Origin of the sequence: Cupriavidus mimosae, from assembly GCF_023952485.1 — a bacterium.
Taxonomy (GTDB): domain Bacteria; phylum Pseudomonadota; class Gammaproteobacteria; order Burkholderiales; family Burkholderiaceae; genus Cupriavidus; species Cupriavidus taiwanensis_C.
Map to the genome: position 1 here is coordinate 1 of NZ_JALHRY010000024.1, position 49,019 is coordinate 49,019.

A 49,019-nucleotide genomic window follows, 5' to 3' on the forward strand; every position below is an offset into this window, starting at 1 on the left:
TGGCCAGGCACGCTGAAGAGGCGGCGCGCGCAGTCCGCGCGCGCACTGTCAGCGTTCTCGGTGCTTGCGGCGTCACGGATTAAGCAGGCGGTCCTGTGCGTGCAGCGTGCCGGTGTGTTCGGCAGGCAGGAACGGAGGGTCCTCGGCGAAGGCGCTGCGCTGCGTGCCGGGCATGCCTGCGGGCGCAGCGCACAGTAGCGAGTTCATCTGCGAAAGCTCGCGCAGGATATCCAGGTGCAAGGCACTGGTCTCCACGCTTGCCGTGCGCCGCTGCGCCACACGCGCAATGTGGCGCGCGGTGAAGCGCTCGGCACGGGCCTGGAATCCGGCGGCACAGTCGTGCAGCAAGGCCGGAGCGGTACGGTCGCCCGCGACGAACAGCGACAGCCGGGTACGCAGGTTGGCCACCAGCAGGTCGCACAACGCAAGCAGTTCCGCGCTGCCCTCGTCCGAGAACCGGTAGTTGCGGCTCAGCTTGCGCTGGTCCAGGTCGGCCAGGATGCGCTCGACGATATCGCCCGCATATTCCAGGTTGATATTGACCAGCATGATTTCGTCCCAGCGCGCGGTATCGTCGTCGTCGAGGCTGTCGGTGTCGACGCCGGTCAGGTACATCTTGACGGACGAATAGAGGTCGTCGATACGGTCGTCCAGCGCGCGGCAGCGGGCGTTCATGGCGCGGTCGTTGCCCGCCACCGAGAGCTTCATGCCACCGAGCATTTCCTCGATCACGTCGCCGATGCGCACGACTTCGCGCGTGGCATTGCCCAGCGCGACGGACGGGTGCCGCAGGTCGCCCTGGCTCAGGTAGCGTGCGCCGCCGGGCGCTGCGTGGTCGTGCGCATCGGGCAGCCACCGGTTGCATAGCGAGGCGACCGGCTTGACGAACCAGATCAGCGTTGCCGCCAGGGCCAGGTTGAAGGCCATGTGAAAGTCGATGGCCATGGTCGCGGCGCTGCTGCCCAGGCGGGCCAGCAGCCACGGCATGGCGTCCAGCAACGGCAGGAATGCCAGTATCCCCACCACCCGGAACATCAGGTTGGCGAGCGATACCCGCCGTGCGGCCGGTGCAGCGCCGGAATTGGCAAGGCAGGCAATCAGGCCGCTGCCCAGGTTGGCGCCAAGCACCAGCGGCAAGGCGGTCGCCGGGCCGATGACGCCGCCCATGGCCAGCGTTGCGGTCAGCAGTACCGCGGCCAGGCTGGAGTATGCGAGCAGGGCCAGCAGGGCGCCGATCACCAGTGCCAGCAGGGCGTCGTTGCCAAGCGAGATGAAGATCGCGTGCACGATCTGAGCCTGCAGCAGCGGTGCGGCGTAGAGGCGGATCAGGTGCAAGGCCAGCGTGATCAGCCCCAGCCCCACCATGACTTCGCCAGCCTGTCCGCGCAGGCTGTCCTTGCCGGACAGACGCAGGGCAATGCCGATGACCAGCAGCAGCGGCGAGAGCCAGGAGATGTCGACCGACAGCAAGCGCGCCATCAGGCTGGTGCCGACGTCGGCACCCAGCACGATCGGCAGTGCCGCCGGCAACGACACCAGGCCTCCCGCCACAAAGCTGCTTGTCATCAAGGCCGTGGCGCTGCTGCTCTGGATCAGCGCGGTCACGCCCAGCCCGGCCAGGAAGCCGCGCGCCGGGCTGGCCGTGCCCGCGGCCAGCACCAGCCGCAAGCGCGGCCCCAATAGCTCCAGCATGCCGTGGCGCGTCACATGCGCGCCCCAGATCAGCAGTGCAACCCCGGACATCAGGGAAAGCAGGATTTGCATGGCGCCGCCCCCTGGTGGTGACCGTCTTGGCGGCCGTCACCCCTTGCTGATGAAGCGTGCCGGCCTTGCCGGCACGCACCCGCTTCAGTCGGCGTGGTTCAGCGCCAGCCGCAGGATGTCGAAGTTGCGCAGGCGCTGGCCCGCCGGCACGCTGACCTTGCGGTTGAACAGCAGCGGCACCTTCTGCTCGGACAAGCCACCGTGCGAGCGCAACGGCGCATCCAGCCCGCTCAGGTCGTGGCGCGCCGGCGTGGTGCCCAGCACCGTCAGCCGCTCGCTGACCACCACCAGGTCGCCGATGCGGTCGGGCGGCAGTTCGAAGCGCTCGCTCGCGGCGCGCTTGTCCAGCACCAGTTCGATGCCGGGCAGCGCGGCGATGGCCTCATGCACCGCGCGCTGGTCGGTGCCGGCCGGCAGGTACACCGTGGCGTAGGAACCCAGTGCGCCGTGGTGGGCGACATAGGGATCGGTGATCGGCAGCAGCACGCGGGTGGCATCGGTGCCGAAGCGCTGGTCCAGCGCCTGCTGCAGGAACAGGATGTTGGCCTTGCCGAGCGAATCGGTCTTGGCGTTCATGCCGTGGTCGGCGGTCACGCCGATGACCGCGCCGAGCGCGTCGAGGCGCTGCAGGTAGCTGTCCATCATCGCGTAAAAGGCGTTGGCGCCGGCCGTGCCGGGGGCGTGCTTGTGCTGGATGTAGTCGGTGGTGGACAGGTACATCAGGTCTGGCCGCTCGGTTTCGAGCAGCGCCACGCCGGCGGCAAACACGAACTCGGACAGGTCCGCGCTGTAGACCGACGGCAGCGGCATGCCGACCTTGCGCAGCACGTCGTCGATGCCGTTTTCTTCGATGGTGGCCTGGTCGGCTTTCTCCGCCGAGAAGCAGATGCCCTGCAGGCCGTGGCCCAGCAGTGCGCGCAGCTTGTCCTTGGCGGTGACCACGGCGACCTTTGCGCCGGCTTGCGCCGCGGCGGCCAGCACGGTGGGCGCGCGCAGGTAGCGCGCATCGTTCATCAGCACCTCGGCGCCGGCTTCGGCGTCGTAGAAGAAGTTGCCGCAGATGCCGTGCACCGACGGCGGCACGCCGGTCACGATCGACAAGTTGTTGGGGTTGGTAAACGACGGCACCACGCAGTCGCCGGTCAGCACGGTGCCGCGTTTGGCCAGGCTGGCGAAGAAGGGCGTGGCGCCGGCCTGCACCGCGAGGTTGATGTATTCCTGTTCGCAGCCGTCGATGCAGACGATGACGGTGGGGCGGGCGGGCAACTGGTAGGTATGGCCGTTGGCCTGGATCTGGGTGCTCATGGGGTCTCTTGGTGCAAGTTTTGTGAAGGGGTTTGCCTGAGACCGATGCTAAGTTAAGCGATAAACTCTCACAAACGAGTTTATTTTCCAGATTCCGTCAGGAAATCTCACAATGCCGCACAAGCTGCCCCCACTCAACGCCCTGCGCATCTTCGAGGTGGCCGCCCGTGCCGGCAGCTATTCGGCCGCCGCGCGCGAGCTGCACCTGACCCATGGCGCTGTCAGCCGGCAGATCGAGATCCTGGAGCAGTGGCTGGGGCAGCCGTTGTTTATCCGCCAGGGCCAGCGCATGGTGCCGACCGTGCACGCGCAGGCGTTCGCGCGCGAGATCAGCACGGCGTTCGACCAGATCAGCGCCGCGTCCGAGCGCTATGGCCGCATCGCCACGCGCAAGGTGGTGCGCGTGAACGCGCCGGCCACCTTTGCCATGCGCTGGCTGATTCCGCGGCTGGATGATTTCCGGCGCCTGCAGCCGGAGGTCGACGTGCGCGTCTCGACCGCCTTCAGCAATGAAGCGGGCTTCAACGGTACGTTCGACGTGGCGATACGGCGCACGCTGGAGCGCGGCGAGCAGTTCGAATCGGTGCCGGTCTTCTCCGAGTACCAGACCGTGATCGCCAGCCCGGCGCTGCTGCGGCAGTTGCCGCTGCAAGGTGTGGAAGACCTGGTGGAGGGCGTTTTCCTCTATACGGAAACGCGGCCGGGCAGCTGGGAGTCATGGTTGCAGCAGGCCGGGCATGCGTCGCTGCTGCCGGTGCGCACGCTGCGCTTCGACCATTTCTTTGTCACGCTGCAGGCGGTGGCGGACAGCCTGGGTTTTGCCATCGGCACATTTCCCACGCTGGAGGCGGATCGCGCCGGCGGGCGCATCGCCACGCCGTTCGGCGCGATCCGCGCGCCGGGCAACACCTACCATGCGCTGGTGCCGCGCGATGCCGACAAGCCGCTGCACCTGCGCGCCTTCCTGGAATGGCTGCAGCAGCAGGGGGCGGATGCGGGGGAGGAGTGAGGCGGGATGTCGGCACAACGGTGGCAGTCGCGATGGCCTTCGCTTCGTTGATGCTCTTGCCCTCACCCCAACCCTCTCCCGCAAGCGGGAGAGGGAGTACGCAAGCGGGAATTGGAATGCTGAAGGCAATCAAGCCGCCAGCATGTTACGTGTGTCGTGATGATGGGAAGCGTGGCGCGCGGCCCGCGCGCTGCGGGCCCACGCCGGCCGGCGCTCAGGCGCCGTCGAGGAACATGCTGCGCTGGCCCAGGCGCGTGCCGAGCGCATCGGGGGCCAGGCTCATGCTGGCGGGGTCCACTGCCGACACCGTGCCGCCGGCCAGCGACGGATCGGCGGGCACCGGCGCCATGCCGGGCTGGGCCGGCGGCACGGGGGCCTGCGCATAGCTGCCAGCGGCGGCCGGGGCCACCGGAGCCATCTGGGCCGACGAGGCCGACGGCGCTGCGGGCATCGCCTGCACCGGCTGCGCGGATTGCGTCGGCGGGGTGGACGGCATCGGCTGCATCGGCTGGGTCATCGGCATCGGCTGGGCTGGCTGCAGCGGCTGGGCCTGCTGCGCGAACAGCGGATAGGACGCGATCATCGCGCCAGCCATGACCAGGGATTTCGCCAGATGTTGCTTCATTCGTGTACCTCCTAGAAACGCCTACAGGCAAGGGAATGGCCACTGTAGCGCCGGGGCACCTGACATTCTGTTTGTTTTTGCAACGGTCGTTAACCAGTCTTGCCATCGCGGCCAAGGCAGGTTATTTGCGCACGCGGGGGGCTGTGCGCGGCGTCATCGCCTGGCAAGCCGCTTCAGCGCGGCCGGATCCAGCAGTTCGATCTGGCGGTAGGCGCGGCGGATCAGCCCGGCGTCCTGCCACGCCTGCAGCGTCTTGGCGACGGTCTGGCGCGAGCGGCTGACCATGTCGCCCAGCTCTTCCGCGCTGATGCGCACGACGTGGTCGGTGCGGTCGGCCAGCTCCAGCAGGCGCGCCGCCATGCGCGCGTCGACCGGGGCCTGCGCCGCGCTTTGCGCATGGTCGAAGGCTACCCGCAGGCGCGCGCAGATCTGCTGCACGATCAGCTGCATGCCTTCCGGGTGCGTGGCCAGGATGCGGTGGAAATCGCGCTGGCCCAGCACCAGCAGCTCGGTGTTGCCGACGGCAAAGGCGTCATGCGTGCGCGGCTTGCCGTCGAGCAGCGAGATCTCGCCGAACCAGCGTCCGCGCCCGATCACCGAGTACACCGACTCGCGCCCGCCGCTGCTGACCCGGCTCATGCGCACGCGGCCGGACACCACCATGCAGAAATACGTGGGCGGATCGCCGCGCGCGAAGATCATCGCGCCGTCGCCAAAGCGCTGGCGGCGTGCGGCCTGCGCCACGGCGTCCAGCACGCGCGGCGGTGCGTTGCGCAGCCAGCCGCTGGCCAGCACGCTGCGCGGCAGCGCGCGCAGCGGTTCATCCGTTCTTGACGCATGCTTCACCCTGGCCTTCACCTGACGCCCCACATTGCTCTCCTTGCCGGAGCCGAGATTGTCTAACACTTAACAGACTTTGGCCCGGGGCGCCGGGACAATGCAGCGGTCCAATGACTCACTCACATGCCCCCGGGAGGCCGCACATGGCGCAAGTCCAGCTCGTCGAATCCGCACAAGACCGCATAAAAGACCGCGTCTCCGACGTCGAATGGCAGATGCGCATCGACCTGGCGGCCGCGTACCGGCTGGTGGCCCATTTCGGCTGGGACGACCTGATCTTCACGCATATCTCGGCGCGCGTGCCGGACGCGCCGGACCAGTTCCTGATCAACCCGTACGGCATGATGTTCGACGAGATCACGGCCTCGAGCCTGGTGAAGGTGGACCACCACGGCGAGCCCGTGCTGGACACGCCGTATGACGTCAACCCGGCCGGCTTCATCATCCACAGCGCCGTGCACGAGGCGCGGCCCGAAGTCGGCTGCGTGATGCACACGCATACCGCGCACGGCGTCGCGGTGTCCGCGCAGCAGGATGGGTTGCTGCCGATCTCGCAGCAGGCGATGTTCGCGCTGACCGGGCTGGCGTATCACGACTATGAGGGCGTGGCGCTGCGCGAGGACGAGAAGGCGCGGCTGGTGGCCGACCTGGGCCGCTGCAAGCAGATGATCCTGCGCAACCACGGCCTGCTCACCTGCGGGCGCACGGTGGCGGATGCGTTCCTGACCATGTACACGCTGGAATCGGCATGCCGCGTCCAGATCCTGGCGCAAAGCGGTGGCACGGCGCTGACGCGGGTGCCGGAGGCCGCCAGCGCCAACATGGGCCAGCAGGCGCGCCAGGCCACCAAGGGCAAGGGTTCCAACCTGGCCTGGCCGGGCCTGCTGCGCCGCCTCGACCGCATCAACCCCGACTATCGCAACTGACCATGGCCATCCTCGTCCACCTGCCGTCGTTCATGGCGGTTCCCATCACCGCGCTGCTGCGCGAGGCGGCGCCCGACATCACCGTATGGAACGGCCGCGAGGCCGCCGTCGCGGAACAGGTCGAGGCCATCATCGCGTGGGGCCTGAAGCCCGGCGTGGCGCCGGCCTATCCCAACCTGCGGCTGGTATGCGCCGCCACCGCCGGCGTCGACAAGCTGCTGGCCGCGCCCGACCTGCCCGCGCACATCCCGGTGACGCGCATCGTCGATCCCGGCCAGCAGGCCGGCATCGCCCGCTTCGTGCTGGCGATGGCACTGCGCCATACCCGCGCGCTGGGCCTGTACGCCGAACAGCAGCGCCGCGGCGAATGGAAGCGCCACGCGGGGCGCGATGCCGCGCAGTGCCGCGTGGGCGTGCTGGGCCTGGGCGAAATCGGCAGCGAGGTGGCGCGCATGTTCGTCGCCATCGGCTACCCGGTCGGCGGCTGGAGCCGCGCCGCCAAGCACCTGCCCGGCGTCACGGATTTCACCGGCGACGATGGCCTGGCCGCCATCCTGGCGCAGAGCGACATCCTGGTCTGCACGCTGCCGCTGACGCCGCGCACCGAGGGGCTGCTCGACCGGCGCACCTTGTCGCGGCTGCCGCGGGGCGCTTACCTGATCAACGTCGGCCGGGGCGAGCATGTGGTCGAGCCCGACCTGGTGGCGCTGATCGATGAAGGGCACCTGGCGGGCGCGGCGCTGGACGTATTCGCCAAGGAACCGCCGGCAGCGGACGACCCGGTCTGGAACCATCCGCGCATCGAGGCCACGCCGCATATCGCGGCCGATCCGTCGTACCCGCTGGTGGCCCGGCAATGCCTGGACAACCTGCAGCGCGCGCGCGAGGGGCGCGCGCTGCTGAACCTGGTGGACCGGCAGGCCGGATACTAGGTCACGGTCACCGCGTCACCGCCACTAGGTCACGGTCACGTCGGCCGTGCCTGCCGCCACTTCCAGCAAGCGCGTGCTGGCGGTGGCCGGTTGTGCCGGCGCCGTGCCGCCGGCGAGCGGCTTCATGGTGTGGAAGGTGCAGCTCAGCTTCTGCGGCGTCAGCGTGACCAGCGCATAGCCCTCGGCATTGGTGTCGGCATGCCGCAGCCACGGGTTGAAGGCGCGCAGCGTGGCATCGAACGTATTGACGAGGGTGCCGCCGACGTTGCTGTAGATCAGCTCGCGCAGCGCGGCAAAGGCCGCGTCGGTGTCGACCACGGTGCGGAAGGAACTGAGCAGCGTGTTGCTCGACAGCCCGGCCGTGACCAGGTCGACCATCACCGGCGCCGGGGCGGCGGCATCGTAGTCGTCCATCACCTGTCCGCCGAAGAAGGCGTGGATATCGCCGCTCAGCGCCACCACGTTGCGGATGCCGTTGGTCTTCAGGAACGCCATCAGGTTCTTGCGCTCGGCGTTGAAGCCGTCCCACTGGTCGGCATTGAGGATAAAGCGTTCGAGCAGCGTCACCGCCGGCAGGCGCGCTTCGATCAGCGGCTTGATGCTGGCGTCGAAGGCGGCGCTGTCGATGCCGGCCTGCACCAGCACGTTGCGCAGCGCGGTATAGGCCAGGTTGGCATAGGTGCCTGCGATCCGCGCCGCGCGCAGGTCGTCGGCCAGCGCGTTGGCGATCGCGGTCTCGAGCGAGGCCAGCGCGTTGTTGCCCAGCACCAGCGCGCGCGCGATCAGCCGCGCCACCGCCAGCGGCACGTCGACCTGCATGCGCAGCAGCGACAGCTGGTTGCCCCACAGCTTCCAGGTGGTGGCGTCGGCGCCAATGCGGTCCTGCCACCAGGCGCGCTGGGTGTCGCCCAGCATCGACACCGGCGTCAGCGCGTTGCCGGCGGCCGCGATTTTCTGCGCCTCGGCCGCGGCCAGCGTTGCCGTCGGCACGAAATACAGGCTGCCGATCGAGCGGCCGACCGAGGCCTCGGGAATGATGTGGTCGGCGCGGTACAGGCGCTCGTCGGTCATCAGCAGCGTGGCGAGATTGCCGAAGGTGAAGGCGCGGTAGATCTGTATGTTCTGGAACGACGGGTTGTCCTGGTCCAGCGTCACGTCGGCCGGCATGAACTCGAACCAGGCCTGGTTGGCGGCGCGCCGGCGCGCGGTGCGCGGGGTCTGGTCGTCGGTGATGCTGTAGGTCTGGCGGTCCTGCCAGCAGTTATCCGAGAACTCGTGGTCGTCCCAGATCGCGATCATCGGAAACGCCGCATGCAGCGCCTGCAGGCGCGCGTCGCTGCGGTAGTTGCGGTACAGGTAGCGGTAGTCGTCCAGCGTGGTGGCGTAGACGCTGCCATCCGGCAGCGCGGTGCCGTTGGGCAGCTGCAGCACGGTGTGGCGGTCCTCGACGTTGCCGGCGCGCGAACCGCCCGGCACCGCTTCGTAGATGTAGTCGCCGACATGGACGATAAAGTCCAGGTCCTGCTGCACCAGCTCTTCCATGCCGGCCCAGTGGTTGGCATTCCAGTCCTGGCAGCTGACAAAGGCGAAGCGCAGCTGTTCCAGCGGGGTGCCCGCGGCGGCGGCGGTGCGCGTGCGGCCGGTGGTGCTGGGGCGGTTGCCCAGCAGGAAGCGGTAGAAGTAACGCGTGCCCGGGCTCAGGCCGGTGACTTTGTTTCGGATGGTGTAGTCCCAGTCCGGCAGCGCCATCAGCGGCTGGTTGACCAGCAGCGTAGGCGGCGCGAAATCCTGCTGGGTCGACACTTGCAGCCGCACCACCACCGGGCGCCTGCCGTTGCTGCCTTCCACGCGCGTCCACACGATCACGCTGTCGGGACGCGGGTCGCCCGACGCCACGCCATGCACGAAATTGAAGTTCTCGGGATTGCCGGTGTCTGGCTCCGGTGCCGGGTCATCCCCACCACCGCCGCAGGCGCTTAGCCCGCCGGTGGCAGCGGTAACGGTCAGGAAACTCCCCCACTTGAGAAACTGGCGGCGGTCCATGGCGCTCCTCCTTCTGTTGTTGCGGTCTCCATGCAGCGCGCAGCCGTGCCCGGATGCCGCTTGCGGCACCGGGTCTTCGTGGGGCGTGCTGTTTTTCTGAATCGATACTAGTGGCTGGGTAGGGCAGGCGCTGTCGGTGAAGCTCCGACATCGGTATAGGAAGAAGTCGACTGGCTGGCGGCGCCGCCGCCTCACGGCAGCGCAGGCAAGAGGCCTTGCTCCCCTCTCCCGCCTGCGGGAGAGGGGCCGGGGGAGAGGGCAGGCGCCTCCCCAGCGTGCCCGTCTTCGCGCTTGCCCCCGGCTTCAGTCGACGCTGATGTTGTTCGCCCGTATCACCTTGCCCCACACCCCCACATCCGCGCGCACCGTCTGCGCGAACTGTTCCGGGGTCTTCGGCGGCGCCATGCCCATGTTCAGCTGCAGGAAGCGCTCGCGCATGGCCGCGTCCGCCAGCAGCCGGTTCACCTCGGCATTGAGCCGCTGCACGATCGCGGCGCTGGTGCCGGCGGGCGCGAACAGCCCGTACCAGCTGTCGGTGTCGAACGGATAGCCCTGCTCGGTCATGGTCGGCACCTCGGGCGTGGCCGGGGCGCGGCGCGTGCCGCTGACCGCCAGCGCGCGCAGCTTGCCGGCGCGGAGCAACGGCAGCGACGACGAGGTATCGACGAAGGCTGCCTTGATCACGCCGCCCTGCAGGTCGGCCAGGATCGGCGCCACGCCCTTGTACGGCACGTGGCGCAGCCGGAGGCCGGTCTGCATGGCAAGTGCCGCCATGGTCAGGTGGCCGCCCGAGCCGATGCCCCACGAGCCGTAGTCGCAGGCATCCGGGCGCCTGCGCACTTGCTCGACGAATTCCTTCAGCGTGCGCGCCGGGAAGTCCGGCGTCACCACCAGGAAATTGCCGCCTGCGCCGATCTGCGCCACCGGCAGCAGGTCGCGCAGCCCGTCATACGGCAGCTTCGGCTGCAAGGTCTGGTTGATCACCACCGCGGCGGCGTAGGTGAACAGCAGCGTGTAGCCGTCGGGGCTGGCCTTGGCCACGGCATCGTTGCCGATGATGCCGGTCGCGCCGGGCTTGTTGTCGACCACGATGGTCTGGCCCAGCGCCTTGCCCAGCGATGCCGCCAGCGTGCGCGCGAACAGGTCGGTGCCGCCGCCCGGCGGCGCCGGCACCACCAGCCGGATCGGCCGCGCCGGCCAGCCGTTGCCGGCATATAGCGGACCCGCCGCGGCGCTCATCCCGAGGGCGGCCAGCCCGCGCAGCAGCGCGCGCCGCCGTGGATCTGGCCACAGCGTGGGCGCGGCTGCAAGGGGGGTGCGTGGCTCGATGTCTTGCATGGTGTCTCCCTGATGCAGAGGGCTTTGCTAGTGCAGGCCGAAGTTGTCCGCCGCTTCGCTCTCCAGCGCGTCGGCGGCCGCGCCGTACAGGCTGCGCGACACATAGCTGCGCACCTGCGTGGCGCGCTGGCGCAGCCACGCCGCCTTGAGCCGGCGCGCTTCGCGCACGCTCGGGGTTTTATCCGGTGCCAGCGCCAGCACGTCGATCACGTGCAGGGCCAGCTGCGTATCGCCGCGCTCGGCCAGCGCCTGCGCGTGGCGCAGCAGCGCGCCATGGTCGGCCACGGCGGCGGCGATCTCCGCTGCGGCCTGCTGCGGCGGCGCCGGGTGCAGCGTGGTCGCGTTGCGGTCCCACCAGCCGTTCTCCGAGCGGTAGATGTCGCGCGCGATATAGCTGGGATCGCCATAGGTGGGCCGCATCCAGGGCTGGTCGAACAGCGCCGCGGGCGGCTGCAGCGCGGCCAGCATCTGGCGCTCGTTGCAGCCCGCATTCATCAGCCGCACCACCTCGGCGCGCAGCCAGCGCAGGGCGCGCGCGGTTTCGCCCAGCACGCGCTGGCATTCGGCCTCGCCCTGCACGGTGGCGCCGAACTCGCGCACCACGGACAGCGGCTGCAGCGCCGCCAGGCGTTCCAGCGTTTCGGCCCAGCGCACGGTGTCGCGCATGGTGCGGAACGGGGTGCCGATGTTTGGGATCGAGTCGATCACCGCCGGCCCGCCGTAGAGCACGCGCCGGCCCGGCAGCCAGACCGCCACGGCGTCGTCGGTCTCGGACGGCGCCCACAGGATTTCGGCGCGGCGCTCGCCGTGGCCCAGCGTCACGCCATCGGCAAAGGTCTCCGTGGGCCCCGCCTGGGCCAGCTTGCCCGCCAGCGCGCCGGCCGGCTGGCGGAACTGGATCTCGGCCATGCGCTGCTGCATGCGTTGGGTCTCGCGGTAGCGCGCCTGGCGCGCCAGCACGTTGACGTGGGCCAGCACGCGCGGCGCGCGCTCGCCTCGCGCGGCGGCGTGGTCCAGCCATTGCTGCAGGCCGGCGTTGTAGCCGAGGTGGCCGTGGCTGTAGCAGATTGCCAGCACCGGCAGGCTGGTCTGCGTGCGCAGCGCCTCGATCATGCCCCGCGTGACGCGCCCGCCGGGACCGCTGTCGACCACCAGCAGGCCGTCGCCGATATCCGCAACAAAGCTCTGGCCCTGCCCGTGCAGCAGCCAGACGCCGTCGCCGGCGCTGTCGATCCCCGTGCCCGTGACCAGCGCCGACGGCCGGTCTTCGATGTCTTGCATGCTTGCCTCCCTGCTATCCGGTTGGTGTCCGGTGCCACTGTCAGGCAAGAAGGCGCCGCGCAGGGATTGGGGAAAATCCCGCCGCGCCGCGGCGCGCCGGCCGCAAAGCCAGCGCCGGCGCGGCCCAGAGGCGGTTCGGCAATTTCAGGTGTAAACCGCTGGTTAGCACCGTGCCGCTGCTGGCAGTTCCCGCGCGCCGCGCGCTGCGCTAACGCGCGCCAGGCGCGACCTAGGCGGGGCGGCGCAGCGGGCTGTCGGGCAGGTGGGTCAGGTAGTGCACTTCGCGCCGCAGCTGCGTGGCAAATTGCGCGGCGACCGGCGTCATCGGCGAATCGGCGCGGTAGATCAGGCTGACCCGGTGGCTGGGCAGCCGGTCTTCGATCGGCAAGGGCACCAGCCCGGCGGCGGCGAGCTGGCCCGGCACCAGCTGGCGCGGCAGCATGCACAGCAGGTGGCGGTCCTGCAGCAGCGACTGGATCATGCCGATGGTGTCGCAGCGCACCGCCACGCGCGGCAGCGGCAGGTCGTGCTCGCGAAAGGCATCGAGGATGGCGGCGCCCGGGCCCTGCATGCGCTGGCCCGTCAGCACCCAGTCCGAACCCACCAGCTCGCGCAGGCGGCGCGCGTGCCGCAGCGGATGCTCGCGGTGCGCCACCACCACCGAATCGTTGTTGTAGAGCGGCTCGCAGGTGAACTCGCGCTCGATGCCCTCGTCCGGCACCGGGCTCACCGCCATGTCCATCACGCCCGCGCGCAGATCGTCCAGGTGCATCGGATAGACCCCGCTGTCGATGCAGACCAGCACGTCCGGATGCTGGGCCCGGAAGCGCGTCAGCACCGCCGGCAGCAGCAGGTGCGCCGGGCCGCCGGTGGCGCCCACGCGCACCACGCCGTTGCGCGCGCCCAGCATCTGGCGCATCTCGTCGCTGGCCTTGCGCGCCTCGGTGGCGATCAGGCGCGCGCGCCGCAGGAAGGCCTCGCCATAGCGCGACAGCACCACGCCGCGGGTGGTGCGGGTCAGCAGCGGCACGTGCAGCTCTTCCTCGAGCTGGCGGATGCTCTTGGTGAGTGCCGGGGCCGACACGTCGCGGGCGCGCGCGCCGGCGCGGATGCTGCCGTGCTCGGCCACGGCGATGAAGTCCTGGAGTTGGTTCAGACGCATGGGAGATCCCGTTCAGGCGATGGCCAGGGCGCCCAGCATAGCGGCAATCCGCGGCGTTCGGGATTACCCGGGGTGCTAACCCGTGGTTTGCACCGCAGCCGTTTTGGCATCTGCCGTGATGCGCGGTGCTAACGCATGATCGCTCCACATCGACGCCAACCGCCGGCCGCGCCGGCTACTTCGAGGGAGAGAGAACCGCATGGCGAGCACGGCAATCCGGCAAGACCTGCCGCTGGCAGGCATACGCGTGGCGGAGTTCGGGCAGTTCATCGCGGCGCCGGGCGCGGCCATGATGCTGGCCGACCTGGGCGCGGACGTGGTCAAGGTCGAGGCGCTGCGCGGCGACAGCGCGCGGCGCTTCGACAGCACCAGCCCGCAAAGCCCGATGTTCCTGGCCTACAACCGCGGCAAGCGCGGCATCGCGCTGGACCTGCGCACGCGCGGCGGGCTCGATGCGGCGCGCCGGCTGGCGCTGGCCAGCGACGTGGTGCTGCACAACACCCGCGCCGGCGTGATGGAAGCGCTGGGGCTGGACGCCGCCACGCTGCGCGCCGCGCGGCCCGGCCTGATCCACGCCTCGATCAGCGGCTTCGGCACGCGCGGGCCGTCGCGCACGCGGCCCGGGCTGGATATCGCCGCGCAGGCGGAGAGCGGCATGATGTCGGTCACCGGCGAGGCCGGCGGGCAGCCGCTCAAGGCCGGCTTCGCGCTGATCGACGCGGCCACCGCGCTGGCGGCCGGCAATGCCATCCTGGCGGCGCTGTTCCGGCGCGTGCGCACCGGCGCCGGCGAGACCATCGAGACCTCGCTGCTGTCGGTGGGGGTGCAGCTGCAGGCCCAGCTGTGGGCCGAGTACCAGTGCTCCGGCGCGCTGCCCGTGCGCAGCGGCAACAGCCAGCCCAAGGCCGCGCCGGCCGCCGACGTGATCGCGGTGGCCGACGGCCATATCGTGCTGTCGGCCTATCTGGACGAACACTGGGCGCGCCTGTGCCAGGCCATCGGCCAGCCCGCGCTGGCGCATGACGCACGCTTTGCCAGCAATGCCCTGCGGGTGCAGCACCGCGCCGCGCTGCTGGCCATCCTGCACGACGCGCTGCGCCACCTGAGCGGCGATGCCGCGCGCGCGCTGCTGGAGCGGTACCAGGTGGTGGTGGGCGTGGTGCGCGACTACCACCAGGTCAAGGCCAGCGCCGACGTGCTTGCCAGCGGCATCCTGCGGCCCGTCGACGACGGCGAAGGCGGCCGGCTGGAGCTGCCCGGGCTGCCCTTCACCATGGCCGGCCTGCCCGCCGGCGGACTCCCTGCGGTGCCGCGGCTTGGCCAGCATACCGCCGAGGTGCTGGCGGAACTGGGCTACGGCGCCGCCGAGATCGACGCCATGGCCCGTGCCGGCAACATCGGCGTGGAACCCGCCCAGCAGGAGGCAGCATGAACGCGCCGCAGCCTGCCGTCCTGCTGCAGCGTCACGCCGGCTGGGCCGAGCTGGTGCTGAACCGCCCGGCGCGCCGCAACGCCATCGACATGGCGCTGGCGCGCGCGCTGGGCGACGCGATCGAGACCCTTGCCGCCGACGACAGCGTGCGCGCGGTGCTGCTGCGCGGCGCCGACGGCGGCTTCTGTTCCGGCCTGGACCTGCAGGCGCTGCAGGCCGAAGCCGGCGGGCTGGCGGCGTTCGCGCCGGTGTGGGAGCGCGTGCACCAGGGCCTGCGGCACAGCCGCAAGGCCTGGGTGGTGGCGCTCGAGCGCCATGCCATCAACGGCGGCGCGGCGCTGGCGCTCGCCGGCGACCTGCTGGTGTGCGGCGCCGGCGCCTTCCTGCAGATCGGCGAGATCCGCCTGGGCATGGCCGCGCCGCGCAATGCCGAGTGGCTGGCGCTGCGCCACACCGAAGCCGTGGCCGCGCGCCTGTGCCTGCTGGGCGACCGCGTGCCCGCGCCGGAGCTGCTGCGCCTGGGCATCGCCACCGAGATGGTCGACGACATCCAGGTGCTGGACCGCGCGCGCGGGCTGGCGGCCACCATCGGCGGTTTTCCGGCCGAAGGCGTGGCCGCGATCAAGTGCGGCATGCGCGCGGCCTCGGTTGCGCGCGACAAGAACGCTTAGAAGGCAGACACCATGACCGATTCCCTTATCCACGACGACGAGGCCTCGTTGCAGGCCTTTCGCGACGAGGTGCGCGCGTTCGTCGCGCGCGCGCTGCCCGATGCCGTGCGCGAGAAAGTCCGCCTCGGGCTGGAACTCAGCAAGCAGGAGCTGGTCGACTGGCAGCACCGGCTGGCCGGGCGCGGCTGGCTGGTGCCGCATTGGCCGGCGGCCTGGCAGGGCTGCGACTGGAGCGCGGAGCGCCGCGCCGTGTTCCAGGAAGAGCTGGTGCTGGCGCACGCGCCCGAGAGCGGCGGCATCAGCCTCGAGATGATCGGGCCGATCCTGATCCGCTACGGCACGCCGGCGCAGCAGCAGTATTTCCTGCCGCGCATGCTGAACCAGGAGCACTGGTGGTGCCAGGGCTATTCCGAGCCCAACGCCGGCTCGGACCTGGCTTCGCTGAAGACGCGCGCGGTGCGCAGGACCCGGGCCGACGGCAGCGAGGTCTACGTGGTCAGCGGCAGCAAGATCTGGACCTCGTACGCGCAGTACGCCGACTGGATCTTCTGCCTGGTGCGCACCGATACCGCGGCGCGCGCGCAGCAGGGCATCAGCTTCCTGCTGATCGACATGCGCAGCCACGGCGTGAGCGTGCGGCCGCTGGTCGGCATCCACGGCTGGCACCTGTTCAACCAGGTGTTCTTCGACGAGGTGGAAGTGCCGGTGGCAAACCGCGTCGGCGACGAGAACGCCGGCTGGGCCATCGCCAAGTCGCTGCTCGAGCACGAGCGGCTGAACCTGGCGCGCGTGGCCGAGAACCGCCGCCGCCTGGCCAAGGTGCGCGCCATCGGCGCGGAGCTGGAAGAGGGCGGCCAGCCGCTGCTGCAGCGGCCGTGGTTCGCGCGCCGGCTACGTGCGCTGGAGGTACGGCTCGAGGCGCTGGCGGCCACCGTGCTGCGCTTTCGCCGGCAGGCGCGCGCGGGCCAGGCGCTGGGGCCCGAGACCGGCATGCTCAAGCTGCTGGGCAGCCGGCTGATCCAGGACATCGAGAACCTGGCGGTCGACGCGCTGGGCCCCGACACGCTGGCCTACGACCGCGCCGCGCATTTCGAGCCCGCCGCGCCGGAACCGGGGCGCTCCGCCTACGCCGCCGCGGCGTCGGCGCGCCGCTTCGTCACGCGCGGCTACACCATCGCCGGCGGCTCCAGCGAGATCCAGCACGAGCTGCTGGCCAAGCAGGTGCTGGGCCTGTAGCGCGGCCATGGTGGCTGCAACCTCTGCATAAGGACACGAACAGATGAGCGATGCAACGGACGATCGCCGCATGCTGCGCGACAGCGTGCGGCGCTATGTCGAACGCGGCTACGGCTTCGAGCAGCGCCGCGCCGCGCTGGCCGAGCCCGATGGCTTCTCGCGTACGCACTGGCGGGCGTTTGCCGAGATGGGCTGGCTGGCGCTGGGTTTGCCGCAAGCCTGCGGCGGCCTGGGCGACGCCACCGACCAGGCCCAGCTTGCCGAGGAACTGGGCCGCGCCCAGCCCGCCGAGCCGTGGCTGGCCAATGCCGCGCTGTGCGCGCCGCTGCTGGCTGCCTGCGGCGATCCCGCCCATGCGGCCGCCGCGGCGGCGATGGCCGAAGGCGGCGTCATGCTGGCGCTGGCCGCCTGGGAAACGCAGGGGCGCTATGACGCGTTCGATATCAGCACCACCGCGCAGGCCCACGCCCCGGGGCAATGGAGCCTGGACGGCCGCAAGACGCTGGTGCTGGGCGGCGGCAGCGCCGGCCTGCTGCTGGTGCTGGCGCGCACCGGCGGCCAGCGCCGCGAGCGCCATGGCCTGACCCTGTTCGCGGTGCCGGCCGATACGCGCGGCGTGAGCGTCGACGCGCTGCCGACCTACGACGGCCGCCAGACCGCCAGCGTGACGCTGCGCCGCGCCGTGGTGCCGGACAGCGCGCGCATCGGCGCGCGCGACGGCGCCTGGCCGATGGTGGAGGCCGCCATCGACCGCGCCACCGTGATGGCCTGCGCGGAGGCCGTCGGCACCATGTCGCGCGCGTTCGACCTGACCCGCGACTACCTGGCGGCGCGCGAGCAGTTCGGCCGGCCGCTGACCGCCAGCCAGGTGATCCGGCACCGGCTGGTGGACCTCTATGTCAGCGTGGAGCAGGCGCGTGCCATCACCGAAGCCGCGGCCGAGGCGCTGCAGCGCGATCCGGTCGCGCGCATGCGCGCGGTCTCCCACGCCAAGGCCTTTGTCTCGGATGCCGGGCGCGCGCTGGGCGAAGACGCGGTGCAGCTGCACGGCGCCGTGGGCATGACCGACGAGGTGGAAGTCGGCCACTGCTACAAGCGCCTGGCGGCGCACGCCAACCTGTTCGGCGATGCCGACTGGCACTACGAGCGGCTGGCGGCACTGGATCACGCGGCGCAGGCGCAGGCCTGAGCCGTTCAGCGCGGGCGCCCGGGCCAGCCGGCGCGCCCGCTGACGACACGCCGGCAACGTACCGGCATGCGCGGCCAATGCGCCGCAACGGAGACAGCAATATGAGCAGCCAGCACAATGGCGCCCGACGGGCGCGCGCCACGCGCACGGCCCTGGCCGCGGCGCTGATCCTGGCGGGCGCCGCCAGCGCGCACGCCGAGACACCTTATCCCAGCAAGCCGATCCGCATGGTGCTGCCGTCGGGCGCGGGCACCGTGACCGACCAGACCGCGCGGCTGGTAGCCGAGCGCCTGACCGCGGGGCTGAAGCAGCCAGTGGTGGTCGACAACCGTCCCGGCGCCAACGGCATCATCGCCAGCGAGACCGTGGCGCGCGCCGCGCCCGACGGCTACACGCTGCTGTTCACCTATGCCGCGACCATGACGGTGAACCCGTGGACCACGCCGTCGCTGCCGTACGACCCGGTCAGGGACTTCACGCCGATCGCGCGGCCCAGCCAGCCCGGCGGCAACCTGCTGGCGGTCAGCGCCGAGGTGCCGGTGCACAACCTGCGGGAACTGATCGCCTATGCCAAGAGCAGCAAGACGGAGCTGGCCTATTGCTCGTGGGGCGTCGGCTCCGGCGGCCACCTGGCCATGGAATACCTGAAGGCGAAGGCCGGCATCCATCTGCGCCACATTCCGTACAAGACCGCCACCCAGTGCAGCAACGACCTGGCCGCTGGCCACGTCACCATCGGCATTACCGATGCCATCTCTTCGGTGCCGCACCTGAAGTCCGGCCGCATCCGCGGCATCGCGGTGTCCGGGCCGGCGCGCCTGCTGACTGCGCCGGACGTGCCCACCATGTCGCAGCAGGGCGTGCCGTTCCAGCAGGCCAGCTGGGTCGCGATCTTCGGTCCCAGGGGCATGCCCGCACCCATCGTCGAGCGGCTCAACGCCGAGGTCAACCGCATCCTGCAGACCCCGGCCGACCGCGCCAGATTCGCCGCGATGAACCTGCAGCCGGCCGCGCCGTCGAGCCCCGCGGACCTGGGCAAGCTGCTCAGCGCCGACCTGGCGGCATGGGGCGAGGTGGTGAAGGTGGCAGGGCTGCAGGCGAAGTAGGGCAGACACACAACACAACAACGAGGACGGGAGACAGAGAGCGTGAAGGCAACACAGTGGATGGCGATGGGCCTGGCCCTGGCCGCGGGCAATGCCGCGGCCGGCACCATGCAGTTGTTCGGCGTGGTGGATGCATCGATCGAATACGCCAAGGGCTCGGACAGCGTGGTGCGCATGCGCGAAGGCCAGCAGGCCGCGTCGCGCTGGGGCATCCGCGGCATCGAAGACCTCGGCGGCGGGCTCAAGGCCAACTTCCTGGTCGAGTCGGGCTTCAATATCGACACCGGCACGGAGTTCTTCGGCAACAACCGGCTGTTCGGGCGGCAGGCCTACCTGGGCCTGTCAGGCGGCTGGGGCGAGGTCCGGCTGGGGCGGCAGTACACGCCGTCGTTCTATGCGCTGCTGCGGCTGGACCCGTTCCTGCTGAATGGCGCGGTGTCGCCGTTCAACCTGCTGAGCGCGACCGCATCGCAAGGCACCGGACATGTGGCCTACGGCGCGCGCTTCGACAACGCGGTGCAATACTTCTCGCCCAAGTGGGGCGGCTTCGGCTTCGGCGCCGCGGTGGCGCCAGGCGAGGTGCCAGGGTCGCCGCGTTCCGGGCTTAACTTCGGCATGAACGCGACCTGGGAGGCGGGCAACGCCTATGCGTTCTACAGCTACCAGGGGATGTATTCGGGCGCCAACGTGCCGGTGGAGCCGACGCTGACGTCGAACCATTTCGTCGGCGGCTCGTACCGCTTCAAGCCGGTGGAGATCGGGCTGCTGTTCAGCGCGGCCAGCAGCGACCGGCCCGAGACCCGCTCGGCGCGCCACTACGGCGTGACCTTCAGCTGGGCCGTGACCCCGCGCGACACCTTCAAGGCCGCCGCGCTCAAGCGCCAGATCCTCGGCGGCGGCCAGCGGCCGCTGGCAGTCACGCTGGGCTGGGACCACGACCTGAGCAAGCGCACCACGGCCTACGTGCGCGCGGTGCTGGTGCACAACAGCGCCGGCGGCAGTGTCAGCAACAACAGCATCGTGATCGATCCCGGGAGCGGGGATGATGCGAAGTCGGTGAGCGTGGGGGTGCGGCACCGGTTTTGAAGGGTGAGCGCATAGCAACCGGGAGAGTTAACGAAAGGCGCCGCCGCTTGTATAGGCTCCCCTCTCCCGCAAGCGGGAGAGAGGAGAAAACCCGCAGCGTGCAAGCGGCCCGAGCAATGCCGGTTACTTCAACTGCTGCGCAAATTCCTCAAGCTGCGTAATGCAGATTCCCCAGCCCTCATAAAACCCCATCTCCTCATGCTGCTTGCGCGTAGCCTCGTCCGGATGCATCACGCGCGCGATGTAGCGGGTGCCGTCGCCCTCGTCGGCCATGGTGATGACCGCGGTCATCGACAGCCACGGCGTGCCGGGCCGGTACCCCGCGACCAGCGCCGAGGTGGAGACGATCTTCTCCATCGGCACGATCTCGAGAAAGCAGCCGGGGTTGTCGCTGGTGCCGCCATCGGGGCCCTGCATGAAGGTATGGAAGGCGCCGCCGGGACGCATGTCGAAGGCGCGGACCTCGGTGGTCCAGGGCCTGGGGCACCACCATTGCTTGAGCAGCTGCGGATCGCTCCAGGCGCGCCAGACCTTGGCGCGCGGGGCCTTGAGCAGGCGCGAGATGACCAGGTCGTGGCTTTCCGGGCCGGCGGCGTTTTCATTCGTCATGGGACTGTTCCTCTTGATGAAGGGCTTCGACAAAAGCCGCCAGGCGGTCGGTACGGGCCTCCCACAGGGCGCGCTGGTCGGCCAGCCATTGCTGCGCGTCGGACAGCGGTTGCGGCACCAGCTCGCAGGTGCGCACGCGCCCCGTCTTGCGCGAGCGGATCAGGCCGCTGCGCTCCAGCACCTGCAGGTGCTTCATGAACGAGGGCAGTGCCATCGCGAACGGCGCCGCCAGCGCCGAAACCGTTTCGGGCCCGCGCCCGAGGGTGCTGACGATGGCGCGGCGGGTCGGGTCCGCCAGCGCGTAGAACACGCCGGACAGCGGGGCAGGATCGACAGCCTGGGACACGTCTGCAAACTCGGCATAATGGTTAGCCATGCGGCTAAGTATAAGAGGCCAGCCGGAACATGCAAGACCGAAATGCAAGGCGCCCCGGACCAGCCGGGGCGCCTTGCAGTCAGGGCAGTGCGGTCGAGCCTATTGCTGGCGGACGTAGGCCGCCAGGGCCTTCACTTCCTCGGGCTTCAGGCCGGCGAACGGCGGCATCGGCACCGCGCCCCACTTGCCGCTGCTGCCGCCGCGGATGCTGGCTTCCAGCCTGGCTTGCGCCTGCGGGTCGCCCTTGTAGCGGACCGCAACCTCGTGATAGGCGGGGCCGACGATCTTCTGCGTCACGCCGTGGCAGCTCAGGCAGGCGTTCTTCGCCAGCAGGCCCTGCACGTCCACTGTCGTTGCAGTGGACGCCGGCGCTGCTTCCGGGGCCGCCGGCTTGCCGGCCTTGTGGGCGATCGCCACGATCTCCGGATCCTTGATTTTCGCCGAGCCGTAGGCCACCGCCAGGTAGGCAGCGAGTTGCTCGACCTCGGCGTCGTCGATCGGCGCGCCGTAGGCCTGCTGCATCTTCTTCATCTCGGCGGTCCACTGCGCCAGCGTCAGCCCGGGCGGCTGGTACGAGACGTAGTCGGCCGAATGGCAGATCGCGCATTTCTGCGTGGCGATGCCGTAGCCGGGGAGTTTTGCCGGCTTGAGCTTGACGTTCTCCGCCGGCAGCTTGATCTCCTGCGGCGCGGCGCCGGCATGGCCGGCACCGAGCAGGGCGAGCGCCAGCAGCGCGGGGGCGATGGTTGCTTTCATGGCGCGTTCCTCAGGCGATGGTGACCGGCGTGGCTTCGATGACATTGCGGCGATAGCCGGCGGGGTTCCAGTTGGCTTTTGCCGGCTGAGTCTCGCCGTTGTTGCTGGTGGCGCGCACCATCAGCACCGCCGGGCCCTTGCGCGCGAACTTCACCGGCAAGTGCCAGGCGCGGAAGGAGAACCGGCCCAGGTCTTCGCCAAGCCTGGCGGCCTGCCAGTTCTGGCCGCCGTCGACGGACACCTCGACCGTGCGGATGCCCGAGCCGCCGTCGAAGGCAATGCCCTTCAGTTCGACGGCGCGGCCGGCCGGCAACCTGCCGCCGCTCTCGACACTGGTGATAAAGCTGCGCACGGCCAGCGTCGAGATCGGCCGCGTCTTGGCCGCCGGCGTCCCGGGAGCCACGCACTGGCAATCGTTGTCCGGCACGCGGTAGCCCTTGGTCATGAAGAACGCATCATGGCCCTCGAACGGGTGGTCGAGCACCTCGATCTCGTGCAGATGCTTGATCCAGTAGGTGCCGAAGTAGCCCGGCACCACCAGCTTGAGCGGGTAGCCGTTGAGCAGCGGCAGGTCTTCGCCATTCATGCCCCACGCCAGCAGCGGCTCGCCGTTCATGGCGTGAGCGATATCGAGCGACTTGCGGAAGTCCGGCGTGCTCGGCAGCACCGGCGTGTCCATGCCGTTGAAGGTCACCACCCTGGCGCCGGCCTTGACGCCCGCATGCTCCAGCACCTTGCGCAGCGGCACGCCGGTCCAGCGTGCATTGCCCATCGCGCCGTTGGCCAGCTGCGCGCCGAACACGCGCGGCTCGGAGAAGCCGCGGCTGTTGCCCGAACACTGGTTCACCGCGACCACGTGCACCGGCTCCGCCAGCCGCTTCAGTTCATCGAGCGACAGCTGCAGCGGCTTGCCGACGTGGCCGCCAACGCTGAGGCGGTAGGTGGCCAGGTCCACCGACAGTGGCAGGTTGGCCAGGTGGTAGCGCACGAAAAAGGCGTCGTTGGCGGTGATCGGCCCCTCGTTGAAGGCGGAGAAGGGCGTCTCCAGGTGCGGCGGCCGGGTGCTCACGCGAACCAGCGGGCGCTTGCCCGGATAGCGCACCAGCGGGCGCGGGCCGTCGGCCAGTGTGACGCCGTCGGTCGCGCGTGCGGCCAGCGCGCCGAGCGGCGATGCGCCCAGCGCCAGCAGGCCGGCGCCCTGCACCAAACGGCGCCGCCTGGATAGCGGCCGGTCGTGGTCGGCAGATTGCGCCGGACGGTTCTTGTCTCGCATGGGGCGTCTCCTTCGGGGGCGTGTTGTGGCGCGCAAGGCGCTGTGGCGGGTACTTTGACGCCGCCGCAACAACTTGTGAAACGGGTTTTGCTGCTATTCGTTATCGATTTATTCGATATAGGGGAAGACCACGGCTTACCTCGTCGACAAAACCGCTTGCATCGTAAATTGGGTTTCCCTACACTTACCAAAACGTTTTTGTTAGCGGAAATCGATAATATTTGCGGCCAATTGCGCACAGACGCAGCCGGTGGGCCCCGCGCCCGCGGCACAACGCCCGACACACCAAACGAGGAGCAAAGCAATGTCCCACCCCGCCCCCGCGCCGGTGGATGAACGGCTGCCATGGCGGCGCCTGTTTGTCTTCGGCCTTCAGCACGTACTGGTCATGGCCGCGTCGCCGATCGCGTCGGTATTCCTGATGAGCAAGGCGCTCAACTTCCCGCCCGCGCTGGCAGTGCAGCTGCTCAGTGCCACTTTCGTCATCTGCGGCCTGGGCACGCTGCTGCAGTCGCTGGGCCAGCGCGGCATCGGCGCGCGCCTGCCATTCGTGATGCTGCCCGGCGGCGCGCCGATTGTGCTGTTCATCCTGATCGCGCAGCAGACCGACGTGCAGACCGCAGCCGGCGCGGTGATCCTGACCGGCGTCTTCTACTTTCTGGTGCTGCCGGTGTTCCGGCGCTGCCTGCGCTACTTCCCGCCGGTGGTGGTGGGCACCATGCTGCTGCTGGTGGCGATCAACCTGGCGCAGGTCTCGGGCAAGCTGGTCGCCGGCCATCCGGCCGCGGGCAGCGCCGTGGATCCGCTCAACCTGCTGCTGGCCTTTGCCACCATCGCCTGCACCGTGGCGGCGTCGCGCTGGCTGAGCGGCATGCTGGCGCAGCTGGCGATCCTGCTCGGGCTGCTGGGCGGTGCGCTGGTGGCTGGGCTGGCCGGCGCGTTCCACTTCGGCCAGGTGTCGTTGTCGCCGGTGCTGGCGTTGCCGACGCCGTTCCCGTTCGGCTGGCCCACCTTCGACGTGGTGGCCGCGATCCCGCTGATGGTGTTCGCCGTGATCTCGATGGTCGAGGCCACCGGCCAGACCCTGGCGATCAGCGATGCCGTGGGCCGGCCGGTGGAACAGCAGCGCGACGTGCCGCGCACCATCCGCGCCGACGCGCTGACCTCGCTGCTGGGCGGGATGTTCGGCACCTCGCTGATCATCACCAGCGGCGAGAACATCGGCATCGTGCGGGCCACCGGCGTGCGCTCGCACTTTGTCACGGCGATGTCGGGCGCGATCCTGGTCGCGTTCGGGCTGCTGGTGCCGGTGTCGGCGCTGATCAGCGCGATTCCCGAGGCCGTGGTCGGCGGCACCGGGCTGGTGGTGTTCTGCATCGTCGGCACCATGGGCATCGACATGCTGCGCAAGGTAGACCTGCGCGACCACGCCAACATGTACGTGGTGGCGGTGGCACTGGCCGTGGGCCTGCTGCCGATCCTGGTGCCTGGCATCTATGGCGGCCTGCCGGCCAACCTGCGCATCCTGGTGGGCAATGGCGTGGCGATGGGCGCCATCACCGCGGCGCTGCTCAACTTCCTGTTTTTCCATACGGGTCTGCGGACCGCGACGGCTGGCACGGGCGCGATCGCGCGCGACGATGCCGCCGCGACGCATTGACCCCGCTTCCTGCATTGCAATGACTGAACCTTATGCCTCGACGCCGGCCTGGCCCGGCGACCTCAACCCGGCGCTGGCGCCGGAAAACTTCCAGCGCCCGCGCATCCTGTTGCCCGAGTGGACCCTGCTGCGCCAGGGCGCGGTGCGCGGCCACGCGGTGGTGGTGGAGGGCGGCCGCTTCACCGCGGTCGGCCCCGCCGAAGACGTCGCCGCGCGCTTTCCGCACCTGGAGACCTTGCCGCTGCCGCGCACGCTGCTGATGCCGGGCATGATCGACACCCATCACCATCTGACGCAGTCGTTCGGCAAGTCGCTGGTGTTCGGCGAGCCGTCGGAGATCTTCCGGCGCGTGTGGGTGCCGCTGGAGGGCAGCCTGAAGGCGGAGCACCTGTACCTGTCGTCCAAGCTGGCGGCGCTGGAAGCGCTGCGTGGCGGCTTTACCACCGTGGTCGACGCCGGCACGCGCAGCGACGCCGGGCTCGACGCGGTCGCGCGCGCGGTCACCGATGCCGGCGTGCGCTGCGTGCTGGGCCTGATCTGCAACGACAAGCCCGGCGCCGAAACGCTCGACGCCGCGCCCATCCTGCGCCGCGCCGCCGCGCACCTGGACCGCTACGCCGGCGATGCGCTGGTGGCGCCGTCGCTGGCGATCTCGATCCCCGAGGTGGCCTCGGACGCGATGCTGCATCACGTCTACCAGCTGTGCGCCGAGTCCGGCCGCATCTTCCAGACCCATGCCAACGAGCATCTGGTGGCGGTGGAGCGCTCGCTCAACGCGTGCGGGCGCCGGCCGATCGAGCACCTCGCGGCGATCGGCGCGCTCGGCCCGGCGGCCTTGCTCGCGCACGCCACGCTGGTGACGCCGCAGGAGATCCGGCTACTGGCCGACAGCGGCGCCGCCGTGGCCTACAACCCCGTCGCCAGCGCCTGGAAGGGCAACGCGGTGGCGCCCGCCGAGACCATGGCCACCTTCGGCGTGCGCCTCGGCCTGGGCACCGACGGCACCCGCAGCGACGGCTTCCGCCTGCTGGACTATGCCGAGGCCGCGCAGCGCTTTGCCTTCGGCATCGGCGTGGGCGACTCGTCCTGCGGCGCGGGCTGGCGCTGGGTCGACATGGCCACGCACGACGCGGCCGATGTGGCCGGGCTGGGCGCGCTCACCGGCGAGATCGCCGCCGGCAAGCGCGCCGACTTCCTGCTGGTCGACCTGGACGTGCCGGAACTGACGCCGTCGTGGGACCTGACGTGGGAGCTGGTGCGCCTGGCCAACCGCGACCAGATCCGCGCGGTCTTCGTCGACGGCAACCTGCGCCTGTGGCAGGGCTGGCCCACCGACTGGGACGCGCGCGCGCTGATGCGCGACATCCATGCCATGGCCGGGCACACCGTTGCCGGCGCGCCGATCCGCAAGCTGCATGACGCCGCCGACGTGCATCGCGCGCGCCATGCCGGCACGGAGGCGGCATGAGCATGGACCTGACCCTGTTCAGCGTCGGCGTGGCGGTCTTTACCGGCGCGCTGATCCAGGGCGCCACAGGCATGGGCTTCGCGCTGATCGTGGTGCCGGTGCTGGCGCTGGCCGCGCCGGCGATGCTGCCGGGCGCGCTGCTGCTGGCGATGCTGCCGCTCAACGCTTACGTGGCCTGGCGCGAGCGCCACGCCATCGATATGCGCGGGGCCGGCTGGATCAGCGCCGGACGCGTGGCCGGCACCTTCGGCGGCCTGTGGGTGCTGGTGGCGATGCCGATGGCGTGGCTCAACGCGCTGGTCGGCGGCAGCACCATTGCCGCGGCGGTGGTGTCGTTGCTGGCGCCGGCGTTCACGCCGGGGCGGCTGACCTTTGCCTCCACCGGCCTGATCACCGGCGTGACCGAGACCGCCACCGGCGTCGGCGGCCCGCCGCTGGCGCTGGCCTACCAGCACGCGCCGGTGGCGACGCTGCGCGCCACCGTGGCGCTGTGCTTCCTGGTGGGCGAGGTGATTTCGCTGGTGGTGCTGGCGCTGGGCGGCCGGCTCGGCATGGAGCAGGTGTTCTATGCCGCGGGGCTGCTGCCGGTGCTGGGCGTGGGGATGGTGGCCAGCCATCTGGTGCATCGGCGGATTAATCAAAGGATGTTGAGGGTGGGGGTGTTGGGATTTGCGTTGGTGTCGGGGGTGGTGGTGTTGGTTAGGGGGTGAGGGTTAAGGGGGGTGTTGAGTGAGGTGTCGTGCTTGGCGGGCGTGGCAAGAAACGCGTCGCCTATGCAAGAAACGCGTCGCCTATGCGGCTGGCAATCAATTCCGCGGCGTTGGCGGTTCAGGCGGTGGTGATTTCCGTTTGTCGTGGGTGCCCGTTCGAACCTGCTAACGCTACGTGAGTCAGGGACGGTGCCTACGATCACCCACTATTGAACGATCCCAGCAGGGTGTAGGCAGCCTGCTGCTGGCGCTATTGGTGGGACGCCTTCGGCTGCGCTGCGCGCACTCCCAATCTCAGGTCTGCTGCTCGGGCACCGAGTGCATCGCTGCGCTCGCATGGCGTTGTCGCGTGCGAGCCCAAGGGTCTTTCTCTCTCGCTTGTTTGCGCCCCTCTCCCGCTTGCGGGAGAGGGGCGGGGGAGAGGGCCGGCGCATCTACGAAGTCCGGCACATCGCTTCCCGAAAGTCCGTCAAGCCCCCGGCATCGACGACGCTCTGACCACCAGTTCGGGCTTGGGTCCGGTGATGACCGTGCGGCCGCGCTCGCCCGACAGGTGCGCGAACAGCAGTTCCACCGCCAGCGACGCCACCCGCTCCAGGTGCAGGTTGACCGCGGTCAGCGGCGGCTGCGCGCTGCGCGCGCGGATGCCGTCGTAGCGCGTCACCACCAGCACGTCGTCGGGCACGCGCCTGCCCAGCCCTTGCAGGTGCGTCATGGCGCCGACCGCGAAGGCATCCACCGGCGCGCACAGCGCATCCAGGCCAGGCATCTGCGCCAGCAGTTGCGCGCAGGCCTCGGCGCCGGCGGCTTCGCCATGTTCCTCGGCCGCCTTGACGACATGGCAGGGCAGCCCCAGCGCCTGCGTGAACTCGCGGTAGGCGCGTTCCGTTTCCACATACGATTGCCGCGGCGCCGCGCCGATCATCAGGCCGATCTGGCGCCGCCCATGGCCGTGCAGATGTTCCAGCAGCAGGCGCGCGGTCGCGGCCGACTGCAGGTCCACGCAGGGCACCGGGGTCTCGGTCAGCGGCTCGCGCCCGATCGAGACGATGCTGACGCCGCGCTCGCGCAGCCGCGCGATATGCGGGTCGCCGGCAATCGGCTCGATCACGATGGCACCGTCGATATCGAGCGTATCGAGCAGCCCGCCGGCGCCTTCGAGCGGCGGCACCAGCACCACGCCCAGCCCGCGCCCCATCGCCGCTTCGGCGGCGATCGCCGCCACCTCCATCATGAAGCCCAGCCGCGAGGTGCCGCCCGCCACCGCGAACGGCATCGACGACAGCAGCGCGATGCAGTTGGCGCGCCCCGACTGCAGCCGCTGCGCGCGCACACTGGGCCGGTAGCCCAGCTCCGCGGCCACGCGCTTGACGCGGGCGCGCGTGGCCGGGTCCAGCACGCCGCGGTCGTTCAGCGCATGCGACACCGTGGTCAGCGAGACCCCGGCGGCGCGGGCGACGTCGTGGATGGTGATGCGGCGGGGGCGGTCGGGCGTGGCTTCGGTCATGCGGGGCAAGGGCGATGGCGGGCAATGGATCAGGGGGAGCATACCGCAGCCGCTGCTCAGCGGCGCCGGTTGCCGCCGCCGGCTTCGGACGACAGCGCCTTCCAGTGCTCGCGCGTGAACCGGTACAGCACCTCCAGCGCCGGCGACAGCGAGCGCGCCGCCATGCGCGCCATGCCGTAGCGCCCGCAGCGGCGCGCATCGGGCGGCATCGGCACTTCGGCCATCTGGCCGGCGGCGCGCTCCTGCCGCGTGATCGAGAGCACGCCGAACAGCAGCGTATCGCTCGCCAGCGTCACGCTGCGCAGCATGTCGAGGTTGTCGCAATGCAGGGTGAAGAGCCGCTCCGGCGCGGCGTCGGGCCCCCACAATTCCGCCAGCTGCCGGCTGACCACGGTGCTGAGCGTGGTGGTGGCGACGGGGTAGGCGCGGATGGTGTCGATATCGATGCGGCGCTTGCGCAGGATCGGGTGCCCGGCGCGGCATACCAGCCCCGCGGGCAGTTCGCCGAGCGGCTCCACCTCGACGTCGTCGGCCGCGCGCAGTACGTAGGCGTCGCCGACGATGGCGTCGATGGTCTCGTTGCGCAGGGCCTCGAGCAATGCGCTGGTGGCGCCGGTCTCGGTGCGGACCTTGATGCGCGGGTGGGCCTGCGCCATGTGGATCAGGAACGGCGTCAGCAACAACGCCGCCGGCGCCGGCGCCACGCCGATCGCGAGCGAGCCTTCCTCGCCGCCGCGCAGCAGCTCCAGGTCGCGCCGCAGCTGGCGCTCTTCCAGCCGCATGCGGCGCGCGCGCTCGGCCACCAGCTCGCCAAACACGGTCAGCGTGGCGCGGCGCGCGCCGCGGTCGAACAGCGGCGCCTTCAGCTCGTCTTCGAGCGCGCGGATGCTGCGGCTCAGCGCCGGCTGGGTCAGGTGCACGGCGCGGGCCGCTTCGGAAAAGGTGCCGTGCTCGACCACCGCGAGCAGATGCAGAAGTTTCTGGGTGTCCATGCGGAAAACCATGCGCATTGGTTATGGGAGCGGTTCAACATTTGCATTTGAATCATACCTTGGCGCTTCCTATGATGAGCGGAACAAAAAAGCGGCGCCCGCACGGGAGACCGCAACAACGTCCATCGGACATCGGAGACAGACATGCTCAAGCTGTTGATCGGCCTAGGCCTGCCGTATATCGGCGTGATCGGGATGCTGCCGTGGGTGGCATCGGTGGAGCGCTTCGTGCTCGGCGTGCCCTTTATCTACGCCTGGATCTTTGCGTGGTTCGTGCTGACCTCGGGCTGCATGCTGGCGTGCTGGCTGCTGTTCGACCGCCACGGCGCCGACGCGGCGCCCGAAGCCTGACGCGGGGAGCCGGCCATGACCACAGCGGTATTCCTGGGCTTCATCGTGTTCTCGCTCTATCTCGCCATCCGCTCCGGCAAGGGCCACGGCGCGCAGAGCATGCATGACTTCTTCGTCGCGTCGCGGCAGTTCGGCGCGTTCCTGGTGTTCTTCCTGGCCGCCGGCGAGATCTACAGCATCGGCACCATGGTGGGCTTTCCCGGCGGCATCTATGCCAAGGGGCCGACCTATGGCGTGTGGTTCCTCGGCTATATCCTGCTGGCCTATCCGCTCGGCTACTTCCTGGGCCCGAAGATCTGGCAGGCCGGCGCGCGCTACAACGCGATCACGCTGCCTGACCTGTTCAAGGGCCACTATGGCAACCGCGCGCTGGAGCTGATCGTGGCCGGCTCGTCGATCCTGTTCCTGCTGCCGTGGGGCCAGTTGCAGTTCACCGGGCTGGTGGCGGCGCTCAAGGGCCTGGGCTGGGACTTCGACCCGATGTATCTGGTGATGATTTCCGCGGCGCTGGCGTTCACCTACATCGCCATTTCCGGCGTGCGCGCCTCGGCCTATATCGCCATCCTCAAGGACATCCTGATGGTGGTGGCAATCGTCGCCACCGGGGTTGCGGTGGGCTGGAAGGCCGGTGTCGGCGACGTGTTCCACGCCGCCAGCCTGCAGGTCAGCAACCAGATGAGCGAGACCCAGCTGCGCTTCTCGATGAGCACCATGCTGTTCCAGGCGCTGGGCTTCTACGTGATGCCGTTCGCGGTGCAGAATTTCTTCACGGCCAAGAGCGCCAACACCATTCGGCGCACGCAGGTGGCGATGCCGCTGTACATGTTGATGTACCCGTTCCTGGTGCTGGCTTCGTACTACGCCATCAGCCAGAACCTGCAGCTGGCGTCGCCCAACGAGGCGTTCTTCGCCGCGGCGGTGCGGCTGCTGCCGGGCTGGCTGCTGGGCCTGGTCGCGGCGGGCGCGGCGCTGTCGGGCCTGCTGGTGCTGGCCGGCATCTGCCTGGCGATCGGCCCCATCGTCACGCGCAACCTGCTGCCGGGCCTGCCCGAGCCGCGCCAGAAGCAGGGCGCCAAGGTGGTGATCGTGATCTACCTGGTGCTGTCCATCGCCATGACGCTGGCCACGCCCAACCTGATGCTGACGCTGATCAACACCACCTACTACGGCGTGACGCAGTTCTTCCCCGGCGTGATGGTGATCCTGTTCTCGCTCAAGGTGCGGCCGCTGGCGATTGCGCTGGGCATCGTCACCGGACAGTTGCTGGCGATCGCGCTGTACGTGCAGCAGGCCGACTTCGGCGGCTTCAACCTCGGCCTGATCAGCCTGGGCGTGAATCTGCTGGTGACCGCGCTGGTGCAATACGCCCCCCGCCTGGACCGCGTGCAGGCGGCCTGAAGACCTGAACCTGTTCTATCGATGACACCATACGACACCGTGCGCACGCAGATATTTGTCGCGCGCAAGATCCTGACGATGGAGACGGACCGGCCCGAAGCAACCCATGTCGCGGTGCGCGCCGGCAAGATCCTTGCCGTCGGCGGCAGCGCCGAGATGGCCGCCTGGCCCGATGCGGCGCAGGTCGACACCTTCCGCGACAAGGTGCTGATGCCGGGCCTGGTCGAGGGCCACTGCCACCTGATGGAGGGCGCGATGTGGGACGCGGTCTACGTCGGCTACTTCGACCGCCGCGATCCGGAAGGCCGGCTGTGGCGGGGCCTGCGTACGCTGGAACAGGTGATCGATCGCCTCGCCAGCGCGTCCAGCCAGATGCGCGACGCCGATGCGCCGCTGCTGGCGTGGGGCTTCGACCCGATCTATTTCGGCGCCAGCCGGCTGTCGGTGCGCGAGCTGGACCGCGTGTCGGCGACACGCCCGATCGTGGTGATGCATGCCAGCGTGCATCTGATGAACGTGAATTCGGCGATGCTGGCGCAGGCCGGCATCGACGCGGACACCGATATCGACGGCGTGCACAAGGACCCGCAGGGCCAGCCCACCGGCGAGCTGCAGGAGTTCGCGGCGATGTTCCCGGTCCAGCGCGTGCTGGGCAGCGGCTTGTCGCTGGCCGCGGCCGAGAACGCCGGGGCGGTGCGCCGCTTCGGCCGCGTGGCGCAACTGGCGGGGGTGACCACGGCCACTGACCTGGTCAACGACCTGTCGCCGCGGGGGCTGGAGACGCTGCGCGCGGTCACGGCTGAAGCGGATTTCCCGCTGCGCATCGTCCCGGCGTTCGCGCCGCAACGCAATGCGCAGGGCGGGCGGGCCCGCGTGCAGGCCGCCGCGGCCGCGGGCACCGACAAGCTGCACTTCGGCCCGGTCAAGTTCATCGTCGACGGCTCGATCCAGGGCTTTACCGCGCGCCTGCGCGCGCCGGGCTATGCCGGCGGCCAGCCCAACGGCCTGTGGCTGATCCCGCCGCAGCAGTTGCCCGACGCCTTCACGCCGTTCCACCTGGCCGGCCTGCCGCTGCATATCCACACCAATGGCGACGAGGCCACCGAAGTGGTGCTGGACGTGCTCGAAGCCATGCTGTCACGCCACCCGCGCGCGGACCATCGCCATACGCTGCAGCATTGCCAGCTGGCCGACGCCACGCAACTGGCGCGCGCGGCGCGGCTGGGCCTGTGCATCAACTTCTTCTCCAACCACCTGTACTACTGGGGCGATGCGCACGTCGAGCAGACCGTGGGGCCGGCGCGGGCGGCGCGCATGAACCCGGCCGGCACGGCGCGGCGGCTGGGGATCCCGTTCGCGATCCATTCCGATGCGCCGATCACGCCGCTGAACCCGCTGTTCACGGCATGGTGCGCGATGCAGCGGCAGACCGCTTCCGGTCGCGTGCTGGGCGAAGCCGAACGGCTGACGCTGGCCGACGCGCTCTACGCCATCACCATGGGCGCGGCCCATACGCTGAAGCTGGAGCACCGCATCGGCAGCATCGCGCCCGGCAAGCTGGCCGACTTTGCCGTGCTGGAGGACGACCCCACTGCCATGGCGCCCGCACGCCTGAAGGATGTCCGGGTCTGGGGCACGGTGCTGGGCGGGCGGGTATTCCCGGCGCCGCCACGATGAACGCGCGCGCGCCGATTCCGCTGGTGGTGGTGGGCGGCTACCTTGGCGCCGGCAAGACCACCTTGCTCAACCGCCTGCTCGCCAATGCGCACGGGTGCCGCATCGCGGTGCTGGTCAATGATTTCGGCGCGGTCAATATCGATGCCGCGCTGGTGCGCGCGCGCAGCGACGATGTGATCGAGCTGGAGAACGGCTGCATCTGCTGTTCGATCGGCGGCCGGCTGGCCGAGGCGCTGGTGGCCATCGCCGCGCGGGCGCGGCGGCCGGAGCTGCTGCTGATCGAGGCCAGCGGTGTCTCCGACCCGCAGCGCATCGCGCAGGTCGGGCTGCTGGACCCGGCGTTCCGGCTCAATGCGGTGCTGGTCGCGGTGGATGCGACCGGCGTGCACGACAGCCTGTGCGATCCGCTGGTCAGCGACATGGTGCGGCGGCAGGTCATGGGCGCGTCGGTGGTGGCGCTGACCAAGGCCGACCTGGCCGGGGCCGAAGCCGTAGCGCGCGCCGCGGCCACGGCAGCCGGCCTGGCGCCGCACGCGACCGTGCTGACGGCGTGCTCGGGCGAACTGCCGCTGTCGGTGTTTCTCGATGCAGGCGCGCTGCCCGCATCCCGCAGCGCGGCGCGGCTGGACGGATCGGGCTGGCAGCGCGGCGCCGCGGATGGCGGACATGCCGGCATCCGCAGCGTTGCCTTCCAGACCCCGCGCCGCTTCGACAAGGCGCGCCTGCGGCAGGCGCTGGCCAGCTTGCCGGTGCGCCTGCTGCGGGCCAAGGGGCTGGTCTGGCTCGACGCCGAGGCCCGGCTGCATGAGGTACACCTTGTCGGCGGCAGGATGCGGCTGCGGCCGGCGCAGAGCGCCGGCTTCCAGGACTCGGCGCTGGTCTTCATCGGTGCCTTCGACGCACAAGCGGAGGCGCGCCTGCGCGCCTGCATGGAAGCGGCGCTGGCCTGAGCCCGTACGGCCGCGTCCTTGGCCTCAGGTATGAAATTCCTCCGTCCTGCCCGCGCGCCCCGGCAGCTTGTGCCAGGCGCCGCGCTCGAATTCCGCGATCACCTGCGCACCGAGCAGCAGCAGGGTCGCGGCGATTTCCAGGCTGAGCAGCACCACGATCGCCGTGGTCAGCGAGCCATAGACGCGGCCAACCTGCGACAGCGTGGTGAAGTACCACACCAGCACGTGACGCGAGATCTCCCACAGCACCGCGGCGATCACCGCGCCGGTAAGCGCGTGGCGCAGCGATAGCCGGCCGACCGGCATCACCAGGTAGATCGAGGTCAGCATCAGGACCTCGCCGATAAAGCCGAGCAGGTAGAGCAGGCCGGTGGAAAGGCGGTCCAGCGACCAGTCGTGGCCCAGCACTTCGACGTGCCGTTCGCCGATCGCCAGCAGCGCGCCCGAGACCACGGTGACCAGCAGCAGGCCGATGCTGAGCACGGCGATATAGCAATAGGGCAGCAGCGCCGAGACCAAAAAATGGCGGCGCCGGATCGCCACGCGGTGCTCGAAGATGACCGACATGGCGTTCTCCAGCACGGTGAAGGCGAGCGAGCTGAAGAACAGCATGGTGCCCAGCAGCACCCAGCCGATGGTGCCGCGGTTGCGCAGGAAGCCGGCCAGCTCGCTGACCAGGGCGCGCGCCTGGCCGGGCACGATCCATTCGAGATAGCGCGCCAGCGTCGACAGCAGCAACGCGGGCTCGATCACGTGCGACAGCGCGATCACCATCAGGATCAGCAGCGGCACGATCGACAGCAGCGCGTAATAGGCCACCGCGCCGGCCAGCAGCAGGCCCTGGTTGGCGCGGAACTGCCGCAGCGTGTGCCAGGCAAAGCGCAGCGGATGGCGCAGCAGGTCGCTGACGCGGGTGTCGGTAAGGTGCATGTCAGGCACCGGAAGTGGCGGTTGACGACATTATGCGGCGCGCTAGGCGTGGGCGGCAGCGGGAGCCTGGGCCACGCCGGCCGCCAGCCGCAGGCATGCCAGCATCGCCGCCACCGCGGCACGGGATTCGCCATCCGCGCGCCAGTACATCGAGACCGAGCCGAACCCGGCCAGCCGCAGCGGCACGATGCGCAGCGCCCCCAGTTCTTCCAGCCGGCGCGCGGTACGGTGCGAGGCCAGCCCGATCATGTCGCTGTTGTTGAACAGGGTCAGGTTGAGCACGGTGGAATTGCTCTCCACGCAGTCCGCCGGCAGCGCGCGTCCGGCGCTGGCGAGCGCGCCTTCCAGCGCATTGCGGATCGGCGTGCCGCGCGGCCATACCACCCAGCGGTGGCGGTACAGGTCGTCCCACGCCACTTTGCCGCCCTGCAGCAGCGGGTGCCGGGGCCGCGCGACGAAGTGGATCGGCTCCATGTAGAGCGATTCGGTGCGCATCTGCGCATCCTGCAGCTCTGGCGCCGAGCGGCCCACCACGATATCGAGCTCGCTGCGCGCGAGCTGGGTCATGAGCCGGTCCATGGTGGTTTCCAGCAGCCGCACGCTGGCGCGCGGCATGCGCTGCATCAGCTGCAGCGCGGCCAGCGGCACGGTATCTGCGGCCGATGCCCCCGAGGTGCCCACCACCACGATGCCGCTGCCGCCGTCGCGCATGGCCTGCAGGTCGTCGCGGGCGGTATCGAGCTGGGCCTCGATCCGGCGCGCGTGCTCGATCAGCGACTCGCCGTAGGGCGTGGGCCGCAGGCCGCGCGCCTGGCGCTCGAACAGCGGCAGGCCGATATCGTCCTCGAGGTCCTTCAGCCACTTGGAAAGGCCGGGCTGGGTGGTGTTCAGCATGGCGGCGGACTGGCTCATATTGCCGGTCTCGGCCAGGCTCAGCAGCATCTGCAGGTTGCGCAGGCGCAGTCTCTGGGTCCAATCCATGGGGCGTGACCTATACGGTAAATCGTATCGATAAGATGAAAACTTCATTTCAGATCTTATAGGCCGGGGCGTATAACGACAACACAGACGGTGCGCAGCGATGCAGGCACCCATCCAAAGCGCTCCCGAACGCTTTGTACAAAGTTATGGAGACAGCATGTCCGAACACACCCCAGACCCGGCCCGCCAGGCCTACTACGAAGAAATCGGCCGCAGCCACATGACCCCGTTGTGGGAGTCGCTGCACGCCCTGGTGCCGCCGCAGCCGCGGCCGCAGATCGTTCCCGCCATCTGGAAGTACGCGCAGATCCGTCCGCTGGTGATGCAGGCCGGCGGCGTCATCAGCACCGAGGAAGCGGTGCGCCGCGTGCTGGTGCTGGAGAACCCCGGCATCCCCGGCAAGTCCAGCATCACCTCGACGCTGTACGCCGGCCTGCAGCTGATCCTGCCGGGCGAGATCGCGCCCAGCCACCGCCATACGCAGTCGGCGCTGCGCTTTATCGTCGAAGGCAAGGGCGCGTGGACCGCCGTCAACGGCGAGCGCGCCACCATGCATCCCGGCGATTTCATCATCACGCCGTCGTGGACCTGGCACGACCATGGCAACCCGTCGGTCGAGGAGGGCGGCGAGCCGGTGGTGTGGCTGGACGGTCTCGACATCCCCATGGTGCAGCAGTTCGACGCCGGCTTTGCCGAGAACTATCCCGAATCGCAGCAGCCCGTGACCCGCGCCGAGGGCGACAGCTTTGCCCGCTTCGGCCACAACATGGTGCCGGTGCGGCACCGCGTGACCGATCCCACTTCGCCGGTGTTCAGCTACCCATATGCCCGTTCGCGCGAGGCGCTGGACCAGCTCTACCGCAACGGCGAGCTCGATCCGTGGGACGGCGTCAAGCTGCGCTACGTCAACCCGGCCACCGGCGGCTGGCCGATGCCGACCATCGCCAGCTTCATGCAGTACCTGCCGGCGGGGTTCCAGGGCAAGACCTACCGCAGCACCGACGCCACCGTGTACAGCGTGGTGGAGGGGCGCGGCACGGTGCGCATCGGCGATGCGCAGTTCCAGTTCGAGCCGCGCGACGTATTCGTGGCGCCGTCGTGGGCGCCGGTGCAGCTGGGCGCGCTGGAAGATGCCGTGCTGTTCAGCTATTCCGACCGGCCGGTGCTGTCCGCGCTGAACCTGCTGCGCGAAGCGCGCACCTGAGCCCGCAACCCCGACCAAGCCGCTGCCCGGCGGTGCCATCCGGTACTGCCGGGCCGGCGCTTACCTGCCAAATCACTGGAAGCCTCACCATGTCCTACGTCTTCACGCCTCCCGCCACCGTTGCCATTCCCGTTGCCGGCAGCGATGACCAGTTCGCCGTGCGCCGCGTCTATTGCGTCGGCCGCAACTACGCCGCCCACGCCCGCGAAATGGGCTTCGATCCCGAGCGCGAACCGCCGTTCTTCTTCTGCAAGCCCGCCGACGCCATCGTCCCGGTGCAGGCGGGCAGCACGCTGGAGCTGCCGTACCCCGCGCAAACGCAGAACTATCACTACGAGGCAGAGCTGGTCGCCGTGATCGGCAAGGGCGGTTCGGATATTCCTGTCGGTCAGGCGCTGGAGCACGTGTGGGGCTACGCCGTCGGTCTCGACATGACGCGCCGCGACCTGCAGATGAAGATGCGCGAGATGGGCCGCCCGTGGGAAATCGGCAAGGCCTTCGACGCCTCGGCGCCGGTCGGCCCGATCCACCGCGCCAGCGCTATCGGCCACCCGCAGCGGGCCGGCATCTGGCTGACGGTCAATGGCGAAACCCGGCAGCGCAGCGACGTGTCACACCTGATCTGGTCCGTGGCTGAGACCGTGGCCTGCCTGTCGCAGTTCTTTCGCCTGGAACCGGGCGACGTCATCTTCACCGGCACGCCCGAGGGCGTGGGCGCGGTCAAGGCCGGCGACACCATGGTCACCGGCGTCGACGGCCTGGGCGAACTGACCGTGCGCGTGGTCTGAACCAGGCAAGCCCGATCATGCAGCTCTACAGCTTCTTCAACAGTTCCACCTCGTACCGGGTTCGCATCGCGCTGGCTCTCAAGGGTTTGCCGTACGACTACCTCGGCGTCAATATCCGCACCGGCCAGCATCGCCACGCCGAGTATGTCGATGGCATCAACCCGTCCGCCTCCGTGCCCGCGCTGGTCGATGGCGATTTCACGCTGGGGCAGTCGTTCGCGATCATCGACTACCTGGATGCGCGCCATCCCGAGCCGCGCCTGCTGCCTCAGGACCCTGAGCAGCGCGCGCGCGTGCTGGAGCTGTCGATGCTGGTCGGCTGCGACATCCACCCGGTCAACAACCTGCGCGTGCTGCGCTACCTGCAGGACACGCTGAAGGTCACGCCCGAGCAGAAAGACGCCTGGTACCGCCACTGGGTCGACGAGGGCATGGCCGGCGTCGAACGGCTGCTGGCGCGCCATGGCCATGGCAAGTGGTGCTTTGGCAATGCCCCGACGCTGGCCGACGTCACGCTGGTGCCGCAGGTGGCCAACGCGCTGCGCATGGGTTGCGACCTCGGCCGCTACGAGAGCGCAATGGCCGTCTACGCCCACGCCAGCGCCCATCCCGCCTTCGCCCAGGCCGCGCCCGCGCGCCAGCCGGACTACATCGCCTGACGCCAGCGGCGCAGGCAGGAGACAGCAATGAGCAACACCCACAACACGACCGGCAAGGTCCTGATCATCGGCGGCGGCATCGGCGGCCTGGCCGCGGCGCTGGCGCTGGCACGCCAGGGTATCCGCATCGAACTGCTGGAGCAGGCCGGGCAGATCGGCGAGATCGGCGCCGGCATCCAGCTGGCCGCCAATGCGTTTGCCGCGCTCGACGCACTGGGCGTGGGCGAGGCCGCGCGCGGCCGCGCCGTCTTTACCGACTACCTCAGCCTGCGCGACGCCATCGACACCAGCGTGATCGCGCAGGTCGATGTCGGGCAGGCGTACCGCGAGCGCTTCGGCAACCCGTATGCGGTGATCCATCGCGCCGATATCCATCTGTCGATCCTGGAGGCGGTGCAGGACCACCCGCTGATCACCTTCCGCACCAGCACCCGCGTGGAGCAACTGCTGCAGGACGACTACGGCGTGACCGTGCTCGACCAGCACGGCGAGCATCACCGCGGCGATGCGGTGATCGGCTGCGACGGCGTCAAGTCCGCGATCCGACAGGCGCTGATCGGCGATGACGCGCGCGTGACCGGGCACGTGGTCTACCGCGCGGTGGTCGACGTGGCCGACATGCCGCGGGACCTGCAGGTCAACGCACCCGTGGTGTGGGCCGGCCCGCACTGCCACCTGGTGCATTACCCGCTGCGCGGCGGCCAGCAGTACAACCTGGTGGTGACCTTCCACAGCCGCGAACAGGAAACCTGGGGCGTGCGCGACGGCAGCAAGGAAGAAGTGCTGTCGTACTTCGACGGCATCCACCCGCTGCCGCACCAGATGCTGGACCGCCCGACCTCATGGAAGCGCTGGGCCACCGCCGACCGCGACCCGGTCGAGCGCTGGAGCTTTGGTCGCGCCACGCTGCTTGGCGATGCCGCGCACCCCATGACCCAGTACGTGGCGCAGGGCGCCTGCCAGGCGCTGGAGGATGCCGTGACGCTGGGCGCGGCGGTGAAAGCCGCGGCTGGCGACTACGCGGCCGCCTTCAAGCTGTACGAGCAGGCCCGCATCCCGCGCACCGCGCGCGTGCTCTATGCCGCGCGCGACATGGGCCGCGTCTACCACGCGCAGGGAGTCGACCGCCTGGTGCGCAACAGCCTGTGGACCGGCCGCACGCAGGCGCAGTTTTACGATGCCCTGCAATGGCTGCATGGCTGGCGTGCCGACAAGTGCCTGAGCCCCACGCCCTGGCTGTAGATCACCGAACGCGCCTTTCTTTCCGCGCTGAAAACCTCGCGCTGTAATTCCTGACAGCGAGCTGGCGGCCGACGAAGCCGCCGGCCCACTCGCGCCCTGAATCTGGCAACAAGGAGGAGACACCATGCCTGCCAGCCAACCGCTCAACGTCACCGCGTTCATCGACCGCCAGCCGCTCTCGGCGTTCCAGGTGACCATCGTCGTACTGTGCTTCCTGATCGTTGCCGTCGACGGCTTCGATACCGCCGCGATCGGTTTTATCGCGCCCGCCATCCGCGCGCAATGGCAGCTGACGCCGGCCCAGCTGGCGCCGCTGTTCGGCGCCGGGCTGGGCGGCCTGATGGCCGGCGCCTTCCTGTTCGGTCCGCTGGCGGACCGGTTTGGCCGCAAGAGCGTGCTGGTGCTGTCGGTGCTGTGCTTCGGCGCGGCCAGCCTGGCGTCGGCGTGGTCGCCGGACCTTTGGACGCTGGTGCTGCTGCGCTTCGTCACCGGCCTGGGGCTGGGCGGGGCCATGCCCAATGCCATCACGCTGACCTCGGAGTTCTGCCCGGAGCAGCGGCGCTCGTTCCTGGTCACGACCATGTTCTGCGGCTTCACGCTGGGCTCGGCCCTGGGCGGGCTGGCCTCGGCCGGGCTGATCGACGCCTTCGGCTGGCGCTCGGTGCTGGTGGCGGGCGGCGTGCTGCCGCTGCTGCTGGCGGTGGCGCTGGTATGGCTGCTGCCGGAATCGGTGCGCTACCTGGTGATGACCGGCAAGTCGCGCGAGCGCATCGTTGCCACGTTGCAGAAGATCGCTCCGCATGAAGACCTGCGCGGCGCCACCTTTGCCGTCAGCGAGCAGCGCGCCGCCAGCTCGCCGGTGCGGCACCTGTTCCGGCCCGAGCTGCTGCGCGGCACGCTGCTGTTCTGGCTGACGTTCTTCATGAGCCTGCTGGTGATCTACCTGCTGTCGAGCTGGCTGCCGACGCTGCTGCGCGGCACCGGCCATTCGCTGCGCACCGCGGCGCTGGTGACGACCATGTTCCAGGTGGGCGGCACGGTCGGCGCGATCGCGCTGGGGTGGTTGATGGACCGGTTCAACCCGCACCATGTGCTGGCCACCAGTTACGCGCTGGCAGCGCTGGGCATTGCCGCGGTGGGCAGCGTTGCCGCCGAGCCCGTTGCCGCCGGCGTGGCGGTGTTCGTCGCTGGCTTCTGCGTCTCGGGCTCGCAGGTGGGCGCCAATGCGCTGTCGGCCAGTTTCTATCCGACCGACTGCCGCGCCACCGGCGTCAGCTGGGCCAACGGCGTGGGCCGGATGGGCTCGGTGGTGGGCTCGGTCGGCGGCGCAACCATGCTGTCGATGGGCCTGGGCATGCCCGCGCTGTTCGCGTGGATCGGCGTGCCGGCACTGATTGCCGGGCTGTCGATGTTCTCGCTGGGCGTGGTCAGGCGGGAGCGGCCGCAAGCGCGCCTGGCCGTCTGAGGCTGCGCCCGCGCCGACATTCCCAAGGGTTATGGCTCTATTCCGAACAGAGGATTGTGGTCATGGCCGCTGGCCTGCAACATGGCGCCCGCGGCCTGCTCCGGCAGGCTGGCAACGCATCGAAGAAGGCGGCGCAGCGCATGTGCAGCCGCCTCGACAGCCAAGGAGACAGCATGCAGGCACAAGCGAAGTCGCGCGGGACGGGGTTCCGACGCAGTCGGGGGTGGTGGACGGTGGTGCCGCTGGTGGCGTTGATGGCGGCGCCGGCCGGCGTGGCGCTGGCGCAGGGCGCGGAGCAGACCGCGGCAGTGGCCGAGAGCGAAGTGATGCAGGGCTTTCCGCCGCCGCCGGACAGGCAGGTCAGTCGCGGCACCGGCCTGCGCCCGCCCTATATGCGCTGGGCCTTCCGGCATGCGCGCGAGATGTCGCCCACCGTCGGCATCCGCCATGCGAGCCAGCCGCTGGCGCTGCCAGGCCAGGCGGCGCCGGAGCTGGACGCCGTCCGCTTTAGCGTTGCCGGCCAGACGGTGCAGGTGGCGGACTACCTGCGCGATACGCATACCGATGGCTTTATCGTGCTGCACCAGGGCCGGATCGTGTATGAGCGCTACCTGGCCGGCTTTGGCCCGCACCAGCCGCATATCTGGGCGTCGATGACCAAGTCCGTGACCGGGTTGCTGGCAGCGATGCTGGTCGAAGAGGGCAAGCTCGATCCGCAGGCGCGGCTGGCGCAGTACGTTCCCGAGCTGGCCGGCAACCCGTTCGGCGAGGCTACGGTGCAGCAGAACCTGGACATGGAGGTGCCGGTCGGTTATCCGCAGGCACTGCCGCCTGATCTGGGACTGTTCGGCGCGGTGGGCATCGTGCCGCGCAAGGCCGATGCGCCCGACACCATCTATGACTTCCTCAAGGTCGTGCACGCCACCGGCACCGCGGGCGAAGGCCCGGACGGCGGCGTCTGGTATTACCAGAACGGCTCGCCCGAAGCGGTGGCGTGGGCGCTGCGCCGCATCACCGGCAAGCGCTGGGCGGAACTCGTCGCCGAGCGGCTGTGGTCGCGCTTCGCCGATGACGACGCCTACACCCAGGTGGACCGCCAGGGCACCGAGATGGCCAGCGGCGGCATGAACTCGACGCTGCGCGATGCCGCCCGCTTTGCCGAGGCCGTGCGCCGCGCCGCGGCCGGCGATGCCTCGCTCGGCATCTCGCCCAAGGCGGTGCGGATCGCGCTGCAGCCGGCCAGCAACCAGTCCCGCTTTGCGCGCGGCAATACCACCGCGGGTCGCGATGGCTACGGCTACCGCAACTACTGGTTCCAGCGCAACGACGGCGACGGCAGCATCGAGGCCGGCGGCCGCTTCGGCCAGAAGATCTACATCAATCCTGCCCGCGAGCTGACCGTGGTGAAGTTCTCGGCCAGCCCCGACGGCGCCGCGCGCGCGACCAGCGCCGCCGCCGTGCGCAAGCGCGACGATCCGGCGCGCGCGCTGGAGTCCTCCGAGGCCATGGTGGCGGCGGCGCACGCCCTGCTGCGCGCGGCCAGCCGCTGATCCTCGCCGGGCCTGCCCGGCAAATTCCCCCGGCACCAAGTTTCCCCGCACGCCGCCAGGCCGTGCGCGGGGAACCTGCGCGCCTGCGGCGCGGCCGGCTGCGCACGCCGGTTGACCTCCGCCATCCAGCCACGGCGCTTCTGCCGTGGCGATGACCAAACAGAACGAAGGAGCGAGACATGAAGACGACGCTTTACCCGCTGATGCTGCCAACGGCGCTGGCCATGCTGGCCATGCCGGGGACTGGCGCGCACGCCAGCGTGACGCTGTATGGCGTGGCGGATGCCAATATCGAATACGTCAACCACCTGTCGGCCACGTTGCCGACGCAGGCGGGCTTTCCCGGGCCGGGCCACAGCCGCGTGGCGCTGGGCTCCGGCGGCCTGTCGGGCTCGCGCTGGGGCTTGCGCGGCACCGAGGACCTGGGCGGCGCGCTGAAGGCCTTGTTCGTGCTGGAGAACGGCTTCGGCATCGACGACGGCCGGCAGACGCAATCCGGCCGGCTGTTCGGCCGCCAGGCCTTTGTCGGACTGCTGAGCGAGCGTGCCGGCCGCCTTACCTTCGGGCGCCAGTACACGGCCATCTTCGACGCCTTTTCCAACTTCTCGCCCAGCGGCTATTCCACCCAGTACGAGCCGATCGCGGCACAGCTGGGCCTGGATTTCCGCTCGGACAACACGGTCAAGTACACGGGCACCTTCGGCGCGGTAACCGCGGTCGGCAATTATTCGTTCGGCAATGGCGTGCTCGGCGCCGGCGAAAACGCCGGGCAATCGCGCCGGGACACCGGCTATGGTGCCGGCCTGAACTACTTCGCCGGCGGCTTCGGCGCGGCGCTGGCGTTCAACCGCTTCAATCCGACGCTCGGGACCGGCGGCGCCGTCGGCAACTTCCGCAAGGCCGGCGCCGCGCTCAGCTATCGCGCCGGGCCGGTCAAGCTGATGGGCGGCTATCGCTGGGGCCTCAACAAGGCGGCCAACGGCGCCACCATCGTGCGCGACGATTACTACTGGGCCGGCGTGAACTACCGCGCTACGTCGGCGCTGGACCTGACGCTGGCGTTCTACTACGACGACGTCAAGGCGCTTGCCGGCCGCAATGTGAAGAACCCCTGGCAGGTCAGCTTGATCGCCGACTACAGCCTGTCGCGGCGCACCGACGTCTACCTGACCACGGCGTACGTGCAGCATGCCGGCATCAACTTCGATACCTCGGCGGTGAGCTTTGCCAACGGCTATTTCCTCGGCAGCGGCCATCGCAGCATGACCGCGGTGGCGCTGGGGATGCGGCACCGGTTCTGATTGGGACCGTGTGGCCGGCCCGGTATTGCGGGCCGGCCGCAGTCGCTCAGGCCAGCGGCAGCTTCAGCACCTGCTCGGTGCTGAGGATATCGCCGAAGGCGTCGTCGAGCGCGGCCAGCGCGGCGCGGTGCAGGTCCTGGTGCGACACCGTGCCGGCCGCGGTTTCGAGGTCGCGCGTGGCGCAGGCGTCGGCCGCCACGATCACGCCGTATCCCAGCGGCACCGCGTCGCGCGCCGCGCCGGTGACGCAGGCGTGGGTCATCAGCCCGGTGACGATCAGGGTCTTGATGCCGGCCGCCTTGAGACGCTGGTCCAGGTCGGTGGTCGGGAAGGCGCTGACCGAAGTCTTCTGCACCACGGTGTGGTGCGGCGCCGGCTGCAGGTCGCCGTGGAACGCCACGGTGGCGCCGTGTTCGGCAAAGACCGGGCTGCCCGCCGGCGTGACATGCTGGATGTGGAACACGGGCATGCCAGCGGCATCCGCGTGGTCGACCAGGCGCCGCGCGTTGCCAAGGGCAGCCGGGCCGTCCGGGATCGGCAGCTTGCCGCTGAAATACTCGTTCTGGAAATCGATGACCAGCACGGCGGTGCTGGCGGCTTCAAGGGCGGTGCGCGCCGGTGCGCCGGCGATGGTGCGTAGGGTCGGGTGGTGCATGATGGTCCTTGTCGACAGGGAAGTTAGGTGGGCGGCGCCAGTTGCGGCCGCTGTGCTGGCCGCAGGCGCGGCATGACGCGTAGTTTCCGGCGTCGCCGGCAGCGACGGAAGTGGCCCGATGGACAACATCCGATAGAATCGGGCCAAACCATGCCGACGTGGCCATGCCGTTTCAGCCACCGGACCGCCCCCGAACCGCCCCCAACCCAGCGAATTGCGATGCACACCGTCGCGGTGATTGCCTTCGAAGGCATCAGTCCCTTCCACCTGTCCGTGCCCTGCATCGTCTTTGGCGACGACCTCGACCGCCTCGGCGTGCCGCGCTACCAGCTGCTGATCTGCGGCGAGAAGCCGGGGTTGATTTCGACCATGTCGGGATTCCGCATCGAGGTGGAACACGACCTGTCGGTGCTGGAGCAGGCCGATACCGTGATCATGCCGGCGTGGCGGGACCCGGGCGAGCGTGCGCCGCAAGCGTTGCTCGATGCGCTGCGGCGCGCCAGCGCGCGCGGGGCGCGCATCGCCGGCTTGTGCCTGGGCACCTTCGTGGTGGCCGAGGCCGGGCTGCTGGACGGCCGCACCGCGGCCACGCACTGGGCCTGGGCCGACGAGTTCGCGCAGCGCTATCCGCGGGTACGGCTCGACCGCGATTCGCTCTATATCGACGATGGCGTGATCCTGACCTCGGCCGGCACCGCCGCCGCGCTGGACTGCTGCCTGCACCTGGTGCGGCGCGACCATGGTGCCGAGGTGGCCAACCGGATGGCGCGCCGCATGGTGGTGGCGCCGCACCGGCACGGCGGCCAGGCGCAATACATCGAGCATCCGCTGCCGCAGGCGGACGGCGCCGACCGGCTCAGCCTGACGCTGGACTGGGCCATCGCGCACCTGGCCGAGTCGCTGACACTCGACACGCTGGCCGCGAAAGCCGGCATGAGCCGGCGCAATTTCACGCGGCGCTTCAAGGAGAAGACCGGCACCACCGTGACGCAGTGGGTGCTGAACCACCGGCTGACGGCGGCGCGGCGCTTGCTGGAGACGACCGACAGCGGCGTCGACCTGGTGGCCGAACTGGTCGGGTTCGGGTCGGCCGTTTCCCTGCGCCAGCACTTCACCCAGGCGCTGGCGGTGTCGCCGTCGGCCTACCGCAAGCAGTTCGGCACCGCGGTGCCGCGCAACGGGCTCAGGTGACCTTCATCAGCGACGAGGCGACGGTGCGGACCTCGTCGAAATTGGTGATCAGTCCGAAGCTGAGCAGGAACATGCCGACATGGAACAAGCCCCGGTATCGGTCGGACAGGAACAGGAAGGGTGCCGCAATCCGCGCGCGCAATGGCGGCCGGGTCAGCAGCAGGCAGCTCAGCATGCCCAGCAGCGCGCCCGCGATCACGTCGGTCGGGTAATGGAGGCCGACAAAGATGCGGGCCATGGAGATCAGCAGCACGGCATACGCCAGCGCCAGCAGGCCAAGCCAGCGGGCGGCGACCATCACGCCGGTGGCTACCGCGCACCACATCATCGCGTGATCGCTGGGGAATGAGCTCCAGGTGCGCATGCCATCGTCCGAGGCCAGCAGGAAGCGCAGGCCGACATCCGGATTGGCCATGGGCCGCACGCGAAAAGGCAGCCAGTTCGCCAGCAAGCGGCCCAGCAACAGTGCGCAAAAGGCGGCGACCACGGTCGCGGTCACGATCTCGCGATCGCGTTGCTTGTCCGTGCCGTCGCGGAACCAGACCCACCACAGCAACGCAACCATGGGCAAGCCGCGCAGCATGTAAAACTGGGTGAAAGCCATCACCCCGTGGTCGAAGACGGGCCAGCGGAAGGAGAACTGGTTCAGGAAGTGAATGATGCTGCTGTCAAAGACGTTCATCCCTCGCTCCAAGGAGCGGTGAATCTGGATCAACGGGCTGAGTATAGGCAGGGATGCGGCGTGGCCGATGCCGGCAAGTCTGGCGTCGGTTGGCTGACGCACGTAAGGCCGGGGGCGTTGCCCGGCCGGCATTGGGGCATGCCGGGGCGGCTGCCTTGCCGCCGCCCCGTGCCCCGCGTCGGCAAAAGCTGGTTTACATGCCGTCGTGCCGGCGTGAGCCGCCGAACAAGCGCGCGCCCAGCACCACCCCGAGGCCAAGCGCAATCCCGAGCGCGCGCACCGGGTTGGCATGTACAAAGGTTTCGGTACGTTCCAGGCTCGTGTCCCATTCGCTCTTGACGCGTCCGCTCACACGCCGGGCAACGTCCCTGGACTTTGCCGCGAGTTCCGTCGCCGCGCTGCCCGACCTGGCGGCGAGTTCGACGAACTCCGCCTTGGCCTTTTCGAGGTTCTCGCCGGACAACGTGGGCAAGCGATCGATCAGCCGGTCGAGCTCGCGCGCCAGGTCCTGCGATGCCGACGATGGTGCCGACGTATCCCCCCACGGCGCGCCGCTGCGCGTCTCCGAACCCGATACCGAGGACATGCGCGTCTCCTGCTGGCGCAGGCCCGATGTGCTGGTGGGCGTGCTTGTCGTTTCCGTCTGTTCCATGGTGCGCCTCCGCATTGAAGTATCCGTGGCGCACCGGGCGAACCCGGCGCGCCACGGGAGGGCGGTGCACCTTTCGTGCCGGGCGATGGCTGCTGGCGTGACTGCCTCTGCGCCAAGCTGGACGTGGCGCGAGCGCGGTCCATCGACAGCGCACCCGCATGCCGCATTACAAAGTCAGGCAGATTTGCGCGCCGAGATTGCGCGGCGGATGCGCGAGCGCAGCACGGCGCGGCGTGCGGGATCGCCGGGGCGCACAAAACCGCGCCGCGCCGCTTGGCATGGCGGTTGCATCGTCAAGGGTGTCGTACTCTGCAAGCAGGAGGGCATCATGGCACATCAAATTCCACGGCCAGAGGAAGGGCCGCACGTACCCGAGGTGCCGCCGGCCGATCCCTCGCGCAAGAGCGAAGAGCAGCTTCCGCCCCGGCACGACGATGACCTCGGCAAGCCGCCCCGGCAGCCGGGACAGGAAGACCTGCGCCGGCAGTCGTCGTGGTCGATGCAGCAATAGGTTCGGCCCCATAGCGTCTATGCTGGACCGGTGTGCGACACGCCCCCTGGCGGATGTATGGAGCGCGCCACCCGGCGCGCATGTCGCCACACACGTACCTGAGGAGGCATGTCGATGCGTGTAATGGTGATCGTCAAGGCAACCAGCGAGTCGGAAGCCGGCAAGATGCCCGGCACCGAGCTGCTGGCGGCGATGGGCAACTTCAACGAAGAACTGGTCAAGGCCGGCATCATGCTGGCGGGCGAGGGCCTGCAGCCCAGCGCAAAAGGCAAGCGCGTGCGTTTCGCGGGCAGCCAGCGCACCGTGACCGACGGACCCTTTGCGCGGCCGGAGGAGCTCGTCGCCGGGTTCTGGCTGTGGCAGGTCAAGTCGATGGACGAAGCGGTGGAATGGGTCAAGCGCTGTCCCAATCCCATGGAAGGAGAATCCGACATCGAGATCCGGCCAATGTTCGAGCTTGAAGACTTTGGCGAGGAGCTGACGCCGGAACTCCGCGAGCAGGAAGAGCGGCTGCGCGAGCAGGCTGCGCGCGCGGCCAGGTCTCGGCAAGGTTAAATCGGCATTACGCAGAGCGAGACGGCGGTTCACACGCGAGTGTGAACCGCCGTTTGTGCTGAGTGGAGCGCGGAGCGAGGGCGGCGTGCAGCTACGCATTGGAACGATTCGCGCCGCGCGGGAACGAAACAGGACAGGCGTGTGAAGCGGCAATCGCCGCATGGCGCGAGCCGCGCCTGGCACGCGATCTTCCAGGAGGACTGACATGAACACCACGGCAAAGCTGGTTCCGTCGACCGAACTGGCCCGGCAGAATCCCGTCCACTTTCCGAATGAAAGCGCCGCGTACCGCGAGGCGCGCAACGCCTTGCTGGCGGAAGAAATCGAATTGCGGCGGCACATCGATCGCGTGGCCGCACAGCGCCGCGCCTTGCCGCCCGGCGGCGAAGTGACGAAGCGCTATACCTTCCAGGGCGAGCACGGGCCGGTCACGCTCGAAGACCTGTTCGCCGGCAAGGATACGCTGGTGGTCTACAGCTACATGTTCGGGCCGCAGCGGGAGCGGCCTTGTCCAATGTGCACGTCCATCATGGCCGGCTGGGACCACAAGGTTGCGGATATCGAGCAGCGCACGGCGCTGGCAATGGTGGCGCGCTCGCCGATCGATCGCCTGGTCGCTGCCAAGCGGGCGCGGAGGTGGACACAGCTGAAGGTCTATGCGGATGTGGATGGCGATTTCACTCGCGATTACGTGAGTGCGGAGGATGCGGATGAGCCGGGATATACGGTCTTTTCGCGGCGCGACGGCAAGGTCCGGCATTTCTGGAGTAGCGAGATGTATGCGCTGACGTGCGATCCGGGGCAGGATCCGCGCGGGGCGCCGGATCTGGATGCGTTGTGGACGTTGCTGGATACTACCCCGGAGGGAAGGGGGGATTGGTATCCGGAACTGGAGTACCGGAAGTAGGCGTTCGAGGGCGGATGGACCAAGCCCGCTTTAGGTCGGTGGCTCCCGTCTAACCGCGTTGTCGGGGGCGCCTA

At 69.6% G+C, this 49,019-nt stretch carries 46 protein-coding genes; 27 read left to right on the top strand and 19 right to left on the bottom strand.

Annotated features, from left to right (window positions below; genetic code table 11):
- Positions 1 to 72: 72 nt before the first annotated feature.
- Together MKD50_RS28050 and phnA are read right to left on the bottom strand one after the other, a co-directional pair.
- On the bottom strand, positions 73 to 1,764 hold the full coding sequence (locus MKD50_RS28050) for a Na/Pi cotransporter family protein (RefSeq protein WP_252669645.1): 1,692 nt from the start codon (positions 1,762 to 1,764) through the stop codon (positions 73 to 75).
- Positions 1,765 to 1,848: 84 nt separating this feature from the next.
- On the bottom strand, positions 1,849 to 3,069 hold the full coding sequence (gene phnA, locus MKD50_RS28055; RefSeq protein ID WP_252669647.1) for a phosphonoacetate hydrolase: 1,221 nt from the start codon (positions 3,067 to 3,069) through the stop codon (positions 1,849 to 1,851).
- Between the two features lie 112 nt (positions 3,070 to 3,181).
- Between phnA and MKD50_RS28060 the strand changes: the two genes are divergently transcribed.
- Complete coding sequence (locus MKD50_RS28060) at positions 3,182 to 4,078, top strand: LysR substrate-binding domain-containing protein (protein WP_240071854.1); 897 nt, start codon at positions 3,182 to 3,184, stop codon at positions 4,076 to 4,078.
- Positions 4,079 to 4,292: 214 nt separating this feature from the next.
- Here MKD50_RS28060 and MKD50_RS28065 read toward each other — a convergent pair whose 3' ends face one another.
- Complete coding sequence (locus MKD50_RS28065) at positions 4,293 to 4,703, bottom strand: hypothetical protein (RefSeq protein WP_115700001.1); 411 nt, start codon at positions 4,701 to 4,703, stop codon at positions 4,293 to 4,295.
- Between the two features lie 153 nt (positions 4,704 to 4,856).
- Entirely contained in the window at positions 4,857 to 5,573 is a 717-nt protein-coding gene (locus MKD50_RS28070) for a Crp/Fnr family transcriptional regulator (protein WP_252669649.1), read from the bottom strand.
- Between the two features lie 113 nt (positions 5,574 to 5,686).
- Here MKD50_RS28070 and MKD50_RS28075 point away from each other — a divergent pair, with 113 nt between their 5' ends.
- Positions 5,687 to 6,469, top strand: a complete 783-nt coding sequence (locus tag MKD50_RS28075) for a class II aldolase/adducin family protein (protein ID WP_115700002.1) — start codon at positions 5,687 to 5,689, stop codon at positions 6,467 to 6,469.
- 2 nt (positions 6,470 to 6,471) lie between these two features.
- On the top strand, positions 6,472 to 7,401 hold the full coding sequence (locus MKD50_RS28080; protein WP_252669651.1) for a 2-hydroxyacid dehydrogenase: 930 nt from the start codon (positions 6,472 to 6,474) through the stop codon (positions 7,399 to 7,401).
- A gap of 24 nt (positions 7,402 to 7,425) precedes the next feature.
- On the opposite strand, the gene MKD50_RS28085 is transcribed toward MKD50_RS28080, so the two are convergent.
- From MKD50_RS28085 to MKD50_RS28100, 4 genes are all read right to left on the bottom strand, one after another.
- Positions 7,426 to 9,444, bottom strand: coding sequence for an alkaline phosphatase D family protein (locus tag MKD50_RS28085; protein ID WP_252669653.1), 2,019 nt, complete (start codon positions 9,442 to 9,444; stop codon positions 7,426 to 7,428).
- 303 nt (positions 9,445 to 9,747) lie between these two features.
- Positions 9,748 to 10,782, bottom strand: coding sequence for a Bug family tripartite tricarboxylate transporter substrate binding protein (locus tag MKD50_RS28090; RefSeq protein ID WP_252669655.1), 1,035 nt, complete (start codon positions 10,780 to 10,782; stop codon positions 9,748 to 9,750).
- A gap of 27 nt (positions 10,783 to 10,809) precedes the next feature.
- A complete protein-coding gene (locus MKD50_RS28095; protein WP_252669657.1) occupies positions 10,810 to 12,063 on the bottom strand; it encodes an alkyl sulfatase dimerization domain-containing protein in 1,254 nt (417 codons plus the stop codon).
- A gap of 229 nt (positions 12,064 to 12,292) precedes the next feature.
- On the bottom strand, positions 12,293 to 13,225 hold the full coding sequence (locus tag MKD50_RS28100; RefSeq protein ID WP_115683721.1) for a LysR family transcriptional regulator: 933 nt from the start codon (positions 13,223 to 13,225) through the stop codon (positions 12,293 to 12,295).
- A 199-nt stretch (positions 13,226 to 13,424) separates the two neighbouring features.
- Between MKD50_RS28100 and MKD50_RS28105 the strand changes: the two genes are divergently transcribed.
- The 6 genes from MKD50_RS28105 (at position 13,425) to MKD50_RS28130 (ending at position 19,945) form a co-directional block, all read left to right on the top strand.
- Positions 13,425 to 14,657 (top strand): CaiB/BaiF CoA transferase family protein, encoded by a 1,233-nt coding sequence (locus MKD50_RS28105; protein ID WP_252669659.1) that lies wholly within the window; start codon positions 13,425 to 13,427, stop codon positions 14,655 to 14,657.
- A complete protein-coding gene (locus MKD50_RS28110) occupies positions 14,654 to 15,328 on the top strand; it encodes an enoyl-CoA hydratase/isomerase family protein (RefSeq protein ID WP_252669661.1) in 675 nt (224 codons plus the stop codon). Before MKD50_RS28105 ends, MKD50_RS28110 begins: the two co-directional genes overlap by 4 nt.
- A gap of 12 nt (positions 15,329 to 15,340) precedes the next feature.
- On the top strand, positions 15,341 to 16,564 hold the full coding sequence (locus tag MKD50_RS28115; RefSeq protein WP_252669663.1) for an acyl-CoA dehydrogenase family protein: 1,224 nt from the start codon (positions 15,341 to 15,343) through the stop codon (positions 16,562 to 16,564).
- A 43-nt stretch (positions 16,565 to 16,607) separates the two neighbouring features.
- Positions 16,608 to 17,753, top strand: coding sequence for an acyl-CoA dehydrogenase family protein (locus tag MKD50_RS28120; protein ID WP_252669664.1), 1,146 nt, complete (start codon positions 16,608 to 16,610; stop codon positions 17,751 to 17,753).
- A 101-nt stretch (positions 17,754 to 17,854) separates the two neighbouring features.
- Positions 17,855 to 18,859: a Bug family tripartite tricarboxylate transporter substrate binding protein gene (locus tag MKD50_RS28125; protein WP_252669666.1), complete on the top strand. Its 1,005-nt coding sequence runs from the start codon at positions 17,855 to 17,857 to the stop codon at positions 18,857 to 18,859.
- A 60-nt stretch (positions 18,860 to 18,919) separates the two neighbouring features.
- The gene (locus MKD50_RS28130) at positions 18,920 to 19,945 is read left to right on the top strand and encodes a porin (RefSeq protein WP_252669692.1); all 1,026 of its coding nucleotides are present in this window, start codon (positions 18,920 to 18,922) and stop codon (positions 19,943 to 19,945) included.
- Positions 19,946 to 20,068: 123 nt separating this feature from the next.
- On the opposite strand, the gene MKD50_RS28135 is transcribed toward MKD50_RS28130, so the two are convergent.
- From MKD50_RS28135 to sorA, 4 genes are all read right to left on the bottom strand, one after another.
- Positions 20,069 to 20,554 carry an SRPBCC family protein gene (locus tag MKD50_RS28135; protein WP_252669668.1) on the bottom strand — a complete coding sequence of 162 codons (486 nt, stop codon included), beginning with the start codon at positions 20,552 to 20,554 and terminating at the stop codon, positions 20,069 to 20,071.
- Positions 20,544 to 20,930 carry an ArsR/SmtB family transcription factor gene (locus tag MKD50_RS28140; RefSeq protein ID WP_115700014.1) on the bottom strand — a complete coding sequence of 129 codons (387 nt, stop codon included), beginning with the start codon at positions 20,928 to 20,930 and terminating at the stop codon, positions 20,544 to 20,546. Before MKD50_RS28140 ends, MKD50_RS28135 begins: the two co-directional genes overlap by 11 nt.
- Positions 20,931 to 21,029: 99 nt before the next feature.
- Positions 21,030 to 21,686, bottom strand: coding sequence for a SorB family sulfite dehydrogenase c-type cytochrome subunit (gene sorB / locus MKD50_RS28145; RefSeq protein ID WP_252669670.1), 657 nt, complete (start codon positions 21,684 to 21,686; stop codon positions 21,030 to 21,032).
- A gap of 10 nt (positions 21,687 to 21,696) precedes the next feature.
- Positions 21,697 to 22,959 (bottom strand): SorA family sulfite dehydrogenase catalytic subunit, encoded by a 1,263-nt coding sequence (sorA, locus tag MKD50_RS28150; RefSeq protein WP_115700016.1) that lies wholly within the window; start codon positions 22,957 to 22,959, stop codon positions 21,697 to 21,699.
- Between the two features lie 304 nt (positions 22,960 to 23,263).
- Between sorA and MKD50_RS28155 the strand changes: the two genes are divergently transcribed.
- From MKD50_RS28155 to MKD50_RS28165, 3 genes are read left to right on the top strand one after another with little or no spacing between them, the layout of a single operon-like run.
- Entirely contained in the window at positions 23,264 to 24,619 is a 1,356-nt protein-coding gene (locus tag MKD50_RS28155; protein ID WP_252669672.1) for a uracil-xanthine permease family protein, read from the top strand.
- Between the two features lie 19 nt (positions 24,620 to 24,638).
- Positions 24,639 to 26,087: an amidohydrolase family protein gene (locus MKD50_RS28160; RefSeq protein WP_252669674.1), complete on the top strand. Its 1,449-nt coding sequence runs from the start codon at positions 24,639 to 24,641 to the stop codon at positions 26,085 to 26,087.
- 2 nt (positions 26,088 to 26,089) lie between these two features.
- Positions 26,090 to 26,797, top strand: a complete 708-nt coding sequence (locus tag MKD50_RS28165; protein WP_115700019.1) for a sulfite exporter TauE/SafE family protein — start codon at positions 26,090 to 26,092, stop codon at positions 26,795 to 26,797.
- A 469-nt stretch (positions 26,798 to 27,266) separates the two neighbouring features.
- On the opposite strand, the gene MKD50_RS28170 is transcribed toward MKD50_RS28165, so the two are convergent.
- Positions 27,267 to 28,304 carry a LacI family DNA-binding transcriptional regulator gene (locus tag MKD50_RS28170; protein WP_240072106.1) on the bottom strand — a complete coding sequence of 346 codons (1,038 nt, stop codon included), beginning with the start codon at positions 28,302 to 28,304 and terminating at the stop codon, positions 27,267 to 27,269.
- A 56-nt stretch (positions 28,305 to 28,360) separates the two neighbouring features.
- A complete protein-coding gene (locus MKD50_RS28175; protein WP_115702449.1) occupies positions 28,361 to 29,296 on the bottom strand; it encodes a LysR family transcriptional regulator in 936 nt (311 codons plus the stop codon).
- 144 nt (positions 29,297 to 29,440) lie between these two features.
- Between MKD50_RS28175 and MKD50_RS28180 the strand changes: the two genes are divergently transcribed.
- The 4 genes from MKD50_RS28180 to MKD50_RS28195 are packed head-to-tail and all read left to right on the top strand — an operon-like array spanning position 29,441 to position 33,672.
- The gene (locus tag MKD50_RS28180) at positions 29,441 to 29,647 is read left to right on the top strand and encodes a DUF3311 domain-containing protein (RefSeq protein WP_062802732.1); all 207 of its coding nucleotides are present in this window, start codon (positions 29,441 to 29,443) and stop codon (positions 29,645 to 29,647) included.
- Positions 29,648 to 29,662: 15 nt separating this feature from the next.
- Complete coding sequence (locus tag MKD50_RS28185; RefSeq protein WP_252669676.1) at positions 29,663 to 31,045, top strand: sodium:solute symporter family protein; 1,383 nt, start codon at positions 29,663 to 29,665, stop codon at positions 31,043 to 31,045.
- Positions 31,046 to 31,066: 21 nt separating this feature from the next.
- Complete coding sequence (locus MKD50_RS28190; RefSeq protein ID WP_252669678.1) at positions 31,067 to 32,722, top strand: amidohydrolase; 1,656 nt, start codon at positions 31,067 to 31,069, stop codon at positions 32,720 to 32,722.
- The gene (locus tag MKD50_RS28195; protein WP_252669680.1) at positions 32,719 to 33,672 is read left to right on the top strand and encodes a CobW family GTP-binding protein; all 954 of its coding nucleotides are present in this window, start codon (positions 32,719 to 32,721) and stop codon (positions 33,670 to 33,672) included. The genes MKD50_RS28190 and MKD50_RS28195 overlap by 4 nt, the downstream gene beginning before the upstream one ends.
- A gap of 24 nt (positions 33,673 to 33,696) precedes the next feature.
- Here the strand turns inward: MKD50_RS28195 and MKD50_RS28200 are convergent, their stop codons facing one another.
- Together MKD50_RS28200 and MKD50_RS28205 are read right to left on the bottom strand one after the other, a co-directional pair.
- Entirely contained in the window at positions 33,697 to 34,602 is a 906-nt protein-coding gene (locus tag MKD50_RS28200; protein WP_115700025.1) for a YihY/virulence factor BrkB family protein, read from the bottom strand.
- Positions 34,603 to 34,644: 42 nt separating this feature from the next.
- Positions 34,645 to 35,583, bottom strand: coding sequence for a LysR family transcriptional regulator (locus tag MKD50_RS28205; RefSeq protein WP_115700026.1), 939 nt, complete (start codon positions 35,581 to 35,583; stop codon positions 34,645 to 34,647).
- Between the two features lie 157 nt (positions 35,584 to 35,740).
- Here MKD50_RS28205 and gtdA point away from each other — a divergent pair, with 157 nt between their 5' ends.
- From gtdA to MKD50_RS28240, 7 genes are all read left to right on the top strand, one after another.
- Positions 35,741 to 36,787 (top strand): gentisate 1,2-dioxygenase, encoded by a 1,047-nt coding sequence (gene gtdA / locus MKD50_RS28210; protein WP_115700027.1) that lies wholly within the window; start codon positions 35,741 to 35,743, stop codon positions 36,785 to 36,787.
- An 89-nt stretch (positions 36,788 to 36,876) separates the two neighbouring features.
- Positions 36,877 to 37,575 carry a fumarylacetoacetate hydrolase family protein gene (locus MKD50_RS28215; RefSeq protein ID WP_252669682.1) on the top strand — a complete coding sequence of 233 codons (699 nt, stop codon included), beginning with the start codon at positions 36,877 to 36,879 and terminating at the stop codon, positions 37,573 to 37,575.
- A gap of 17 nt (positions 37,576 to 37,592) precedes the next feature.
- A complete protein-coding gene (maiA, locus tag MKD50_RS28220; protein WP_252669683.1) occupies positions 37,593 to 38,234 on the top strand; it encodes a maleylacetoacetate isomerase in 642 nt (213 codons plus the stop codon).
- 27 nt (positions 38,235 to 38,261) lie between these two features.
- Entirely contained in the window at positions 38,262 to 39,476 is a 1,215-nt protein-coding gene (locus tag MKD50_RS28225; RefSeq protein WP_252669684.1) for a 3-hydroxybenzoate 6-monooxygenase, read from the top strand.
- Positions 39,477 to 39,600: 124 nt separating this feature from the next.
- Positions 39,601 to 40,941 (top strand): MFS transporter, encoded by a 1,341-nt coding sequence (locus tag MKD50_RS28230; RefSeq protein WP_252669685.1) that lies wholly within the window; start codon positions 39,601 to 39,603, stop codon positions 40,939 to 40,941.
- A 173-nt stretch (positions 40,942 to 41,114) separates the two neighbouring features.
- Positions 41,115 to 42,491 carry a serine hydrolase domain-containing protein gene (locus tag MKD50_RS28235; RefSeq protein WP_252669686.1) on the top strand — a complete coding sequence of 459 codons (1,377 nt, stop codon included), beginning with the start codon at positions 41,115 to 41,117 and terminating at the stop codon, positions 42,489 to 42,491.
- A gap of 179 nt (positions 42,492 to 42,670) precedes the next feature.
- Positions 42,671 to 43,792, top strand: a complete 1,122-nt coding sequence (locus MKD50_RS28240) for a porin (RefSeq protein ID WP_371925401.1) — start codon at positions 42,671 to 42,673, stop codon at positions 43,790 to 43,792.
- 46 nt (positions 43,793 to 43,838) lie between these two features.
- Here the strand turns inward: MKD50_RS28240 and MKD50_RS28245 are convergent, their stop codons facing one another.
- Positions 43,839 to 44,447 (bottom strand): cysteine hydrolase family protein, encoded by a 609-nt coding sequence (locus MKD50_RS28245; protein WP_240071878.1) that lies wholly within the window; start codon positions 44,445 to 44,447, stop codon positions 43,839 to 43,841.
- A gap of 219 nt (positions 44,448 to 44,666) precedes the next feature.
- On the opposite strand from MKD50_RS28245, the gene MKD50_RS28250 reads away from it, so the two are divergent.
- The gene (locus MKD50_RS28250) at positions 44,667 to 45,638 is read left to right on the top strand and encodes a GlxA family transcriptional regulator (protein WP_115700033.1); all 972 of its coding nucleotides are present in this window, start codon (positions 44,667 to 44,669) and stop codon (positions 45,636 to 45,638) included.
- Here the strand turns inward: MKD50_RS28250 and MKD50_RS28255 are convergent.
- Both MKD50_RS28255 and MKD50_RS28260 read right to left on the bottom strand, forming a co-directional pair.
- A complete protein-coding gene (locus tag MKD50_RS28255; RefSeq protein ID WP_252669687.1) occupies positions 45,631 to 46,422 on the bottom strand; it encodes a phosphatase PAP2 family protein in 792 nt (263 codons plus the stop codon). The genes MKD50_RS28250 and MKD50_RS28255 overlap by 8 nt on opposite strands.
- Before the next feature lie 91 nt (positions 46,423 to 46,513).
- Positions 46,514 to 46,972, bottom strand: a complete 459-nt coding sequence (locus MKD50_RS28260; protein ID WP_252669688.1) for an ElaB/YgaM/YqjD family protein — start codon at positions 46,970 to 46,972, stop codon at positions 46,514 to 46,516.
- A gap of 328 nt (positions 46,973 to 47,300) precedes the next feature.
- Here MKD50_RS28260 and MKD50_RS28265 point away from each other — a divergent pair, with 328 nt between their 5' ends.
- From MKD50_RS28265 to MKD50_RS28275, 3 genes are all read left to right on the top strand, one after another.
- A complete protein-coding gene (locus MKD50_RS28265) occupies positions 47,301 to 47,483 on the top strand; it encodes a hypothetical protein (RefSeq protein WP_147299332.1) in 183 nt (60 codons plus the stop codon).
- 114 nt (positions 47,484 to 47,597) lie between these two features.
- On the top strand, positions 47,598 to 48,038 hold the full coding sequence (locus MKD50_RS28270; protein ID WP_252669696.1) for a YciI family protein: 441 nt from the start codon (positions 47,598 to 47,600) through the stop codon (positions 48,036 to 48,038).
- A gap of 205 nt (positions 48,039 to 48,243) precedes the next feature.
- Positions 48,244 to 48,945, top strand: a complete 702-nt coding sequence (locus MKD50_RS28275; protein ID WP_252669690.1) for a DUF899 family protein — start codon at positions 48,244 to 48,246, stop codon at positions 48,943 to 48,945.
- Positions 48,946 to 49,019 lie beyond the last annotated feature (74 nt).

What these genes read in the sequence shown, in the direction of transcription:
- MKD50_RS28050 (WP_252669645.1), bottom strand. Translation starts at nt 1,764, where the DNA reads ATGCAAATCCTGCTTTCCCTGATGTCCGGGGTTGCACTGCTGATCTGG.
- phnA (WP_252669647.1), bottom strand. Translation starts at nt 3,069, where the DNA reads ATGAGCACCCAGATCCAGGCCAACGGCCATACCTACCAGTTGCCCGCC.
- MKD50_RS28060 (WP_240071854.1), top strand. Translation starts at nt 3,182, where the DNA reads ATGCCGCACAAGCTGCCCCCACTCAACGCCCTGCGCATCTTCGAGGTG.
- MKD50_RS28065 (WP_115700001.1), bottom strand. Translation starts at nt 4,703, where the DNA reads ATGAAGCAACATCTGGCGAAATCCCTGGTCATGGCTGGCGCGATGATC.
- MKD50_RS28075 (WP_115700002.1), top strand. Translation starts at nt 5,687, where the DNA reads ATGGCGCAAGTCCAGCTCGTCGAATCCGCACAAGACCGCATAAAAGAC.
- MKD50_RS28080 (WP_252669651.1), top strand. Translation starts at nt 6,472, where the DNA reads ATGGCCATCCTCGTCCACCTGCCGTCGTTCATGGCGGTTCCCATCACC.
- MKD50_RS28085 (WP_252669653.1), bottom strand. Translation starts at nt 9,444, where the DNA reads ATGGACCGCCGCCAGTTTCTCAAGTGGGGGAGTTTCCTGACCGTTACC.
- MKD50_RS28090 (WP_252669655.1), bottom strand. Translation starts at nt 10,782, where the DNA reads ATGCAAGACATCGAGCCACGCACCCCCCTTGCAGCCGCGCCCACGCTG.
- MKD50_RS28095 (WP_252669657.1), bottom strand. Translation starts at nt 12,063, where the DNA reads ATGCAAGACATCGAAGACCGGCCGTCGGCGCTGGTCACGGGCACGGGG.
- MKD50_RS28100 (WP_115683721.1), bottom strand. Translation starts at nt 13,225, where the DNA reads ATGCGTCTGAACCAACTCCAGGACTTCATCGCCGTGGCCGAGCACGGC.
- MKD50_RS28105 (WP_252669659.1), top strand. Translation starts at nt 13,425, where the DNA reads ATGGCGAGCACGGCAATCCGGCAAGACCTGCCGCTGGCAGGCATACGC.
- MKD50_RS28110 (WP_252669661.1), top strand. Translation starts at nt 14,654, where the DNA reads ATGAACGCGCCGCAGCCTGCCGTCCTGCTGCAGCGTCACGCCGGCTGG.
- MKD50_RS28115 (WP_252669663.1), top strand. Translation starts at nt 15,341, where the DNA reads ATGACCGATTCCCTTATCCACGACGACGAGGCCTCGTTGCAGGCCTTT.
- MKD50_RS28120 (WP_252669664.1), top strand. Translation starts at nt 16,608, where the DNA reads ATGAGCGATGCAACGGACGATCGCCGCATGCTGCGCGACAGCGTGCGG.
- MKD50_RS28125 (WP_252669666.1), top strand. Translation starts at nt 17,855, where the DNA reads ATGAGCAGCCAGCACAATGGCGCCCGACGGGCGCGCGCCACGCGCACG.
- MKD50_RS28130 (WP_252669692.1), top strand. Translation starts at nt 18,920, where the DNA reads ATGGCGATGGGCCTGGCCCTGGCCGCGGGCAATGCCGCGGCCGGCACC.
- MKD50_RS28135 (WP_252669668.1), bottom strand. Translation starts at nt 20,554, where the DNA reads ATGACGAATGAAAACGCCGCCGGCCCGGAAAGCCACGACCTGGTCATC.
- MKD50_RS28140 (WP_115700014.1), bottom strand. Translation starts at nt 20,930, where the DNA reads ATGGCTAACCATTATGCCGAGTTTGCAGACGTGTCCCAGGCTGTCGAT.
- sorB (WP_252669670.1), bottom strand. Translation starts at nt 21,686, where the DNA reads ATGAAAGCAACCATCGCCCCCGCGCTGCTGGCGCTCGCCCTGCTCGGT.
- sorA (WP_115700016.1), bottom strand. Translation starts at nt 22,959, where the DNA reads ATGCGAGACAAGAACCGTCCGGCGCAATCTGCCGACCACGACCGGCCG.
- MKD50_RS28155 (WP_252669672.1), top strand. Translation starts at nt 23,264, where the DNA reads ATGTCCCACCCCGCCCCCGCGCCGGTGGATGAACGGCTGCCATGGCGG.
- MKD50_RS28160 (WP_252669674.1), top strand. Translation starts at nt 24,639, where the DNA reads ATGACTGAACCTTATGCCTCGACGCCGGCCTGGCCCGGCGACCTCAAC.
- MKD50_RS28165 (WP_115700019.1), top strand. Translation starts at nt 26,090, where the DNA reads ATGGACCTGACCCTGTTCAGCGTCGGCGTGGCGGTCTTTACCGGCGCG.
- MKD50_RS28170 (WP_240072106.1), bottom strand. Translation starts at nt 28,304, where the DNA reads ATGACCGAAGCCACGCCCGACCGCCCCCGCCGCATCACCATCCACGAC.
- MKD50_RS28175 (WP_115702449.1), bottom strand. Translation starts at nt 29,296, where the DNA reads ATGGACACCCAGAAACTTCTGCATCTGCTCGCGGTGGTCGAGCACGGC.
- MKD50_RS28180 (WP_062802732.1), top strand. Translation starts at nt 29,441, where the DNA reads ATGCTCAAGCTGTTGATCGGCCTAGGCCTGCCGTATATCGGCGTGATC.
- MKD50_RS28185 (WP_252669676.1), top strand. Translation starts at nt 29,663, where the DNA reads ATGACCACAGCGGTATTCCTGGGCTTCATCGTGTTCTCGCTCTATCTC.
- MKD50_RS28190 (WP_252669678.1), top strand. Translation starts at nt 31,067, where the DNA reads ATGACACCATACGACACCGTGCGCACGCAGATATTTGTCGCGCGCAAG.
- MKD50_RS28195 (WP_252669680.1), top strand. Translation starts at nt 32,719, where the DNA reads ATGAACGCGCGCGCGCCGATTCCGCTGGTGGTGGTGGGCGGCTACCTT.
- MKD50_RS28200 (WP_115700025.1), bottom strand. Translation starts at nt 34,602, where the DNA reads ATGCACCTTACCGACACCCGCGTCAGCGACCTGCTGCGCCATCCGCTG.
- MKD50_RS28205 (WP_115700026.1), bottom strand. Translation starts at nt 35,583, where the DNA reads ATGGATTGGACCCAGAGACTGCGCCTGCGCAACCTGCAGATGCTGCTG.
- gtdA (WP_115700027.1), top strand. Translation starts at nt 35,741, where the DNA reads ATGTCCGAACACACCCCAGACCCGGCCCGCCAGGCCTACTACGAAGAA.
- MKD50_RS28215 (WP_252669682.1), top strand. Translation starts at nt 36,877, where the DNA reads ATGTCCTACGTCTTCACGCCTCCCGCCACCGTTGCCATTCCCGTTGCC.
- maiA (WP_252669683.1), top strand. Translation starts at nt 37,593, where the DNA reads ATGCAGCTCTACAGCTTCTTCAACAGTTCCACCTCGTACCGGGTTCGC.
- MKD50_RS28225 (WP_252669684.1), top strand. Translation starts at nt 38,262, where the DNA reads ATGAGCAACACCCACAACACGACCGGCAAGGTCCTGATCATCGGCGGC.
- MKD50_RS28230 (WP_252669685.1), top strand. Translation starts at nt 39,601, where the DNA reads ATGCCTGCCAGCCAACCGCTCAACGTCACCGCGTTCATCGACCGCCAG.
- MKD50_RS28235 (WP_252669686.1), top strand. Translation starts at nt 41,115, where the DNA reads ATGCAGGCACAAGCGAAGTCGCGCGGGACGGGGTTCCGACGCAGTCGG.
- MKD50_RS28240 (WP_371925401.1), top strand. Translation starts at nt 42,671, where the DNA reads ATGAAGACGACGCTTTACCCGCTGATGCTGCCAACGGCGCTGGCCATG.
- MKD50_RS28245 (WP_240071878.1), bottom strand. Translation starts at nt 44,447, where the DNA reads ATGCACCACCCGACCCTACGCACCATCGCCGGCGCACCGGCGCGCACC.
- MKD50_RS28250 (WP_115700033.1), top strand. Translation starts at nt 44,667, where the DNA reads ATGCACACCGTCGCGGTGATTGCCTTCGAAGGCATCAGTCCCTTCCAC.
- MKD50_RS28260 (WP_252669688.1), bottom strand. Translation starts at nt 46,972, where the DNA reads ATGGAACAGACGGAAACGACAAGCACGCCCACCAGCACATCGGGCCTG.
- MKD50_RS28265 (WP_147299332.1), top strand. Translation starts at nt 47,301, where the DNA reads ATGGCACATCAAATTCCACGGCCAGAGGAAGGGCCGCACGTACCCGAG.
- MKD50_RS28270 (WP_252669696.1), top strand. Translation starts at nt 47,598, where the DNA reads ATGCGTGTAATGGTGATCGTCAAGGCAACCAGCGAGTCGGAAGCCGGC.
- MKD50_RS28275 (WP_252669690.1), top strand. Translation starts at nt 48,244, where the DNA reads ATGAACACCACGGCAAAGCTGGTTCCGTCGACCGAACTGGCCCGGCAG.